A 56904-nucleotide genomic window follows, 5' to 3' on the forward strand; every position below is an offset into this window, starting at 1 on the left:
CTGTCGACATTGGCGATCGACGTCGACACGGTGAGGTAGGCGTAGACGTAGTAGTGGAGCGAAAGGCAGATGACGATCGGGACGGCGCCATAGGCAAGCCAGTCCGGCGGCTGGACGCCCGTCAAATAGGCAAAGACGCCCGGCGAGCCGCCGATGCGCTCGTTCTTGAAAAAGATGAGCCATCCGAGTGCCATCACCCAGGACGGCAGCATGTACGGGATCATCACCAGCGTATGCAGGGTCTTGCGGAACGGGATGTCGGTGCGCACCACCAGCCACGCAAGGGTGCCGCCAAGAGCCAGGCAAACAGCCGTAGCCGCAAACGCGGTGATCAGCGAATTCAGGAAGGGCTTGAAGAAAAGCGCCATGGACAACGGGCTGTTGAACACGCGCTCATAGTGGAAGAGCGTGAAGTCGCCGACTTTGGCGCCCGGCAGGTAAATGCGGTCGTATTGCTGGACCGTGAACGTCTCCCGCAGCAGCTCCGCGAGCGGAACGACGATCAGCGCGAGCAGGGCGAGCATCAGCGCAAGGCCGAGCCATTTCTCTACGGAAACCCTGGAAAACCAAAAGCGTAGCGCGATGAGGCCGGACATCACCCGGCCGCTGTCGCCCCGCACCATTGCTTGCTGGTCGAGCATGCTCCCCTCCAAATATGCAGTGCCGCGGCAGCCGCGTATCCCCCTTGGCCGCCTCGGCACGAAGAATGTACGCGATTGCAAAAACTGTCAACGATCAGGATCGAAGAACACGAACAGTCGTGCGATTTACCGTATTTTGCGGAACTTTTGAGAATTTAATTCCAAGAAATTGGGTTATGTGCGTGATATTTTGCGTATTTTTTGACGCAGCAATGTACGCGGTTGCAAAACTGCGTAAGCGATCCGGCGCAAAAGGTCGGATCAGTCCCGCTCGGAAACCGTTCTGGCGGTTCGCCGCTCGATCAGCTCCACCGGAATGGAGCAGTGAAGCGGAACGCCGGCTGCATCCTCGCGCTCTATAGCCTCGAGGATGGCGGCGGCGATCGCATTCTGCTTTCGCCTGATGGTCGTCAGCTGGTAGGCCTCCCAGCTCGCTTGGGGGATATCATCGAAGCCGATCACGCTGACGTCATGGGGAACGGATTTGGAAAGGACGCGGGCGGCGTCCAGCATCCCGAGCGCCAGCAGATCCGTGACGCAGAACACGCCATCGACGCCGCCGTTTCCAAGCAGCTCGAATCCGGCACGCTTGCCGGCGTCATAGCTGGGCTCTTCCATCGACCAGGCGATCGTCTTGATTCCCGCTTTCTGCATCTGGGCAATGAACTCCGTCCGGCGACGAAACTGGCTCGACGTCTTGCGGGCGCTGACGACGGCGACCTGCGTGCAGCCGGCGGCGATCAGCCTGTCGGCGGCCAGCCGCGCGCCCTCGGCGTCGTCGCTGACGATATTGTCCACATCGTCGTGGTGGCTGCGGTCGACCAGCACCATGCGGACATTGTTGCTCATGCACTCCTCGATGATGGCCTCCGGGGGTGTCCCCGACAGGATCACCACCGCCCGAACCCGGAATTCCAGAATGAGTTCGAGTAGCTGGGAGATATCCTGCGATATCGCCGAAGCGTTGAGCAACAACGATTGCATGCCACGCCGCAGAAGCGCGCCGCTGAGCTGGTCCAACTGATGGGACATATGGGGGCTGCTCATGTTGGCAACCACGATGCCAACCAGATTGGAGTTGCCGCCGCTCAGCGATTGCGCCAGCCGGTTGACCCGGTATCCGAGCGCCTCGGCCGCACGCACGACGCGCTCGCGCGTCTCTTTCGAGACGCTGGCCCCATCGGTAAACGTGCGCGATACCGCCGCGCGCGACACGCCTGCCAGGTCAGCCACATCCTGTGCGGTGACGAAAGCTTGAGAGGGCTCCTTGCGGCTGCGAGGGCCTGGCGGCTTCGTTTTCATCGGGACTTCCCTGGACAGACAATGCAACACCCTTAGGGATTCTGAATGGGCAATGTCAATCTGGCCGCCCCGGCAGCCCTCTGGCGGCAACCCGCCGGCACATAAGAGATCCCGGCAACGCCAAAGTCGGCCCGCGCCCGCTCACATTCACGCTTGCGACTGCGGCGCGTGCCATGCGCGCGTCGAAAAATGACCCGTCCTCCCGCACCGCCCTCCCCGGAGCTCGGGCCCGGGCAAGGACGCGCGAACGATCACCTGCGCCCGTTCAATAATAGGGCGAGACGCATGCCTGCCGCGGGCCGTAATAGGGCTGGAACGAATTGTCTCCAGCCCTGTAGGAGCGGTAGCGCGCGTAGCACCAGCGCACATGCGCGTTACCGCCATAATAGACCTGACGATAGGCACGCGGCGCATAGTAGCGCGGGCGGTAGTAGGTGGGACCGTAATAATCCGGCTCGTAGTAACTGGGACCGTAATAGCGGGGTTGTGCCAAAAGCCCGCCGATCACGGCGCCGGCCGCAAGGCCACCGAGTGCCCAGGCCCAATCATCGCCGCCACCGTGATGGTGCCCGTGGTAGTAGCCGCCGCCATAGCCGCCATAATGCCTGTAATCAACCAGCTGGGCTTGTGGCGCCTCAATCAGAGGCGCGGAACTTGGCGGAAACGCCATGGCTGACGGACAGCCTGTCAGCGCAGCCGCCAGAGAAAGAGCAACAATTGCACATCTTTTCATTGGCTTCACCTTCCCTCTGCAGCGCCACACGTCGATATCGGCGCGCAAAGGACACTGCAGCCCTTTAAGTCGCGCGATAATTCTACCCCAAAACCGGGCTCGCGTTGAGAGATTATGCATCGGCGGGAAAGGGCGTGGTCTCACCGGGGCCTTTCTGGCGATCGTTCACGACAGGGTCCCCGCCCGTGCGCGCGGTGGCGCATCGGTGGATGCGGCGGTGTCCGCCGCATCCATGCCAGGTCGGCGTCAGCCCCTGATGAAGGCGAGCAGGTCGTTGTTGAGCACGTCGGCATTGATCGTCAGCATGCCATGGCCGAAGCCTGGATAGGTCTTCAGCGTGCCGTTTTTCAGCAGCTTGATCGATTTCAGCGCCGCATCGGCGATCGGAACGATCTGGTCGTCGTCACCATGCAGCACCAGCGTCGGCACGCTGATAGCCTTCAGGTCCCCCGTCTGGTCGGTTTCGGAAAAGGCCTTGATACCCTCGTAATGGGCCTTGGCGCTGCCCATCATGCCCTGCCGCCACCAATTCTGTATCACGCCCTCCAGCGCCGTCGCGCCGTCGCGGTTGAAGCCGTAGAACGGACCGGCGGGAACGTCACGGAAGAACTGCGCCCTGTTGGCAGCGAGTGCTGCGCGAAATCCGTCGAAGACCTCGATCGGCAGGCCCTCGGGGTTCGCCGCCGTCTTCAGCATCAGCGGCGGCACCGCCGAGACCAGAACGGCCTTGGCAACGCGGCCCGAAGGCTCGCCGTGTTTGGCAACATACCGGGCGACCTCGCCGCCACCGGTCGAATGGCCGATATGGACGGCATTCTTCAGATCGAGCGCCTCGACGACTGCAAAGGCATCGGCGGCGTAATGATCCATATCGTGGCCATCCGAGACCTGCGACGAACGTCCATGGCCACGGCGGTCGTGCGCCACCACCCGGTATCCCTTGGACAGGAAGAACAGCATTTGCCCGTCCCAATCGTCGGCGCTGAGCGGCCAGCCGTGATGGAACATGATCGGCTGGGCGTCCTTCGGCCCCCAATCCTTGTAGAAGATTTCGACGCCGTCTGCGGTGGTCACGAAGCCCATGGCTTCCTCCTTTGATTGTCTGGATGATGATTGGTTGGCTGGCACTGCGTCTGTCTATGCAGGGATATTGGACCGAGAAAAGAATGTCTTCAATTGCAACAATAGTGTCGACTGAATTGCGAATTCTGCAATGAATGGAAGGCGGCACATGGCCGCCTCCAATGGGTCACGCCGGCACTTTACCCGGCCGATTGATCGACAGGAAGTGCCTGACGACAGGCTTCTCTGCGCCGGAATGATAGGCAAGCGCCTTGCCCTGGAGATCGGCGTCGGCCTGCGACACACGCTTGTGCTGCCTCAGATGTTCCGCCCAGGATTCGACCATGAACCACTCGACCATCTTCTCCGGGTCGGCCGAATCCTCGGTCACGCCCCAGCCGTAGGCACCGTCGCGGCGGCGCTCCTGCGACAGTTCATCGAGCGCATGCAGGAATTCGGCGCGGTGCTGTTTTTCGACCTGGTACTCGATCAGGATCAGCACCGGACCGCGATCATGCGGGACAGGTTCGGCGACGAGCGGCTCCGGCCAATGGTTCGACGGCACGAGATCGGCATCGCCGGCCGGCAGTTTGACCCGGTGCATGACCAGCCCGGCGACGAACAGGCCGGCAGCGCCGATCAGCAGGGTGCCCGAGACGCCGGCGACCTCGCCGATGGCGCCCCAGCCGAGACTGCCGGCCGTCATCGCGCCGTTGAAGACGGTGAGATAGACGGCAAGACCGCGCCCCCGCACCCAGTTCGGCAGGATCGCCTGGGCGGCGCCATTGAGGGTCGTCAGAGCGGTGATCCAGGCCGCGCCGAGAAAGAGCAGGATGACGACCGCCAGCCATTGCGGCGGGGCCAGCGACAATGCCGCCATCACTACTGCCGTCACCAGCGCGGAGCCGAGCAGCAGGCCGTCGGCGCCGAATTGCTGGCGCAGCCGCGGCATGACGAGCGCACCGGCGATCGCACCGGCACCGACCGAGCCGAGCAGGATACCGTAGAAACTGGCGTCGCCACCGAGCAGCTGGCGCGCCACCAGCGGCAGCAGCGCCCAGACGGCGCTGGCGAAGGCGAAGAAGATCGCCGCGCGTAGCTGCACCACATGCAACGGCCGGCTGGCGCGAGTATAGCGCAGCCCCGCCCGGAAAGCCCCGAAGAACCCTTCCGAAAGCGCATCGTCCGCATTTTTCGCGCGCGGCCACCAGACCAGCGCCGCAATGACCAGGATGTAGCTCGCGACGTCGGCGCCATAGGTGACGGCAGCGCCGAAGGCGGCAAGCAGCAACCCGCCTGCAGCCGGACCGATGGAGCGGGCGATGTTGATGCCGAGCGAATTGAGGGCAACCGCGCTCTTCACGTCCTCGCGCGGCACGAGTTCTGGAACGATCGCCTGCCAGGTCGGGCCCATCAGCGCCGCGCCGATGCCGCCAAGGAACGTCAGCGCGATCAGCGCGCTGACCGACAGCAGGCCCATATGCGACAATGTCATCAGGGTGATGCTGACTGAGGCCAGCAGAAGCTGGATGGCGATGAGGAATTTTCGCCGGTCGAGGATATCGGAGAGAACGCCGGCCGGAATTGCCAGCAGGAAGATCGGCAAGGTACCGGCCGCCTGCACCATGGCGACGGCGGCGGGGGCTGCCGAAAGGTCGGTCATCAGCCAGGAGCTGGCGACGTCGCGCATGAAGCTGCCAGTGTTTCCAAGCACCGTTGCCGTCCACAGGACTGCAAAAACGGGTTGGCGGAGCGGAGCGAAGCTGCCGCCTGAGGATTTCGAGGTGCTCATTTGCGCGCTCCCTTGGTGATATCGAGTGTCGCTACGAGGACGAACGCGCCGGCAAGGCCAAGGTGCTCGAAAAAGGCATTGGCCGCCATCGTCCGCTCCATGCCCGGCGCAAGCTCCCAGAAGCGCAGGGCGATGAAGGTCGCGAGAAGAGTGAAGACGGCGAGCGCCAGCGCACCCAGCCAACGCAGGAAACCGGAGAGAACCATGGCCGAGGCAGTGAGCTCGAACACAATGACGGCAACTGCGAACGGGCCTGCCGGATAAAGACCAAAATGCTCCATCTCGGCAATGGCGCCGTTGAAATCGAAGATCTTGGTGAGCGGCCCCTGGATATAGGCCGCGCAAAGGGCGAGAAGCGCTGTCGTCCGCGTGACGGGTGACCGGGTTAGCCGGCCGAGAAGCCCGCCGGGACCGGGGATGGGAAGATAACGATCGGTCATGTCTGCTCCTGCGATCTTCGCCGCTCGGCAGGAGCGGCGGTGCGTTCGTCTGATGGAGATCATGTTGCCCGGGGCCATCGCCGCGAACAATTGCAGTAATAGTTTCGATTTAATTGCGAATTTCGCAACAGTAACGCTGACAGGACGGGCAGCGATCCGCTGCCCGGCCCAAGCTTGATGAAGGTGCCGCGCCTCAAACCGCCCAGCAGGAGCAGCCGAGCGCGCCGAAGAAGCCCTTGAGATCGGCGATCGGCAGTTTCGACGTCCAGGCACCGGCATGGTCGTGGCCATGCACACCGCAGTCGCTGGCGCAGCCGCAAGTGGAGATGGCTGTTCGACGGAGGGAGCGCTTGCCCGCCCCTTCCGGTTCGCCCCAGGCGGCGTATCCGCCGTAGGCCCTGACGGGCGACCACTCAGGCATGGCCGGCGGCACGTCATTCTCGTCGAGCGCCTTGAAGATACCGGCACCGTAGACGATCTTGCCGCCCACCATGGTGAGCTCGGCGGTCAGGAAGGAGATCTCGTCCTCGGCGCAGGAGAAGAAGTCCTTGTCCGGTACGACGAGATCGGCGAACTGCCCCTCCTCGATCCGGCCCTTCTTGCCTTCCTCGTTGGAAAACCACGTCACTTTTTCTGTCCACATGCGCAGCGCCGTCTCGCGGTCGAGGCAATTGGCGCGGGGATAGAGCTGCATGCCGCCGACGGTCTTGCCGGTGACCATCCAGGACAGCGAGACCCAAGGGTTGTAGGAGGCGACGCGCGTCGCATCCGTGCCGGCCGAGACGTTGACGCCCTTTTCGAGCATGCGCTTGATCGGCGGCGTCGCCTCGGCAACGCCGTGACCGTAGCGCTCGACGAAGTACTCGCCCTGATAGGCCATGCGGTGCTGGGTGGCGATACCGCCGCCCAGCGCGGCGATGCGGTCGATCGAGCGCTCCGAGATGGTTTCGGCATGGTCGAAGAACCAGTTCAGCCCTTCGAGCGGAATATCCTTGTTGACCTTCTCGAAGACGTCGAGCGCGCGGGTGATGGTTTCGTCATAGGTGGCGTGCAGCCGCCAGGGCCAGCGGTTTTCGGCGAGCACCCGGACGACCCCCTCCAATTCGCCCTCCATTTCCGGCCCCATCTCCGGCCGGGGTTGGCGAAAATCCTCGAAGTCCGCAGCGGAGAATACCAGCATCTCGCCGGCACCGTTGTGGCGGAAGTAGTCGTTGCCCTGCTTGTACTTGACCGACTGCGTCCAGTTGAGGAAATCCTGCTTTTCCTCCTTCGGCTTCTGGGTGAAGAGATTGTAGGCGAGGCGAACGGTCAGTTGGTCTTCGTCGGAGAGCTTCTGGATGACGGCATAGTCGTCGGGATAGTTCTGGAAGCCGCCGCCGGCGTCGATGACGCCGGTGATGCCCAGCCGGTTGAGCTCGCGCATGAAATGGCGGGTGGAATTGACCTGGTAGTCGAAAGGCAGCTTCGGGCCCTTGGCAAGCGTCGAATAGAGGATGCCCGCATTGGGCTTGGCGAGCAGCATGCCGGTCGGATTGCCGTTGGCGTCGCGGGTGATTTCGCCGCCCGGCGGGTTCGGCGTGTCCCTGGTGTAGCCGACGGCGCGAAGGGCTGCGCCGTTCAAGAGCGCGCGGTCGTAGAGGTGCAGGAGGAACACCGGCGTATCGGGCGCTACCGCGTTGATCTCCTCGATGGTCGGCAGGCGCTTTTCGGCGAACTGGTGCTCGGTGAAACCACCGACGACCCGCACCCATTGCGGTGCGGGCGTGATCGCCACCTGGCGCTTCAGCATGTCCATCGCGTCGGCGAGGCTGCGAACACCGTCCCAGCGCAGCTCCATGTTGTAGTTCAGCCCGCCCCGCACCACGTGGGTATGGTTGTCGATCAACCCCGGCATCACGCGCTTGCCTTTCAGATCGATGATTTTGGTCCTCGGCCCCGCCAGCGCCATGACCTCACGATCGCTGCCGACCTTCAGGAACAGGCCGTCCTTGATGGCGATCGCGGTGGCGTTCGGATTGGCGCTGTCGAGCGTGGTGATCAATCCGCTATGAAGAATGGTATCGGCGTGCATGGAATCGGCTCCGGGCTTGCTGGGGTCGGCGGCGTTCACGGGTGAAAACAGGCTGGGAAAGGCAAGGCTCGTCGCCGCACCCAGAAAGGTTCGACGCGTCGTCATCAGCTTTTGTCCTCCTGCGAATGCTTGACAGCTGCGGCGACATTCGCGCCGCCTTTCGGCAGATGACCGAACATATGCGGCTTGACCTGGTGAAGCCAGGACAGAGCAGCCGGCTCGCGCGCCCAGACGCTCTTTGCCAAGGGCACGAGTTGCTCGCCGACCAGAATTCCGAGCAGGCCGATGAGTGCGACGACAGGGGGCGCGGGCGAGCGCACGTTCAGGAGGCTGTAGATCACCCCCACCAGCAGGCCGGCACCGAGAGACAGAAGATAGACTTTCATGGGGTAACCTCGCGTGGTGATGAACAGATCGGCCCGGCGGAGACAGCCTGCCGGGCCGAGAGGCGATCGTTACTTGGCGGGGTTGGGACCAATCCGCTTGCCGTGGCTGACGCGCTCAGCGCCGCCGTGGACATGGGTGACCGCATAATCGATGCCCATGCCGTAGGCGCCGGAATGCTCCTTCACCAGGCCGGTCACGGCGTCGTAGGTTTCCTTGCGCGCCCAGTCCCGCTGCCATTCGAGCAGCACCTGTTGCCAGGTGACCGGGATGACGCCGGCCTGCACCATGCGGTCCATCGCATATTTGTGTGCGTCGAGAGACGTGCCGCCCGAGGCATCGGCCACCATGTAGATTTCGTAGTCGGTATCGTTGAGGCACGAGAGTGCGAAGGTGGTGTTGCAGACCTCGGTCCACAGGCCCGAGACGACGATCTTCTTGCGGCCGTCGGCCGCGCCTTTCGCCAGCGCGTCGCGCACGTTCTGATCGTCCCACGAGTTCATCGAGGTGCGCTCGAGAATGTCGTTTTCAGGGAAGACGCCGAGCAGTTCGGGATAGGTGTTGCCGGAGAAACTGTCGGTCTCGACCGACGTGATCGTCGTCGGAATGTTGAAGATTTTCGCCGCCTTGGCGAGGCCGACGACGTTGTTCTTCAGCGTCTGGCGATCGATCGACTGGACGCCGAAGGCCATCTGCGGCTGCTGGTCGATGAAGATGAGCTGGCTGTTCTGCGGGGTCAGGACTTCGAGCTTGGACATTGGGTCTCTCCTTCGTGCGTGATGTGCCGTCTGGCGGCGGGTTTTAAGCTGAATAGGCGCGACCTGTCGGAGACTGTGTTTACGGGCTTACTGCGACAGGTCTTCAGGTATTGGAATTGCGGGCGGCCAGAGCCGGCCCGCAGGCAATTCGACTTTCAGGCCGCGAGCGGCACGAGGCCGGCCTCGATCCGGTCGCGCAAGGGTTCGTAGCGTTGCGGCAGCTTCAGCGCCTGACCAAGATGGGCGGTGTCCTCGTCACGGTTGAAGCCGGGCTCGTTGGTCGCGATTTCGAACAATACGCCGCCAGGGGTGCGGAAGTAGATCGCCCAGAAATAGTCGCGGTCAATGACCGGCGTGACCTGGTAGCCGGTATCCATCAGTGCCTTTCGAACCTCGAGCTGTGCTGCACGGTCATCGACGGCAAAAGCGATGTGGTGGACGGAGCCCGCCCCCTGCCGTGCGAACGTCGTCTGCGGCAGCGCTTCGAGATCGATCGTGTCGGCGCCGTTGCCGTTGGGGATCACCAGCCTTGTGACGTTGTCGTCTTTTTCAGCGCGCTCATAGCCCATGAAACCGAGAAGCTCCTCCATGGCTGCCGTGTCATGCAGGCTCAATCTGGCGCCGGCAAAGCCGCGGATGGCTGCATCATCAGGCACGCCGCCGGCGGTCCAGGCGGAACGCCCGTCATCGGCCTTTTCGACCAGTGCCAGTCCGTCACCATCCGGGCCGGAGAACCGCAGGCGGTTGGCACCGAAGATCGTATCGGTCTTGATGCCAGCGACACCCTGCGACACCAGGCGATCCTTCCAGTAGGCAAGCGAGCCCTTGGGAACAGAGAACTGCGTCTCGCCCACTTCGCCAACGCCCGGGCGGCCGCGCATCATCTGATCGAACGGGAAATAGGTCATCACCGTGCCGGCAGCACCGGTCTCGTCGCCGTAATAAAGATGGTAGATGCTCGGCTCATCGAAATTGACCGTCTTCTTCACCCGCCTGAGGCCGAGCGTGTCGGTGAAGAAAGCATTGTTCCGCCTGGCGTCCGACGCCATGGACGTCACATGGTGCAGTCCCTTGATATCCTTGATCATGGCCGTTGTTTCCTTGCGTTTTCTCCGGGCGGTTCGTCCGGTGTCTGTTGCTGAAAACAAACCTACGCAGATTGCCGACGAGGCGGAATTGCAATATTACTTTCGAATGAATTGCGATTTTTGAAATAATGAGATGAACGACTACAAAGCGCTCCGCACTTTCCTGATGGCCGCCGAAAAGAGAAATTTCGCGCAGGTCGCCCGTGAACTCGACATGACGCCGGCGGCAGTGACCCGGGCGATCGCAGCACTTGAAGCCGATCTGGGTGTCCAGTTGTTCGTTCGAACGACCAGGCAGGTGTCGCTGACGACGGACGGCGCGATTTTCGCGGCCCAGATCCAGCCCGCGATGGAGACACTCGAAAGCGCGCGGCGCGACGTCATGAACACCCACAAGACGGATGAAGGGCGGCTGAGGATCAGCGCGCCGACCTGGCTCGGAAAGACTTTCCTGCCGACGATCATCTCAGGCTTCAAGGAACTCTATCCGAGGATCTCATTCGAGGTCGTGCTTTCGGACGGGCTCGTCAACATCGTCAACGACGATTACGACCTGGCGATCCGCATCTCCTCTCAGCCCTCGGACAAGTTCACCATCTGGCGGAAAATCTGCGCCATACCGCGCATCCTGGTGGCCGCGCCCGGCAGCCGCTGCGCCGGCCTCAGCCATCCCGGCGAGCTCACCCCCGAAGAGTGCCTCGCCTATAGCGGCGAGAGCCGACGGGAAAGCTGGGTGCTCTCGGACGGCGGCTCATCGGTGACCATCTCGGCAGGCCGCGCCTTCAGCGCCAATAGCGGCGAGATCCTTGCCGACATGGCGGCAGACGGGGCGGGCGTCGCGCTGCTTCCCGGCTTTCATATCGCCGAACATCTGCGCACCGGGCGCCTCGTTCATGCCTTCAAGGGATGGGCGCCGCAGGATCTGTGGCTGACGCTTTATTATCCGCCCTACCAGGCGCTGCCGCCGCGCATCGCCTCATTCTCGAAGTTCTTCGAAAAGCAGATCCTGAGCGTCGTCATCCCCGTTCATTGACCCCGACGGTGTCGACCGCTCAGGCCCGGCGATGGACGTCGACGCCGTCTCCCTGATACCGGTTGAGACCGATATCGGTGCGGGTGGCACGGCGGTGGATTTCCGCCATGACCGGCTCGAAAATTCTGTTGCGGCGCTCGAGTTCGGCGTGTTCGGCCAGATAGGCCGGCACCAGCTCGGCGATCTCGTCGAAGATGGCCTGTTCATCGACAGTGGTCAGGCGCCGGTTTTCCATCACGATCCGGCCTGCGACCATCACGGTCTCGATCGAAGAGCCGTTTTCGGAATAGACCAGGTGCTTGGCGACGTCATTAAGCGGCATGAAGGGATAGCTGCGAAGGTCGAGGATCAGGAGGTCTGCAGCCTTGCCGACCTCCAGCGAACCGGTCGCCTCCTCCAGCATGGCAGTCTTCGCACCGCCGATGGTGGCCATGGCAAGGATCTCATCCGCCGCCAACCAGCCCTCGTAGTCGGGTCCGGCAGCACTGTGCACGAGGCCGGCGACGCGCATGACGTCGAAGATACGGGACGTATCGTTCGAAGAAACACCGTCGGTTCCCAGCCCGACCGTCACCCCGGCATCGAGCAGGCGGCGGACCGGCGCGATGCCGGCACCGAGCTTCAGGTTCGAGACGGCATTGTGGGCAACCGAGACACCGGCCTCCCCCATCAGCCGCATGTCCTCGTCGCTGACCCAGACCGAATGAGCAATCGTCGTGTTGCGCTTCAACAGGCCGAGATCGTGCATGTAGGCTATCAGCGATTTGCCGTGCAGCCTGTGGCCGGTCACGGCCTGCGTCTTGGTCTCCAGAATATGGGTGTGGAAGGGCACGTGCTTTTCGACCGCAAGGTCCATGCACGCCGCCATCAGATCCGGCGAGCAGCGCTGCGGCGCCGAGGGCGCGATCATGAAATTCAGCCGGCCGGATCTGCCGTGCAGGCTGGAAAAGGCCGAGCGGCAATATTCGATATAGGCGCTCGCCGTCATCGGCGCGCCGAAATCGAGAAGCGCCTGCAGCTCGGCCGGCATCACCTCGCGGGCAAACGGCAGCGCATCGAGCGTGTGGACGTTCATCACCGCGCTTGAGACATTGGCGCGAATGCCGGCATCGTCATAGGCGCGGAAAACAGTTGCAAGGCGATCGAGATCGTGGCGCGGCGGGTCGAAGAAATCGTCGCAGAAGGTGGTGACCCCGGTGCGCAGCGATTCCATCGCCAGCAGCAGGCTGCGCAGATAGAGCAGCCGTTCGCCGATCGCATCGTTCATCAGCAGCGGATAGGCATAGAGCAGCCAGATTTCGAGCGGCATGCGCTCGTAGCGACCGCGCAGAAACGTCTCGCTCGAATGGGTGTGGGCGTTGACGAGCCCCGGCATCACCAGCTTGCCGCGCCCGTCGATGATCCGGGCGTCGGGGCCGGCAACGAGCGCCTCGCCGATCGCCTTGATCGTCCCGCCTTCGACCAGCACATCGCCGGCAAACGGCGTCGTGCCGTGGCCGCGATCCATCGCCACGATCGTCGCGTTGCGGATCAGGATTTGGCTCATGGCAGGTTCTCCAGCGATGTCAGGAGCAGATCGTAATAGGCGACCGGATCGCCGTCCGTGACATAGAATACGTTCTTCGGCCGGTCGGTAATCTGCCACCAGTCGGCAACCGTCATGCCCGACGTCAGCGTGCCGCTCAGTTCAACGGAGACGTTGATCTGCCGGCCCGAAAACATCTCCGGCGCCATCATGAAGGCCGGCACGCACGGTCCGTGCAGCGGCGCGCCGTCCCAGCCATATTTCCTGAGATCGAAGGCCTCGGAGAATTCCAGCATTTCGGCGGTCGCAACGCCGCAGCGGTTGCCAAGCGCACGCATGGCGCCGAGCCGTTCCGGCGTCGAGCGCATTTTATGCGTCACGTCCAGCGGCAGCAGCGTGGTCTTGATGCCGGCCCTCAGCACGATGTCGGCGGCTTCGGGATCCACATAGCAGTTGAACTCCGCCGTCGGCGTGATGTTGCCGACCTCGAAATAGGCGCCGAGCATGGCGACGACCTCGTGGATCTTGCCGGCAATGTCGGGGGCCTTGCGCAGGGCCATCGCGAGATTGGTCACCGGCGACAGCGAGCAGATGGTGATCTCGCCGGGATGAGCGCGCACCGTATCGATGATGAAATCGACGCCGTGCTTTTCTTGGGGCTCGATCTTCGGCTCAGGCAGGTCCGGACCGTCGAGGCCAGTCGGGCCATGCACGTGTTCGGCCATGACAAGCGGACGGAGGATCGGATGCGGGCAACCTGCAAAGACCGGAATATCCGGTCGACCAGCCAGCTCCATCAGCTTCAGGCAGTTGGCGATCGTATGATCGAGGTTGATGTTGCCGGCGGTGGCAACGAGCCCGAGCACATCGAAGGCCTGGCGCTGGCCGAGGATCATCAGGATGGCGGCCGCCTGGTCCTGGCCGGGATCGGTGAGGATGATGAGCTTGCGGGTCATGAGGTCACCTTGCCGGGCGCGCCGCCATCGAGCCAGGCGTAGAGTTCCCAGGTTTCGCCATCCGGGCCGTGGAAATAGAGGCACCGGGCATTCCAGGGGTAGTCGGCCGGAGGATTGAGGAAGGTAACGCCGTCGCCCTCGAGTTCGGCGTAGAGAGCATCGATCTCGGCGGGATCATCGAGCCGCACCGCCACAAGCACCGCCGATGCCGACCCCTTGGGCACACGCACATCGGCATGTTTCTCGATATGGGAGCGCTCCCAAAGTGCGAGCGTCAGCCCGGCGCCGGTGAAATCGGCAAAGCCGGGCGCGTGATGCTTGAGTTCGAAGCCGAGCTTTTCGGTGTAGAAGCGGATCGAGGCATCGAGATCTGTGACCAGGATGCAGATGTCCTGGATCGGATGGCGCTGGGCAAAGGTCATGGTGTCTCCTACTGATCCTTCAGTTCGGCAAAGGAGCTGGCGGCCTTGGCGCCGCCGCGCAGTTTGCCGGAAAGCCAGACCCCGAAGACGGTGGCGAGATAGGGCAGCGCCTGCAGCAGGTCGTGCGGGATCTTGTCGCCGAACATCAATTGCGCCCGGATCCCCAGCGCGCCGACAACGGCGAAAAACAGGGCGGCGAAGGTGGCCCCGACCGGATGGGAGGCGCCGAAGATGACAGCCGCGAACGCCATGAAGCCGCGCCCCGCCGTCATGCCTTGCGCAAAGAATTGCAGGCTCCCTGCAGCAAGTTCCGCCCCGCCGATGGCGCAGAGCACACCGCCGATCGCAAGCGCCACCAGGCGCATGCGTGACGGGTTGGCCCCGACGCTGCGGGCCGCGAAGGGATGTTCGCCGCAGGCTGCAAGCCTGAGGCCGAAGCGGGTGCGGCGCAAAAGCACCCACATGCCGAAGACGACGAACGGCATGGCGGCGACCGAGATCGACAGCACGCCATAGGCGCCGAAGGCCGGACCGAGCTTGGGAAGGCCGAAAGGCGCCGTTACACTTGCCTGGCTTCCGAAGATCGACTGGACGGCCAGCGCCGTTCCGCCGACGCCAAGGCCTGTCAGCCCGAGGCCGGCGATGATCGGATTGGCCTTGAGCCTGTCGATCACGAACCAGAGGAGGACGGAAGCAGCCACGCACATCAGGATGGCGATAAGGAGAGCGGCGACGATGGAGTTGGTCAACATGATGCCGACGATCGTGGCGCAGGCGCCGATGATCATCAGGCCCTCCAGGCCGAGGTTCCACACCCCTGCCCGCTGCGCGATGACGCCGGCAAGGGTGACGTAGATCAGCGGTGTGCCGGAGCGCAAGATGGCGATGATGATCTCGTTCATTGCGGCCGCCCTCCGAGACGCAGCACCCTGTCGACGAATTTCGATCTCGCGGTGATGAACAGCGCGATCGCCGCGTTGATGATGTCGATCGCCGCAGCCGGCAGCCCGGCCATGATCGGCAGATAAAGCGCCGCCGAGGCAAGGCCGCCGAAGAACACCGCGGCCGCAGCCGTGCCGAGCACCGAGAGATTGGCGACCAGCGCGATCAGGATCGCCGTGAAGCCGTGGGCAGGCAGGAAGCCGGATGCGATACGGCCGTTCGGCCCCATGAACTCGATGGTTCCGGCAAGCCCGGCGAGTGCGCCCGAGATGAGGAAGCTCGAAAGGCCGAGCTTCCAGAGCCTGGCGCCCTGCCACTCCACCATGGTGCCGTTGCGGCCGGCAAGGCTTGCGAGAACCCCGAAGGCGGTGCGGTTGACCAGGAGCCACATCAGGATGCCGACGGCGGCAGCGATGGCGATGATGGTCGGCGACAGCCCAAGCGAGTCCGAGATGCGATAGGCGGCATCGAGCGGACGGCTCGACGCCTGCTGGCCGGACCCTGAGGGATCCTTGAGCGGGCCCGATGTGACATAGACCAAAAGCAGGCCGGCCATGAAATTGCCCATCAGCGTGGTGATGACCTCGTCCGTTCCGGAGCGCAGCCTGAGCAGTCCCGGCCAGAGCGCCCAGAGCGCGCCGCCGAGCATGCCCGAGAGGATGAGCGCAGGGATGACGAGAAACGCCGGCCCGCCCTTGAACGCTTCCGCGGCGAAGGCCGCGCAGATCGCGCCGACATAGAACTGGCCCTGGGCGCCGATATTGAAGAAACCCGCACGGAAGGAAATCCCGACGCCGACGGCGGTGATGAACAGGGGCAATGCCCATCTGAGGCTCTGCTCGATCGCGCCGCTGCGCAGGAAGGCGCCATCAGCCACCGCCCAAAGCATGGTCAGGGCATTGTAGCCGGCGAACTGAAACACCAGCGCGCACAGGACGAGCGCGAAGACGACGAAAACGAGGCTGCGGGCTACCGTGAGAAGACTGTCTTTCATGCGCTTGTCCTCGCAGCCGCATCGGTCATGGCCGCCCCGACCGAAGCAATATCGAAGGGCGCGCGGAATTCGCCGTTCACACGCCCCGACAGCATCACCACGACACGGTCCGAGATGTCGAACAGCTCGTCGAGATCCGACGAGATCAACAGGATGGCGGCGCCGCGATCGCGGGCCTGCCTGAGCGCCTGCCACACGAAGGCGGTGGCGCCGATATCAAGACCCCGTGTCGGCTGGGCGGCGATGATCAGCCTGGCTTGGCTGTCGACCTCGCGTGCGAGGATCACTTTCTGGGCGTTGCCACCCGACAGAGACCCGGCCTTCTGAGCCGAATTGTGATAGCTGACGCTCCATTCCTTCAGCGACCGGTCGCAGGCTTCGCGAACGGCGGCGGGGCGGATCAGCTTGAGCAAACTGCCCTGCAGCAGCTCCCTCGCGCTCCAGTTCTGCCAGAGCGAACTGGTGAGGCTGAGGCCCTCCACGTTGCGCTCGAAGGGAATGATCCTGAGGCCGATCGCGCGACGTGCGGCAAGCGGCTTGCCCGTCACGTCTTCACCCGCGAGCCGGATGGAACCGTTCGCGAGATCAGCGAGCGCGGAAATCGCGCGCACCAGCGTCTTCTGTCCGTTGCCTTCGACGCCGGCTATGCCGACGATCTCTCCGGGGCGAATTTCCAGGTCGATGCCATTGAGCGCGATGCCCTCGTTATCAGGGCGCGTCGAAACGGCTTTCATGGAGAGCACGCTTGAAGCGGTCTTATGTTCGAGATGACCGGCGCCCTCGCCCACCGGCGATGTCGTCCCGACCAGCGCATCGCGCTCGTGGCGGTCGAGCGTCCTTGCAATCGCGTCGCCGACGATCAGGTTGGCGAGCCTTTCGGCCGAAACCTCTGTGATCGGCAGCGGCCCCTCGACTTTGCGGCCGCCACGCAGAACCGTGACCGTATCGGCGATCCCCAGCACTTCGCGGATCTTGTGCAGGATGAGGATGACGGTCACGCCGCGTTCCTTCAGACGGCGGACGCGGGCAAACAGCATGTCGATGCCGGAGGGAGACAGCACCGCGGTCGGCTCGTCGAGGATCAGCACGCGTGCATCCATGACCAGCGCTCGCGCGATCTCGATGCCCTGCTGCGTCTCGATCGGCAGGTCGCGGATGCGTCTGTTGAGGTCGACCTGTACGTCGAGACTGGCCAGATGCGCGCGCCATTTTTCGACAAGGCCCTTGCGGCTGTAGATGCCACCTTTGCCCGTCGCGCCGAACTCCATCGCCTCGGCGACGGTGAAGGAGGGTGGCAGGGCAAAACTCTGATGCACCAGCTCCACGCCCGCGGCCCGGCTCTGGTCGACATGGCCGGTGCGGATCTCCTCACCCGTCACGTAGACGGCCCCGGCGCTTGGCTGAACGAGGCCCGCGGCGACGCGGGCGAAGGTCGTCTTGCCAGCGCCATTCTGGCCGACGACCGCGTGGATCTGGCCGGGGACAAACGAAACGGCAATGTCTGATAACGCCGTGACGTCGCCGAATTTCACGGTGACATCACGGCACTCCAGCGCGGGTTTCGAAGCATTCGACATCATGGGTTCCCATCGAGAGCGTGGGTTCGCGGATCACCCACAGGAACGAGGACGATCCGCAAACGTCCGGCGGCCTTCCATTAAGAAAAGACCGCGCCGGCCCGACGAGCCGGCGCCAGCGGCTCAGAGCGTGGTGTTGAAGGGCACCTTGATCGAGCCGTCCAGAATACCGGCGCGCGCCTTGTCGACTTCGACAAGCGCCTCCTTCGCCCTGGCGTTCAGTTCCGCCGGTCCCTGTTCGGCGAAGACCGGCGAAGGAATGAAGTCGATGACGCCGGTGCCAAGGCCGGTGTGCTCGTGCACGCCGCCCTTCCAGTCCGAACCGACGGCCTTGCCGGCCTCGTTATAGAGCGAGACGCCGAAATCCAGCCCGACGATGGAGATGAGCGACTTGGGGCCGAGGGCGAATTGTCCCGGCGCCAGGCAGCTCACCATGCGGCCTTCCTTTTCATTGGCGGCGGCAATGATGCCGCCATCGGTGGCGGCAGCATCGGTCTGGATATAGTCGATGCCGTCATTGTACATCTGGGTGGCGATCTCCTGGCCCTTGGCCGGGTCCTGGAACGAGCCGGCAAAAGCGGCGATGACGCTGGCATCCGGCTTGATCGAGTGCACGCCGGCCTTGAACGCGTTGAAATCGGCGTTGAGCGGCGGGATCGAAACGCCGCCGATGAAGCCGGTCTTGCCCGTCGTCGTCATCTTGGCGGCAAAGACGCCGGAGAGATAGCAGCCGAGATAGTAGTCGTAGGATACCGTCACCACGTTCGGGATCGCCGGCTCGAAGGGGTCGGCGAACAGCTGGATCCATTTGGTGTTGGGGTAGGACGGCGCCAGCGCCTTGAAGGGCTCGGCCACTTCGTTGAAGGTGGAAATGATGATCTGGGCACCGGCGTCGCCGAGCGTGCGGTAGATGGTCTCGTAGGTCGCCGGGTCCTGCGCGTAGATGGCGCGGTGCTCGAAGCCCTTTTCTTCCGCAAGCTGCTTGAGCTTGGCGATCATCTGGTCGACCGGCCCGTTGTCGCCGGCGGCCTGCGTGTGGACCAGCGCGACCAGCCCGCCGGATGCCCTGGCGAATTCCGGCACGATGCTGGCTGCAAGGCCAAGCGCTGCTGCGCCGGCGCTTGCCTGCAGGAATGTGCGGCGATGCATGATGTGTTGCGATGCCTTGTCAGTCATGATCGTTCCCTCTTTTGTTGGTTGTGTCGTGTCATGCCATTGCTGCAGACGCGCGCATCCCGGCGCGCGCCCGGTCGTGTCAAAGCGGTGGCGAATAGGATGCCGGGTTCATGATCATCACCTCCTGCTTCTGGATGGCGTCGAGCGCCCAGACCTCGGAGATGAATTTCTGCCAATCCGGGTCGGCATACATGGCCGAGCGGCGGGCCTCGCGGTCGGCAAGGCTGTCATAGGCCCACATCAAAACGGTGGTGTGGAGCGTGCCGAGTTCGGAGACATAAAGGCCGACGAAGGTGTTGAGATGGCGCTTCTGCACCGGCAGGCCATCGGCCTCGTATTTCTTCATCCACCTGTCGACCGTTCCGGGCTTGAACGTATAGGTGCGGTGTTCGAGGATCATCGGATCACTCCCTTAGCTGTTCAGGATGAATTCGGCGCATTTCTCGCCGATCATGATGGCGGGCGCATTGGTGTTGCCGCTGGCGATGATCGGCATGATCGACGCGTCGGCGACACGCAGGCCCTCGATGCCATGCACCTTGAGCTGAGCATCCACCACGGCCATCGGATCGTTGCCCATCTTGGCGGTTCCAACAGGATGGAACGTCGTCATCGCCGTGGCGCGCAACCAGCGGGTCAGCGAAGCGTCGTCGAGCGCTTCCGGCCCGGGCGCCAGTTCCTTGCCGCGGTAACGATCGAACGCCTTCTGCCCGACGATGTCGCGCGTCAACCGGATGCCGTCGATCATCGTACGGATGTCGAAATCGGATTGCAGATAGTTGGCCTGGATCTTCGGCTTGTCGGTCGGGTTGGCCGACCGCAGCGTGATCTCGCCGCGGCTTGCCGGGTTGACGGGACCGACCCGGATGGTGAAGCCGTGATCGGCCTCCACCGCCCGCTTCTTGGCGAAGGGATTGGGAAAATGCAGGTTGGCTGTCTTTTCGAGCGCCGGCATGAAATGCAGCTGGATATCGGGGGAGACCAGTCCGTCGTTCGAGCGCACGAAAGCGCCGGCCTCATAGGGGAATGTCGTCGTGATGCCCTCGCCGAACAGCATGCCTTGCGCGACGGCCGGAATGAGCTTGTCGGCACGAAGGTCGCCAAACAGCGTGACCGGCTCGCGGCATTCCCAGCTCATGACGCAGTCGACGTGGTCCTGCAGGTTCTTGCCGACGCCGGGAAGGTCGAGCAAAGGATTGATGCCGAGCGCCGCCAGTTCGTCTGCCGGCCCGATGCCGGACAAGAGCAGCGCCTTTGGCGAATTGACCACGCCGGCAGACAGGACGACCTCGCGGCCCGCCCTGACGATCCCCGGCTTTCCGTCCTTCAGATAGCCGACACCGCAGGCCCGACCGTGTTCGATAATGATGCGGGTCGTCTCTGCGCCCGTCAGGACGGTCAGGTTCTTGCGGCCGAGCGCCGGTCGCAGGAATGCCCAGGATGTGGACCAGCGCTTTCCCTTGCGGATGGTGAAGTCGTAGCGGCCGAACCCTTCCTGGGTGGCGCCGTTGAAGTCGTCATTCGCCGGATAACCGGCCTCGAGGCCTGCCGCGCAGAACACGTCCATCAGCGGATTGTGGCCCCGCGCCCGGCAGACGGTGAGCTCGCCTTCGGTGCTGTGGAACGCGTCCTTGCGCTCAATATGGGTTTCCGAGCGCCGGAAGGCCGGCAGCACATCGTCATAGGACCAGCCGGGCAAGCCGAGCTGCGCCCAGCGATCATAGTCGTGGCGGTTGCCGCGCACATAGATCATGCCGTTGATCGTCGAGGTCCCGCCCAGAACCTTGCCGCGCGGCCAATAGAGCGAGCGGCCGTCGAGATAGGGTTCGGGCTCCGTGTGATAGTGCCAGTTGTAGATGCCGGAATGGAACAGCTTGCCCATCAGCATCGGCAACCGGAACAGCGGGTTGCGATCCTTGCCGCCGGCCTCGATCAAAAGCACGCGGTTAGCCGGGTTCTTCGACAGGCGGTTGGCAAGAACGCAGCCGGCCGAACCGGCGCCAACGATGATAAAGTCATATTCCGCGGTCGATGCCATGGTTCACCATGCGATGGGACGGCCGCCCATCGCCTCCAGATAGAGATTGCAGAGAAGGAAGGGGTTCTCGCGACCGAGCACCTTGTCGGCGAACGCGGGATGTTCGCGCTCGACGCAGGCGACATTGCCATGGCGCCCCTCACGGATGCCGGTTTCGGCAAAGATATCGCTTGCAGCCGCGCCGAAGCCGAGAAAGACGATCGGCTCGCCACGCGACAAAAGCATCTCGACCACGCGCAGCATCAGCGGCCGCCAGAATGGCAGATGCCCACGTGACTGGTGCGGGTCGATATCGACGCGGAAGCGCGACAGCGTCAGCGATGCATTGAGGAGCAGCACGCCCTCGCCCACCCAGCGGTCGGCGATCGCGCCTGGGCCCTCGAACGATCCTGAAGGATCACACAAAAGCTGGCGCACATCGGGCCAGCGACCGAAATCCTCGCTGAGGCTCTCGTCGCCGAGGCGGGCGGCCGCGATCAGCTGCATATAGGCGCGAATGCTCTTCGAGAACATCTTGTCGAGCTCGGACCAGGCGGCGAGATTGCCGGCCTCGAAGGCGCGGCCCGTGGCAAAGCCGGGCTCCGGATAGGGATCCTGGCCAAGGATCATGCAGCGCACGCCGTCAGGCGCTATTCCATCGAAGGCCGCAAGCGCATGCGCGCCCTTCGGCTGGCCGGGAAAGACCTTGCCGCGACGCGCCGGAAAGATCGGTTCCCAGGCCTCGAAAGCGAGGGCGGGATCGACCCGGTCGAAATCGTCGCCGATGGGCCCGAGCGCTTGCTGCCAGGCCTCAGGCAGATCGGCCTCCCAGCCGGCCAGCGTTTCCGCCATTGCCTCTCTCAGTCGTGCCGGCATGCCGCCGCTCCTCCACCTCGTTGAAAGGAGACTAGACAAAAGCTGACCAAAGTGTCAACTTTCAGGAACGTAAAAAATGACAAGATGGTCAGGTTTTTTTGACCAACTCGTCAGGTTTTTGAGAATGGCGACGCGCTTGCATTTCGCCGGAAAAATCGGCAATTGCGCAAACGGCCTCGCCGCCACGCATGATTGTCTGGTAGGAAGCGGCGGCGAGACGGAGGCGAGATCGCATGGCAAGGGCAGCACGAGATCCGGAAGAGCGCATCCGCGAGCGCAACATGCGCCTGATCATCAAGGCCGGCATCGAGATATTCGCCCGTAAGGGGTTCGACGGCACGCGCATCGCCGAAATCGCCGAGGCCTCGGGCCTGCCCAAGGCCAATGTCTACTACTACTTTTCCTCCAAGGAAGAGATCTACAAGGCCATCGTCACCCACCTCATCGCCAGCTGGGACGATGCGCTGAAATACATCTCGCCGGAGCGCGAGCCGGCCGAGGCCTTCCGCCTCTACATCAAGGCCAAGCTCGACTACACCCGCAAGAACACGGCGGAATCCCGGCTGTTTGCCAGCGAGATCATCCAGGGCGCGCGATTCCTGAAAAAGAAGGATCGCGACCATATGCGCCATGTCACCGACGCGCATGTGGCCGTGGTCGAGGGGTGGATCGCGGCTGGCAAGATGCTGCCTGTCGACCCGCGCCACCTCTTCATCATGCTCTGGGCATCAACGCAGTTCTACGCCGATTTCGAGCCGATCGCCGCCGACGGCCTGAAGAAGGCGCGCCTGAAGGCGGAGGACTACGAGACCGCGGCAACCACGATCACCGAGACGATCCTGAAGGGTATCTTGCCGGCCGGCGGGAAGTAGGCCCGCCCTTTCGACAGATGCGGCGAGCCAAGCGAATACAGCACATGGATTTCCCCGCAACTCAGTGCAACATTTCAGGAAGAATCCGACAGTGGCAGCGGTTTTAGGGGCGTCAGGAGCGGTGCGCGGTGGAAGGCGCCAAAGGTGGCCAGTCGCGGTTGCCATCGTACTTGCCGGTCTTGCGGCAGCGATGCCACTGCGGGCAGGTGAGCGGTCCGACATGGCGGACGCTGTCGATCAATTCGCTGACCCCACGGCCGCGATCGATCTGGAAGAGAGGATCGTGGACCTCGTGCGGGCCAAGGACCGAGCCGGGCTTCAGCGCCTTGCCGAGCAGATCGACGACAAGGACGCAAGCGCGCTGACGGCAATCGGAAACCTCTTCGACGCTGCGCAAGGCACGGGATCGGAGACCGATCCCGACGTGGCCCGGCTCGCGCTGTCGCTTGGCCCCTGCCACTATGCGAACGTCCTTGTGCGCGAAGTCGCCTTCGTGATCGCCGAAGACGGCACGCAGACGGTCGAGCGTGGTGGCGTCGTCGACGTCGCCGGCACGGATGTCGACGATCTCTATGCCGCGATGATGCGGGATTGCCGGCGGCTCAAGGGCTTGCCGGAACACGAGGCGAGAATTGGCCGGCCCGACCGATGATCAAAGCAGCCTGCCTCATGCTCACGCCTCTTCCAAGGCACCTCGCATTGCCGAAGGGTGACCAGAAACAGGCCTGTCACCCGCATGCCCCGGCTCTTTCAAGCACCATCGCAAGAAGCACGTCCGCACCCGCCGTGGCGTCTTCGGGCGAGGCGTATTCGCGCGGATTGTGACTGATACCATCCCGGCAGGGAACGAAGATCATGACCGTCGGCACGCGCCGCGCCAGATGAAAGGCGTCATGGCCTGCGCCCGACACCATGTCGCGCGTGGCAAGACCGAGACGTTCGCAACAGGACTTCACCTGGCCGGCGAGCGTCGCGTCGAACCGCACGACGGGCGAGTGCCAGCGCGGTGAGACCTCCAGAGCGATGTCCGGGAACCTCTTCGCCAACGCGCCGCAGCCCTGGATCAGGGCATCGTGCATGACGTCAAGCTCCGCCTCGTCGGGGTGGCGCAGGTCGACCGTCATCTCGACGCGGCCGGGCACGACATTGATCGATCCGGGCAGCGCACGCACGGTCCCGATGGTGCACCGCGCCTCCGGATCGCGGTTGCCGATCTCCTGGACGAGATCGATCAAGCGCGCGAGCACCGGCACGGGATCCTTCCTCAGCCGCATCGGCACCGGACCCGCATGGGTCTCTTCGCCGGTGAGCACGATTTCGTACCAGCGGATCCCCTGCCCGCCAGTGACGACGCCGATGGTCTTGCCGCTCGCCTCGAGGATCGGCCCCTGCTCGATATGCAGCTCGATGTAGCAGTCGGCCGGACCGATATCCGGCGCCGGCTCCGTGTCGTAGCCATGGCGAGAAAGCTCGTCGGCGACCCGCACACCATCGGCATCGCAGGCGGCGAGCGCCTGTTCGAACGGCAGGATCCCGCAGGCGACGCCCGAACCCATCATCGCCGGCTGGAAGCGGCTGCCTTCCTCGTTGGTCCAGACGCAGAGGTCCAACGGCCGCTCGGTCTCAAGGCCGAGATCGCAGAGCGTTTCGAGAACTTCGAGGCCGGCCAGCACGCCGAGGATCCCGTCGAAGCGCCCGCCGGTCGGCTGGGTATCGAGATGGCTGCCGACAAGGACAGGTGGTGCGGCGGGATCCCGTCCCTCTCGGCGGAAGAACAGATTGCCGATCGCATCGCGCCTAAGGGCAAACCCCCGCGCCGTGCACCAGGACGCAAGCAGCGCGCGGCCTGCCTCGTCTTCGTCGGACAGGGTCAGCCGGCAGTTGCCGTCCCCCGCAACGGGTCCGATCCGTGCCATTGCCATGAGCCTTGCCCATAGCCGTTCGCCGTCGACGTGGTACAGCATCCGCACTCCTCCCTCTTTTGCTCGAACCGGCATCGCCGTTGTGACGCCGCGCCGCCAGTCCCCCGCATGGGGGACTCGATGGTCCGATCCAACGGCACGTAGGATGCCGGTGCGAAGAGAGAGACCGAGGAAAAGCAGATGGATACGAAAGCGCATGGAAACTGGCACGCAATTGCCCGCGCCATCAGGCCGGAAACGCGGCTGCTGATCGACGGCACCTTCCGCCCTGCCGCGAACGGTGCCACCTTTGCCTCCATCAACCCGACGACCGGCGCGCCCATCGCCGACATCGCCTGCGGCGGCGCGCAGGACATCGACCTGGCCACCAGCATCGCCGCCAGGCGGTTCCGCGACGGCGTCTGGTCCAGGATGCCCCTTCGGCGGCGCGTCGATATCCTCACGCGACTTGCCGAACTGGTCGCAGAACATCGCGAAACGTTTGCGGTGCTGGACACGCTTGAGATGGGCAAGCCCATCGCCGAAATGTGCAGCATCGACATCCCCGCGAGCGTCCTGACCATCCGCTTCATGGCCGAAGGGCTCGACAAGATCGCAGGCACCTGCCCCGTCACCAACGACGGCGCCCTGCACTACATCCTGCGCCAGCCGCTCGGGGTCGTCGGCTGCATCACGCCCTGGAACTACCCGCTGATGATGGCCGCCTGGAAGGTTGCGCCGGCGCTTGCCGCCGGAAACAGCGTGGTGCTGAAACCCGCCGAAGACGCAAGCCTGAGCGCGCTTCTGCTCGGCCGCCTGTTCCTCGAAGCGGGCGGCCCTGACGGCGTCTTCAATGTCGTGCCCGGCCCGGGCGGCGTTGCGGGCAAGGCCCTTGCCCTCTCCCATGACGTCGCCAAGATCGCGTTTACCGGATCGACGGCCGTCGGCCGGCAGATGTATCGTTATGCCGCCGACTCCAATCTCAAGGCGGTTTCCGCCGAGCTCGGCGGAAAGTCGCCGCAGATCATCCTTCAGGACGTCGAAAACCTGACCAAAGTGGCGGCGACCGTCGCCGATGGCCTGTTCGGCAACCAGGGCGAGGTTTGCTCGGCAGGCACGCGGATCCTGGTCGCGCGCCCGCTCATGGAGGAATTCGCCGACCTGCTGCGTCAGGAGGCCCTCACCCGCTATCGCCCCGGGGATCCGCTGGATCCGGCGACGACCATGGGCCCGCTCGTCAGCAAGACCCATCAGCAACGGGTCCTCGGGCACATCGCGACCGCTGTCGAAGAAGGTGGGCGCCGCATCCTCGGCGGTGCGCTGGATCCATATCCCGAGGCTTCCGCATTTGTGGAGCCGACCCTGTTTACAGGTGTTGGCAACGACATGGCGATCGCCCGCAACGAAGTCTTCGGACCCGTCGGCGCCATCATTGCCCATGACGGCCCGGATCATGCGGTGGCGCTTGCCAACGACAGCCCTTACGGGCTTGCAGCCGGCATCTGGACGACAAACCTGGGGGCCGCGCATCGGGCCGCCCGCGATCTCGAATGCGGCATGGTCTGGATCAACGGCTACATGAATGGCGACATGAGCCAGCCCTGGAGCGGATGGAAGCTGTCCGGCCACGGACGCGACAAATGCCTCGACGCCCTGGTGGATTCGACCCACAGCAAATCCGTGTGGGTGACGCTCGAGTGACAGTGGCCTATGTGTACAAGCAAACAGTGAAGAACGACGCAGACAGGAGACGAACATGAAGATGTCGATCGGCAAGACAACGGGGGCCGCGGCCATCGCGCTTTTGACAACGGCTGCCGTCACGCCGGTTCATGCGGCGGATGGGACGACCGTCATCCGCAATGCTGCAATCCACACGATGACTTCGGACGACACCGAGGCGGATGCGCTCGCAATCGATGCCAAAGGCATCATCGTCGCCGTCGGCAAGGAAGCGGACGTGCTTGCGAAGGCAGGAGCGGATGCGCGCGTGATCGACCTCGGCGGCAAGGCGGTCCTGCCCGGATTTCAGGACGCCCATGTCCATCTGATCGAGGCCGGCGTCAACGAGATCCTCTGCGAGTTCGAGCCGTTCGCGACATTGAAGCAGACCCGCGAGGCGATCGCGGCCTGCGACGCGGAGAGCGAAGGCGAATGGGTGCTGGGTTCAGGCGTGGGCATGCCGCATCTGCTCGACCAGACCGACAATCCGGTTGCCGTGCTGGACGAGCTCGTGCCCGACAGGCCGGCCCTTATCCTCGACGACATCGGACACGCCGCCTGGGCCAACAGCATGGCGCTTGAAGCGGTGGGCTACGACACGATCGAGGGCAATCCGCCCGGCGGCATCATCCTGCGCAACGCAGGCGGCAAGCCCAACGGCATCGTGCTGGAGAATGCCCAGCAGAAGCTGCGCAACCTGGCGTTTCCCGATACGCCCGAGAACGAAGCGTTTGCCTATGAAAGCATGCTGCCGACGCTGAAGACATTCGCAGAAAACGGTATCACCACCGTCAGCGACGCGGGCGGGTTCTGGCCGCAGGGCCATGTCAAGGCATGGGAGACGGCCGAGAAAAACGGGACGCTGACAGTGCGCGCCTCCAATGCCCTCTATGTCTATCCGGACCTGCCTTTCGACCAACAGGTCGCGCAGCTCGCCAAGCTCTACAGCAACGATCCGGACCGGCTTTTGAAGTTCAACCAGGCCAAGCTCTATGTCGACGGCATTCTCGAACAGCGCACCGGCGCGGTGCTGCAGCCCTACCTGAAGGGACCGGGCATCGACCACGGCTTCGATTCCGGCTTTCTCTATTTCGAGACACCGGTGCTGAACGACTACGCCCGCACCCTTTCCAAGATCGGCTTCAAGCTGCACTTCCACGTGACCGGCGACCGGGGCGCGCGCCTGGCGCTCGATGCCATCGATCAGGCCGACATGAAACCCGGCCCGCATCGCCTGACGCATCTCTATCTGCTCGATCCGGCGGACTATCCCCGGTTTCACGAGACTGGCACGGTGGCGGACCTCCAGCTGGCGCCGAGTTCGCTCGATCCCGACTACATCGCCTTCATCCGTGAGTTCATCGGTGATCGCGCCGATCGCATGATGCCGGCTGCAAGCCTGGAAAAGAGCGGAGCGACCGTGGTGATGAGCAGCGACTTCGATGCCGACGAGCTTTCGCCGCTCGTCAAGATCCAGGCGGCGCTCGAGCGCCCGAAGGAAGGCGCGCCGGATGTGCGCACCGCCGTGAAATGGATGACCGTCAACCCGGCAAGGCTCCTCAACCAGGAAGACCGCACCGGCACGCTCGAAGTCGGGAAATATGCCGATCTCGTGGTTCTCGACCAGGATATCTTCGACATTCCCGTCAAGAAGATCGGCGAAACCGAGGTCAAGGCGACGTTGCTCCAGGGCAAGCCGGTCTTTGACGCCGACGGTTTGTTTACTTCGCACTGACAGGTCGCGAACGAAGAGGAATGAAGACGAGGCGCGCCGCCCCCCGGCGCGCCTCGTCTGCGTCTGGTCGTCACTGCCGAAACAGCAGCGAAAACAGTTCGCCTTGCGACGATATCTTCAGCTTGGAATAGATGCGCTTGCGATGAACCTTGACGGTTTCCGGGCTGTTGCCGAGATGCCGCGCGATGCTCTTGGTCGAGTGGCCCTTGAGCATCAGCCGGATGACCTCCGCCTCGCGGGCGCTCACCGGCATGTCCGCAAGCCGGTCAGCGACAGGCTCCAGGATCTCACCCGGCCCGGCCTGACAGGCTTCCGGCCAATGCTTGCGGCAGAGAACGGCGATGATCGGCAGCAGCGCGCTCAGCGCCGCCTTGCCATCCGGGTCGGCATGGCAATCCTTGCGCCGCAGCCCGAGAGAGAGCGCAAAGCTCGTGCTCGCCCCCGCCTCGACAAGGATGGCGATCTCGTCCCTGAGGCCGGTTTCGGCGTAGAAGATCCGGTAGTATTCGCTCTCACGGAAATCGTCGGGCGCGCATTCGTCGAGGCTGACGACGCGGTCGCGCGGTTCGCTGGCAAAGAGTGCATAGAAGGGGTCGAGCAGGTAGGCAAAGCCGAGATAGGGCGCAACGGTTGAGCGCGTCGCTTCGGCGTCGAGGTCGCTGTAGAGCTGGACCGGGGGCCGATCTGTCGAAAAGACCGAGATGTACAGGCTGTCGAAGCCGCATGCACCGCGCAACAGGCGGCGCAGGGCGTCCGGAAACTCCGGTCCGCCAAGCGCCGCGACGGCCTGCGAGAGGGGTTGCACATGCTCGAAAGAAATTCCCGTCATCCGCACCCCACTCCCTCAGGCATCATTGCCGGCTACCTGACGCAACGCGCCCGTTTTGTCAAAGCGGCTCCTGCTGGGTGATGCAATGGATGCCGCCGCCGCCGATGGCGATGGAATCGATCCGCACCTCGCGGACCCGCCTGTCGGGAAAGAGCGACTGGAACAGGCGCCTGACAGTCGTGTCGGACTCGACGCCGTAGGCCGGCATGATCACCCCGCCATTGACGAGATAGGAATTGACGTAGGAACGGCAGAATTTCGGATGCGTCGAGGGCGCATCCACGGCCTCGGGAACGGTGACGATCCGGATCGGCCGGCCCTTGGCGTCGGTCTGGCCCTGCATCGCCTCGTAGTTCAGCCTGATATAGTCGTTCCACGGCGAGTCCTCCTCGCCGGGGCTCTCCATCAGCACGACGCCGGGCGCAACGAAGACGGCGATGCCGTCGGTATGCCCGTCGGTCTCGTCCTCGATCGGATTGCCCGGCAGCCAGATGACCTTCTCGCCTCCGAGCGTTTCCAATAGCTCGCGCTCGATTTCGTCGCGGCTCCAGCCCGGATTGCGGTTGCGATTGGGAAAGCAGGTTTCGGTGGTGATGATCGTGCCCTCGCCGTCGACGCTGACCCCACCGCCCTCGGCAACGAGATTGGAAGCAAAACCCGCGACGCCCGCCTCCTTCACCACGGTTTCGGAAAAACGCGCATCCGCATCATAGGGATGATACTTGCCGCCCCAGGCATTGAACCGGAATCGGGTCGCGGCCCTGCGACCATCTGCGGATGTGAGGAAACACGGGCCGGCATCACGGGCCCAACTGTCGTCGAGATCGGTTTCGAGGATATCGATCGATGGATCGAGCAGCGCCCGTGCACCGGCGACGTCCGCCGGCCTAACGGCCATGGTGACCGGCTCGAATTCGCGGATGGCATGGGCGACGGCCGCGTAGTCGCGCCGGGTCGCCTCGATATCGTCCCACACACCGCGGCGGCCGGGCCACATCATCCAGGTCCGCTTGTGCGGTTCCCATTCCGCCGGCATGGCAAAACCGGCTTGTCTTGGCGTCTGATCGGTCATCTTCATTCTTTCTGCCTAAGGCAATTCTTGTCGATTGCAAAACGGCGTGCCGCCGTTGGTGGTAACGCATTCGGCTGAGGGCGATATCGCTCAGCCGCGGCCCGACGTGCCGTCGAGCGACAGGATTGATCCATAGAGATCCGGACGGCGATCGCGGTACACGCCCCAGGAGCGGCGATAGCGCCTGACATCGTCGAGATCGAAGGTCGCGAGCAGGAACGTCTCGTCGACGCGGTTGGCTTCGGCCACCAGCAGGCCGGTATGATCGGCAATGAAGGAGCTGCCGTAAAACGTGCTCGCGGTGTTGCCGTCGGTTTCCGTGCCCACCCGGTTGGAGGCGATGACGGGCACCATGTTGGCGGCGGCGTGCCCCTGCATCGTGCGCTGCCAATGGCCGGAGCTGTCGAGCTCGGGGCTGTTCTGCTCGCTGCCGATCGCCGTCGGAAAGAACATCAGTTCGGCGCCGTCGAGGGCAAGGACCCTGGCCGTCTCGGGAAACCACTGGTCCCAGCAGATGCCGCAGCCGATGCGGGCATAGCGCGTATCGATTGCCCGCAGTCCGGTGTCGCCGGGGCTGAAGTAGTATTTTTCTTCATAGCCCGGCGCCTGCGGGATGTGAGACTTGCGATAGTTCCACAGGATCTCGCCGTCCGCATCGATGACGGCAAGCGAGTTGTATTGAACCGGGCCGGCCTTCTCGTAATAGGAGATCGGCAGCACCACGGCGAGCTCCTTCGCAACCGCGCGAAAATGCCTGATCGCCCTGTCTTCACCGAGGGAGGCGGCCAGCTCCAGATGGGCGAGTTTCGGCTCCAGGCAGAAATACGGCGTCTGGAACAGTTCCTGCAAGAGGATGATGCGCGCGCCGTCCTCATGCGCGAGCCGGATCAGTTCCTCCGCCTTTTGCAGGTTTTCATCGATATCCCAGCTGCAGGCCATCTGGGTTGCGGCGACGGTGACTTCGGTCATTCGATTGTCCTTTCCAATCCCGCCGGTTCAACGCGCGGCCATGAAGTCGGCCACGGCGCCGGAGATGGCTTCGACGATCTCGTCGCACTGGCCTTCGGTGACGATCAAAGGCGGCGAGAGGATGATGCGGTTGCCGACGGGCCGCACGATCACCCCGCGCTCGACGCAGCCCTTGAAGACCTTCTCCGTCACCTTTTCATGGGCGGGTAGCGGCTGGCGGGTGGCCTTGTCGGCAACGAAGTCGATGCCGAGCATCAGCCCGCCACCACGCACGTCGCCGACGATGTCGTGCTTCAAAAGCATGCGTGCCTTCTGTTGCAGGTGCGCGCCGACACGCGCGGCATGCGGCAGCAACTGCTCGCGCTCCATGATGGCGATGTTGGTCAGCGCCGCGGCACAGGCGACCGGATGGCCGGAATAGGTCAACCCCATCGAAAACACGCCGCCCTCGCATTGCGGACGGCTGATGACCGCGTGGATTTCGTCGGAGATCAGTGTCGCCCCGAGCGGGATATAGCCCGACGTGATGCCCTTGGCGGAAACGAGAATGTCGGGCTGGGTCTCGTAGATCGCGTCGGAAGCGAACCATTCGCCGAGACGGCCGAAGGCGGTGACCACCTCGTCGGCGATGTAGAGGATATCGTGGCGGCGGCAGACCGCCTGCATCGCGCGATGGTATCCGCGCGGCGCGACCAGAACGCCGCCGGCGCCCATGATCGGCTCGGCGATGAAGGCTGCGACGTTCTGCGGGCCGAGTTGCTCGATCCGCGCCTCGAACTCCTTCACCAGGAGGTCGCGATAGGCATCCTCGCTCATGTCGGCCGGTTTGGCGTAACAATCGGCCGCCGAGACATGATGGATGAAGTCCTCGCCGACCTGGGCGAAGCCGTATTTGGTGCCGTGGATGCCGGTGAGGCCGGCGGCGACATAGGTGGCGCCGTGATAGGCGTTGTTACGCGAAATGATCTTGCGCTTGCCCGGCTGGCCGCGCATGGCGAAGTAATAGTGCACGATGCGGATGGCCGCATCGTTCGCGGTCGATCCGCCGCAGGTATAGTAGACATGGTTGAGGCTACCGGGCGAAAGGTCCGCCAGCCGGGCGCCAAGCTCTGCTGCCGGAACGTTGGTCGAGGCGCCGAAGGGATTGTAGTACTCCATGTCCAGCACCTGGCGGGCGATGGCATCGGCCATTTCCCGTCGGCCGTGGCCGATGTTGACGCACCACAGCCCGGCGATGCCGTCGAGGAAGCGCTGCCCGGTGCTGTCGGTGACATAGACGCCTTCCGCCTTTTCGATCACCTGGCTGCCGGTCGTGGCAAAGGTCGTGAAATCCGCATAGGGATGGAGCACGTGGTCGCGGTCCATCTGCCATGCGGAACGGCTGTTGAGGCGCGTGCTCTGGCTGGCACCGAGGTTGTGCTGGATCGTCATCTTCTTTCTCCGGAAGGTTTGACACGGGCGCGCCGTGTCAGGATTGTTCGTTGTGGCGGGATCACCGCAGGAGCTTGGTCCAGACCCGGTCGTAGAGCTTGGTGACCTCAGGCGTGCAGGCGGTCAGAAACTCCGGCGCCGGCGCGTCGGCAGGCGGATTGAGTTCCGGCACGCCCGCAAGCGCCTTGTCGACATAGGCCTCTGATCCCTTGATGCCGTTCGAGTAGCGTGCGTAGTTGGTGATCATCGCCGCATTTTCGGGGGCCATCACGAAGTTGACCCAGAGCTTGGCGTTTTCGAGGTTCGGCGCACCCTTCGGCACGGCGACATTGTCCATCCAGCCGGAATAGCCTTCCTTCGGATAGATGTATTCCAGCGTCGGCCTCTCCTCGCGAGCGCGCATCGCATAGCCGTTCCAGCTCATCGAGACGACGGCCTCGCCCGAAGCGAGCAGTTCCTTGGTTTCGGAATTGTAGCTCTTCACGAAGGCTTTCTGTGTCGTCAGCAGATCGAGCACTGCCTTCAGATCTTCGGGGTTCTCGTTGCAGCGCGGCTTGCCGAGATAGCGCAACGCCATGTTGATGACGTCGTTGACGTCGCGCAGCATGTTGATCTTGCCCTTGACTGCATCGGTCGGCTCGAACAGCGTCTTCAACGAGTGATCCGCGCCGTCGACCACGGCGCTGTCGATGACGAAGGCCGTGGAGCCCCAGGCCCAGGGCGCGGAGTAGACGCGGCCCGGATCCCAGAACACGTCCCGCCATGTCTCGTCGACATGCTTGTAGTTCTCCATCTGCGAAACGTTGATCGGCTCCAGCAGCCCCTCGCGCACCAGGATCGTCATGGTGTCGTGCCCGGGCACGATGACGTCATAGCCGCCGGCGCCCGACTTCAGCTTGGCGAGCATCGTCTCCATGGAATCGTAGGTATCGATGTGGACCTTGACGCCGTAGGTCTTCTCGAATTTGGCGACCATCTCCGGCGGGGTGTATTCACCCCAGGTGTAGATGAAGAGGTCGCCGGCGGCGAAGGCGGGATGGACGGCGGCACCGGCGAGCAAGGCGGCCGACAGAATGCGCTTTTTCATGCGGTAGTTCCCCTTTTTGCTTTTTGTCAGGTGGTTGTCAGTGCTTCTGCCCGACCCGGCCGATCATGGCGGAGACAAGCACGAGGACCGTGGAAGCCCCCAGCATCAGCGTCGAGATCGCGTTGACCTCCGGCGTCATGCCGAGACGCAACATGCCGTAGATATGCAGTGGCAGGGTGGTCGCGCCCGGCCCGGCCACCAGCGCCGTGATGATGAAATCATCAAGCGAGATGATGAAGGCGAGCAGCCAGCCGGAAAGCAGTCCCGGCACCAGCAGTGGCAGCGTGATGCGGGCAAAAGCCTTGGCTGGCGAGGCGTAGAGATCGGCAGCGGCTGCCGGCAGGCTCGGGTCCAGCCCCTCCAGCCGCGCCTTGATCGGCAGATAGGCGAAGGGAATGCAGAAAACGATGTGCGCCAAGAGGATGGTGGTGAAACCGAGGCTGATGCCGACGGCGACGAAGAACACCAGCGAGGCGACGGCGGTGACGATCTCGGGCACCATCAGCGGAAAGGTCAAGACGGCATAGGCCGCGCCGCCGCCCGACGCACGCCGATGAACGGTGGCGGTCGCCGCACCGAGCGCCAGAAGCGTCGAGGCGGTTGCGGCGATCACCGCGATGATGACCGAATTCAGTGCTGCGGTCTGGATGTTCTCGTTGCCGAAGACCGTCGCATACCAGCGCAGGGAAAACCCGCTCCAACGGCTCACCGAGCGTCCGTCGTTGAAGGAGTAGGCCGCCAGGAAGACGATCGGGGCGTAGAGAAAGACGAGGCAGGCGAAAGAGAGGGAGCCGAAACCGGCAAAGGCGCGGATGTCGCCGATGCGCGACGTGGCGGTGACGGTTCGCATGGCGGGCGATGACGAAGCGGTGTTGGACATCGTTTGCCCTCCTTCAGCGGCAGTCGGACGTCTGCTGCCCGGCCCGGCGGGCAAGCCACAGAAGCACGAGAAGCGTCAGTGTCAGCAGGATCATCGACAGCGCCGCGCCGAACGGCCAGTTGCGGGCGCTCTGGAACTGCGTGCCGATCAGGTTTCCGATCATCAGGGTCTTGCCGCCGCCGAGAATATCGGGCGCCAGATAGGAGCCGATCGAGGGAATGAAGACGAGAAGGCTTCCGGCAATCAGCCCCGGCCGCATCACCGGCAGCACGATGCGCAGGAACGCGGTGCGGCGGCTGGCATAGAGGTCGTAAGCCGCCTCCAGCAGACGGAAATCGAAGCGTTCGAAGGCTGAATAGAGGGGCAGGACCATGAAGGGCAGGAAGGAATAGATCAGCCCGAGGCAGACGGCAAAACCGTTGTAGCTCAGGGGCAAGGGCTCGCTGATGAACCCGAGGTTCATCAGGACCGCATTGATCGGGCCATCGCCGCGCAGGACGAAGAGCAGCGCGATGGTGCGGATCAGCAGGTTGACCCAGTACGGAATGGTGATCAGCACCAGCCAGATGTTCTTTTGCCGCTCCGGCCGGGTGGCAATGTAATAGGCGGTCGGCACGCTGATGACCAGGCAGAGCAGCGTTGCGATGCCGGCCTGGAAGACGGAGCGCGCAAGCACGACAAGATAGTCCGGCGTAAACGTCAGGCTGTCGTCGAGAAAGTCCCGTTCGAACAGGATCGACGTGTAGGCATCGGTCGTGAACCTCCATTCGACACCGCCATAGGGAGCGGCCTCGAGGAAGGAATAGACGAACATGATCGCCATCGGCGCGACCATGAAGACCAGGATGACCGCGATGGCCGGACCGAGCAGGCCGAGATCGGTGAGACGCGGCGAGATGCGGGAGGAAAAGGAGAGTTGCCGCGCGCTCATGACGACACCACCTTGATCGAGCCGGGTTCGAACCCCACCGAGACGGTGTCGCTGGGTACGAAATCCAGGAGGCCCCGCAATCCGCCGCGTGGCGCACGGGCAGTCAGCGTCTGGCCGCCGGCGACCAGATGATATTCGACGGCGTTGCCGAGATAGGTCCGGGCAACGACCCGGGCGATCCCGCCCGGTACGTCCTGGCCGGCCTCGCGAAGGATCAGCCTCTCCGGCCGAACTGAAAGGCAGACCAACTGGCCGACCGCGAGCGGACGCCCGATTGGCGCCCGGATATCGGCGAAGCCTTCGACGGTCAGGGCCGCCTCGCCGCCGTTTACCGCTGACACCCGTGCATCGAGAAGATTGGATTCGCCGATGAAGTCGGCGACGAAACGGCTTTCCGGGTTCTCGTAGATGTCCTCCGGCGTGCCCACCTGTTGCAAGCGACCCTTGTCAATGACGGCGATCCGGTCGCTCATCGCCAGCGCTTCCTCCTGGTCGTGGGTGACGAAGATGAAGGTGATGCCGGTTTCGCGCTGCAGCGCCTTCAGTTCGAGCCGCATCTTCTGCCGGAGCTTCAGATCCAGCGCCGATAGCGGTTCGTCGAGCAACAGCAGTTTCGGCTGCGGCGCCAGCGCCCGGGCAAGCGCGACGCGCTGCCTCTGGCCGCCGGACATGGTGTCCGGTTTGCGGTCCGCATAATCGCTCATGTGCACGAGCGCCAGCATGCGATCCACCCGGCGCTCGGTTTCGGCGCGGGGCGTTCCGAGCATTTCAAGCCCGAAGGCGATATTGCGCCGGACGCTCATATGCGGAAACAGCGCATATTGCTGAAAGACGGTGTTAACGGGCCGAGCCTCCGGCGGAAGCCGGCTGACATCCTGGCCGAAGATGGTGCAAGTGCCTTCGGTCAGGGCTTCAAAGCCGCCGAGAATGCGCAACAGCGTTGTCTTGCCGCAGCCGGATGGGCCGAGCAGCGTAAAGAACTCGTTGGCGTTTATCGACAGATCGAAGTTCTTCAGCGCCTCGAATGCCCTCGTACCGCCGGCATTGTAGACTTTCGACAGGCCCCGCACTTCGGCGGCGATCATGTCGCGTGGCGGGACGTGGATGTCTGGTCTTTGCGCTGAACTTCGACCCCGCTCACTGGCGTGCGAAATCGTTCGGCTGGCACTGGTCCGCATTGGCTATTCCCCTTGTTCGGGAGCTGAAACTTCCCGTCTTTTCAAGGAGTATGGGGACAGCGCGGAGAGGCGTTAAGTCACCCTTAGGGGGTATCGGCCAGTGGCCCGGTGACCAGCCGGGCCGTGGCGAGGATGAAGCACCGCGACGGGGCCGCGCCACCCGCTCACGCATCGTGCCGTTCTCCAGGGGGGCTGCAGCTGTTCACGCTGCGGTCAGTATGACCGCGCTGTCGTCAACGGCTCGCTCATTTGCGATCAGCGATGTCGCGTGTTTGTAGGATACGGTCGGTGTTGCAAGCGTGCTGCGCTATGCGACGGACAACTGCGCCGCTCCGGCCACTGCCTCCCCGATCACGGCCGCGTCGAAGCCATGCTTGCGGAAGACCTCGAGCACATCCGATACCGACGATCCGGCGCAGGTGATGAGCAGGCCCCCGCTTGTCTGCGGGTCGCACAGCAGCGCCTTGTCGATCGGCTCGATCTCTCGCAAAAAGGCGACGTCGTGTCCGTAGCTCGCCCAGTTGCGGCCAGACGCGCCGGTGACGAACCCGGCGCCGGCCAATTCGCGCACACCCTCGAGCAGGGGAACAGCTGACCAGTTGATCCGCAACTGACAACCGGACCCCCGCGCGATCTCGAGGGCGTGGCCGGCAAGGCCAAATCCCGTCACGTCGGTCATGGCGTGCACACCGGCAAGTCGCGCCAGGTCAGGTCCTGCCGTGTTGAGACGCGTGGTGCTGCCGAGCATGCGGGCATAGCCGGCATCATCGAGTGCGCCCTTCTTCAGGGCGGCGGAAAAAATGCCGACGCCGAGCGGCTTGCCGAGGATCAGCACGTCGCCCGGCTCTGCGGCGCTGTTGCGCTTGAGGTGGGCCGGATCGACCAGGCCTATCGCGACGAGACCGTAGATCGGCTCGACCGAATCGATCGTATGCCCGCCGGCCACAGCGATGCCGGCGGCGCGACAGGCCGCCGCCCCGCCATCGAGAATGGCGCCGATCGTCGCCGTCGAAAGCGTGTTTACCGGCATGCCGACAAGCGCCAGCGCAAAGATCGGCGTCCCGCCCATGGCATAAACGTCGCTAATGGCGTTGGTCGCCGCGATCCGGCCGAAATCATGGGGGTCATCGACGATCGGCATGAAGAAATCGGTGGTCGCGACCACCGCCTGATGATCGTTGAGGCGATAGACGGCCGCGTCGTCCGACGTCTCGATGCCGACAAGCAGTTCCGGCGGCACCGGCAACACCGCACGTCCGCGCAGGATCTCCTGCAGGACGCCGGGGGCAATTTTGCAACCGCAACCTCCACCGTGAGCAAGCGAGGTGAGACGTGGTTCGACGGAAGCGGAAAGGCTGCTCACGGCTCAAATCTCCTTGCGAACGGCATGCCGGCCGGCACTGTCGCCAGCGATCATGCCCGAGCGTTGCAACCAAGGCCATGCCTCTTGCGGCAAAAGCCGTTCAATTCGACCTTGACACATGCGGCGCCAGGCTTGACCATCTGCTCAAGACCGATACGCATGGAAGAGGACGTCCAATGAACATCGATCTTTCCCGCCGCAGCTTTCTGAAGCTCGCCGGCGCCGGCGCTGCGGCAACGACCATCGGGGCCCTGGGCTTCGGAGCGGCCGAAGCGGCGACCGCGGCCCATGTGCGCGCCTTCAAGCTGACAAGCATGACCGAGACCCGCAACCTCTGCACCTACTGTTCGGTGGCCTGCGGTATCCTGATGTACTCCAAGGGTGATCTTGCTGCCGGAGAAAAGGCGGAGCTCATCCACATCGAGGGCGATGCCGACCATCCGACCAACCGCGGGACGCTCTGTCCCAAGGGCGCGGCGCTCAAGGACTTCGTGAAGTCCGAGACCCGCGCCACCAAGCCGCGCCACCGCGCACCCGGCGCCGACACCTGGCAGGACATCTCCTGGGAGGATGCCTTCGACAAGATCGCCCGCGCGATCAAGGACGACCGCGACCAGAACTTCATCGAGAAGAACGCGGCCGGCGTCACCGTCAACCGCTGGCTGACGATGGGTTTCCTTGCAGCCTCGGGCGGAACCAACGAGACGGGATGGCTGACCTACAAGGCCGTCCGATCCCTAGGCGTTCTCGGCTTCGACAACCAGGCACGCGTCTGACACGGCCCCACGGTAGCCAGTTTGGCTCCAACATTTGGCCGCGGCGCAATGACGAACGCCTGGACCGACATCAAGAACACCGACCTTGTCATCGTCATGGGTGGCAACGCGGCGGAGGCCCATCCCTGCGGCTTCAAATGGGTAACGGAAGCCAAGCACCATCGCGGCGCCCGTCTGATCGTCGTCGACCCGCGCTTCAACCGCACCGCTTCAGTTGCCGACGTCTATGCCCCGATCCGTCCCGGCTCCGACATCGCCTTCCTGATGGGCGTGATCCGCTACTGCATCGAAAACGACAAGGTGCAGTGGGACTATGTGAAGAACTACACCAACGCCACCTATCTGGTGAACGACGCGTTCGGCTGGGCCGAAGGTCTGTTCACGGGCTACGACGAGGCGAAGCGCGACTACGACCGCACGAGCTGGGAGTACCAGATGAACGAGGACGGGACGGTGAAGACCGACCCGACGCTCACAGATCCTCGCTGCGTCTGGAATCTTTTGAAGGAGCAGGTCGCGACCTATACGCCGGAGTTCGTCGAAAACCTCTGCGGCACACCGAGGGAACGCTACCTGAAGATCTGCGAGATGATCGGCGCGACATCGGCGCGCGACAAGGTCATGACCTCGCTCTATGCGCTCGGCTGGACCCAGCATTCCAAGGGTGCCCAGAACATTCGCGGCATGGCGATGCTCCAGCTCATCCTCGGCAATGTCGGCCTTCCGGGCGGCGGCGTGAATGCATTGCGCGGCCACGCCAACATCCAGGGACTGACCGATATCGGCCTGCTCTCGCACACGCTGCCCGGCTACATGAACCTGCCGACCGAGAAGGAAATCGACTACACCACCTACATGTCGACACGCGGCAACAAGCCGCTGATCCCCGACCAGACCAGCTACTGGCAGAACACCCCGAAATTCATGGTGAGCTTCCTGAAGGCGATGTGGGGCGATGCTGCGACACGCGAAAACGACTGGGGCTTCGACTGGCTGCCGAAGCTGGACGTTGCCTATTACGATATCCTGCGCATGTTCGACATGATGAGCCGTGGCGAGGTGAACCTCTATTTCTGCCAGGGCTTCAACCCGCTTCTGTCCTTCCCCAACAGGGCGAAGCTGACGCAGGCGTTGTCGAAGTTGAAGCTGCTCGTCACCATCGACCCGCTGCAGACGGAAACAGGTCACTTCTGGGAAGACCACGGCATCTACAATGAGGTCGAACCTTCGAAAATCATGACCGAGGTGCTGGAACTGCCTTCGACCTGCTTTGCCGAGGACGAGGGCGCCACGGTCAATTCCGGCCGCTGGCTGCAATGGCACTGGCCGGGCGCGACGCCGCCGGGCGACGCCAAACACGACACCTGGATCATGGCCAACATCTTCCTGCGCGTGCGCGAGCTCTACCGCAAGGAAGGTGGCGTCTGCCCCGAGCCGATCCTCAACCTGGCCTGGGACTACGAGGATCCCTACGAGCCGGAGGCCGCGGAACTGGCCAAGGAGATGAACGGGCGTGCACTGCAGACGCTCTACGACCCGAAGGATCCGGCAAAGGTGCTGGTCGAAGCCGGCAAGCTGCTTCCGAATTTCGGCGTGATGCGCGATGACGGCTCCACCATGTCCGGCTGCTGGATCTATGCCGGCTCCTGGACGGAAGAGGGCAACATGATGGCCCGGCGCGACAACAGCGATCCGGGCGACATCGGCACCTTCCTCAACTGGACCTTCGCCTGGCCGGCAAACCGGCGCATCCTCTACAACCGGGCGTCCTGCGACCTGCAGGGCAAGCCGTGGGACGAGGCGCGCAAGCTGATCGAATGGAACGGCGAGCGCTGGCAGGGCTTCGACGTGCCCGATATCGCGGTGACGGCGAAACCTGAAACCGTCATGCCCTTCATCATGACGGCGGAGGGTACGGCACGGCTGTTTTCGCGCAAGCTTCTGCGCGACGGTCCGTTCCCGACGCATATGGAGCCGTTCGAAAGCCCGGTCGAAAACCCGTTCAACGCGAAGCTGCGCGGCAATCCGGTCGCCCGCATCTTCCCCGATGACCTGGCGCAACTGGGCACCAGCGCAGACTACCCCTTCGTCGGAACGTCTTACCGCCTCACCGAGCACTTCCACTACTGGACCAAGCACAACCGCGTGAACGCCGTGCTGCAGCCGGAATTCTTCGTCGAGATCAGCGAGGAACTGGCAGCGGAACGGGGCATAACGAAAGGCGGGCGCGTGCGGGTGTGGAGCGCACGCGGCGAGATCTGGGCCAAGGCCGTGGTGACGAAGCGCATACGTCCGCTGATCTGCAACGGCAAGCCGGTGCATGTGGTCGGCATCCCCCTGCACTGGGGCTTCATGGGGGCTGCGCGCAAGGGCTTCGGCCCCAACAGCCTCACGCCCTTCGTCGGCGACGCCAACATCGACACGCCGGAGTTCAAGGCCTTCCTGGTCAACATCGAACCGGCGGCGGAAGAAGGAGCCTCGGCATGACGAGCGAACGCGCACCCGAGCCGGTCACGGCGGCGGCCAACCCGCCGCTGCAGCCGCTGGCGTCGAACCTGCTGCCGAGCGACGTCATCAGGGTTTCGGCAACGAGCGATGTGCCAGCACCCGAGCGGCACCTGACCGAGGTCGCCAAGCTGATCGACGTTTCGAAATGCATCGGCTGCAAGGCCTGCCAGTCCGCCTGCATCGAGTGGAACGACACCCATCCCGACATCGAGGAGAATGTCGGGGTCTATGAGAACCCGCACGACCTGACGCCGGATATGTTCACGCTTATGCGGTTCACGGAATACGAGAACCCCGTCACCAACGAGTTCGAATGGCTGATCCGCAAGGATGGTTGCATGCACTGCGCCGATCCCGGCTGCCTCAAGGCTTGCCCGGCTCCGGGCGCCATCGTTCAATATTCCAACGGCATCGTCGATTTCATCTCCGACAACTGCATCGGCTGCGGCTACTGCATCGCCGGGTGTCCCTTCAACATTCCACGCGTTTCAAAGACCGCGCATGTGTCGAAGAAATGCACGCTCTGCTCGGACCGGGTGGCGGTCGGCCAAGGGCCGGCCTGCGCCAAGGCCTGCCCCACCAAGGCCATCTCCTTCGGCACGAAAGAGGCGATGGTCGAGCTTGCCAGCGAGCGGGTCGAGGACCTGAAATCGCGCGGCTACGACCATGCCGGCCTTTACGACCCGCAGGGCGTCGGTGGAACACATGTCATGTATGTGCTGCACCATGCCGATCAGCCCTCGCTCTATGCAGGGCTGCCGGACGACCCGCAGATCTCACCTGTCGTGCGCGGTTGGAAGGGGCCGGCGAAAACCGTGGGCCTCGCCGTTGCCGGCCTTGCGGCCGCCGGCGCGGTCCTGCACGGCATTTTCGCGCGCCCCAACGAGGTGACCGCCCATGAAGAGGGAGAGGCGGAAGATCTCGTCGAGGATCGCGACCAAAGACATGGCGACAGGGAGGCGTGATGACTGAAGAACGCGTCTATTCCGCGCCCGGCGACAAGATCGAGACGAAGCACCCGGTCACCGTCAATCGATACCGCGGCTACACCCGGCTGAACCATTGGGTCACGGCCGCCTGCATGATCGTGCTTCTGATTTCCGGGCTCTCCCTCTTTCACCCCTCGCTGTTCTTTCTGACGGACATCTTCGGCGGCGGCCAGACGACAAGGTGGCTGCACCCGATCGTCGGGCTGGTGCTGGTGGCGAGCTTCCTTCTGCTGTTTGCGCAGATGTGGAAGCTCAACCTGCCCCGACGCGAGGACGTGGAGTGGAGCCGCAAGATTGGCGACCTTCTTCAGGGCAACGAGGAAAACCTGCCCGAACTCGGCAAGTACAATGCCGGCCAGAAAGTGGTTTTCTGGGGCATGTCAGGGCTGATCGTGGTGTTGGTAACGACTGGTGTCATGATCTGGGAGCAATACTTCCCCCACCTCGTCTCCATTCCCGTTCGCCGCATCGCGGTTGCCGTGCATTCGCTCGCGGCGATTTTTACGATCCTGATCTTCATCGTCCATGTCTATGCCGCGATCTGGACGCGCGGCACGATCCGGGCAATGACCCGCGGCACCGTCACCGGCGGGTGGGCCTTCCGCCACCATCGCAAATGGCTGCGCGAACTGGCTGGACGGCAGCGCTCTGACCCGTCAAAATGATCATGTTGGGCGTTCGCGCAAACCCATGACGCGTCATCCCTTCGGGCGCGCAGGGTTGGCGTGGCAATTTGAATGGCTGCCGTTTCATCCCTCGATCGGCGACGGTTGAGAGAAAGCTGCAAGAGCATGACCCGGCTTGTCGCCGGATTGACGGAGATGCGATGGCAGAAGACATACATCCCGATCCCTCCCTCATCGGCGGCGTCCCCACTCCGCCCATCGCCTTCCTGCCCGAACCGATCAAGCTGTTCCAGACGCGCGCCCGCCGCTTCGCGTTCCTGGCTGAAAGCAATGCGCTTGCGCCTTACCTGACCTTTCTCGCGGCGCTCTCCAAACTCCAGGCTCGGCTTGCCGCGACCCTTCCACCCGTTGCGGCGCCGGCCCCGATGCCCATCGCACGGGCGCGCGCGGCCATGCCGCCGATCGACCGGGCCGCACGCGCAGGCGACCCTGAACTTGGCGCGACGCTCGCCGCACTGCTCGAAGGTGCTGTCGAAATCGTGATGCCGGAACCCGCGCGGCTTGCGCTCGATGCGGTACGCGCGGCCAACGACGACGACCGGCAGTGGCTGCTCTCCAATATCCTTTCGGATCAGATCCCGGACGACAGCGCCGCCCCTCATCTCTTCGTTGCGGCAGCGGTGCAGGTGCACATGGCACGGCTCGCAGCCATGCTCGATGCGCAGACGCTCGTACCGGTCGGCTTTGGCCTCTGCCCCGCATGCGGCGGTCGACCGGCGACCTCATCGGTGATGGGCGCGCAGGGCATCGAGAACATCCGCTACGCGGCCTGTGCCTGCTGCGGCACGCAATGGAACGAGGTCAGGGTGAAGTGCCTCTGTTGCGGCTCGACCAAGGGCGTCAGCTATCGCTCGGTCGAGACGACGGAAGCCACGGTGAAGGCCGAGGCGTGCCGGGAATGCCACGCCTGGGTGAAGATCTTCTATCAGGTGAAGAACCCCAGCCTCGACCCGATCGCCGACGACGTCGGAAGCCTCGGCCTCGATATCCTGATGAAGGAAACCGAGTTCCGCCGCGGCGGTTTCAACCCCTATCTTGCGGGCTATTGATGCCGGATTTTCGTGTGCTTCCCTCGGTAGACCAGATGCTGACCTCGCCTGAGGGCCTGGCGCTGATCGAAGTCCATGGCCGCCTTGCCGTCGTCACCGCCGTGCGCGCCGGGCTCGAGATCGCCCGCGAGAAAATCCGCTCCGGAGAGGATGGTGCCGCACTCGCAGCCGAACTGCCGCAGCGCCTATCGGACGCGCTTGCGGCCGCCGCCCGCACAGCCCTGCGGCCACTCCTGAACCTGACGGGCACGGTTTTGCACACCAATCTCGGCCGCGCCATTCTGGCCGAGGAGGCGGTGCGCGCCGCCGCCGCCGCCATGGCCCACCCACTGGCACTGGAGTTCGATCTTGACGGCGGCGGGCGCGGCCAGCGCGACGATCACCTGCGCGGATTGCTGTGCGAGCTGACCGGCGCCGAAGATGCCACCATCGTCAACAACAATGCCGCCGCCGTGCTGATCGCGCTCAACACACTTGCCGACGGCCGCGAGGCCATCGTCTCGCGCGGCGAACTGATCGAAATCGGCGGCGCCTTCCGTATGCCCGACATCATGGCCCGCGCCGGCGCGAAGCTGGTGGAGATCGGCACCACCAACCGCACTCACCCGCGCGACTACGAGGGCGCGATCGGGCCGCAGACCGGCGTCATCCTCAAGGTCCACACTTCCAACTACCGCATCGAAGGTTTTACCGCCGAGGTGCCGGCGCCAAGGCTGGCGGAGATTGCCCGCACGGCCGGCGTGCCGCTTCTCAACGACCTCGGCTCGGGCTCGCTGGTCGATCTCTCGACCTTCGGCCTCAGACGCGAACCGACGGTGGCGGAGGCGGTCGCCGAGGGCGCGGATCTCGTGACATTTTCGGGAGACAAGTTGCTCGGTGGGCCGCAGGCAGGCTTCGTCGTCGGTCGCCGCGACCTGATTGCCGCCATCAACCGCAATCCGCTGAAGCGCGCCATTCGCCTCGACAAGATCCGCATCGCCGCGCTGGAGGCGACGCTGAAACTCTATCGCGATCCTGACCGGGTGAAGGAACGACTGCCGACGCTGCGTTTCCTCACCAGACCGGAAGCCGAAATCGCGGCGCAGGCAGCCCGTCTCGTTCCGACAATCGATGCGATGCTCAAGCCGCATGGCTATTCTGCCTCATCCTGCGCCTGTCACAGCCAGGTCGGCTCCGGCGCCTTGCCGGTCGATACAATCCCGAGCGCCGGCCTTCGATTGACCGGCGCCGGGGGCGACGCTCCGGAACGGCTTTCAGCTTCGCTGCGCGCCCTGCCCGTGCCGGTCGTCGGACATATCCGCGACGGCGCGCTGATCCTCGACCTGCGCTGCCTGGAGAGCGATGCGGCACTGATCGAGGCCCTGGCGGCGCTATGATCGTCGGAACCGCAGGGCATATCGACCACGGCAAGACGGCGCTGGTCAAAGCCCTGACCGGCACCGACGCCGATCGCCTGGCGGAGGAGAAAGCGCGCGGCATCACCATCGACCTTGGCTTTGCCTATGCCGATCTCGGCAGCGGTGCGATCACCGGTTTCGTCGACGTTCCCGGCCACGAACGCCTTATCCACACGATGCTCGCCGGTGCTGGCGGCATCGATCTCGCGCTGCTGGTCGTGGCCGCCGACGACGGCATCATGCCGCAGACGCGCGAACATCTCGCCATCCTAGACCTGCTCGGCATTGAAAGAGGCATCGTTGCGCTGACAAAGGTCGATGTCGCCGGACCAGAGCGACGCGCCGAAGTGGCAGCGGAGATCCGCACGGCGCTTGCCGGCACAGGCCTTTCCGATGCGCCTGTCATCGCCGTCTCGGCACTTACCGGCGAAGGCGTCGAGACCCTCAGCCAAGCACTTACGGCCGCCGAGACGGAAACCGCCAAGCGCAGCGACGCCGGCCTGCTGCGCTTTGCCGTCGACCGCAGCTTCACGCTCTCAGGCGCCGGGACGGTGGTGACAGGCATGGTCCTTGGCGGTCGTGTGGCGCTCGACGACACCGTCGCCGTCAGCCCGTCAGGTCTGACCGCCCGTGTGCGCGGCATCCACGCGCAGAACCGGAAGGCCGTCGAGGGCCACGCCGGCCAGCGCTGCGCGCTGAACCTTGTCGGCGAGCGGGTGAGCAAGGACGCTATCCGGCGGGGGGACATCATTGTCGCGCCTTCGCTGCATGCGCCCACCGACCGGATCGACGCAACGCTTCACATTCTCGTAACGGAGGCAAAGCCCGTCGGCACCTGGTTTCCGGTGCGGCTGCACAGTCACGCGACAGAGGTCGGCGCGCGCATCGTGCCGCTTGCCGGCCCGGTTGAGCCGGGAGCGAAAGGCTTGGTGCAACTGGTTCTCGACCGCCCCATAGCCGCCACCATCGGTGACCGCTTCATCCTGCGCGATACCTCCGCCAGCCGCACCATCGGCGGTGGCCAATTTCTCGACCTGCGCCCACCGGCGCGAAAGCGCGGCACGCCCGAGCGGCTGGCCTTTCTTGCCGCGTCGGACCAGGCGGACCCGGCAACAGCCCTTGCAGGGCTGGCCGCTCTTGCCCCGATCGACCTTTCGGCCTTCCTGCGGGACCGCGGCCTGGGGGAAGACATGCGCCCTCGCCTGCTCCTTGCTGCTGGCGCCGAAATCGTCGCCGACCAGGCGCTCTCCTCTGCAACCCTTATCGCGTTGCGCGCAAGCCTCGTGGAGACGCTCGCCGAATTCCACGCCGAAAACCCCGACCTTGCCGGCATCGGCCGCGAAAAGACGCGTCTCCTGTTGAAACCGCGCCTGCCGAAAATCGCTTTCCTCGCATTCCTGAAGACTGAAGCGGCGGCGGGCCACATCGTGCTTGACGGTGCGTTCCTGCGGCTGCCCGGCCACGAAGTCCGATTGACGCCCGCCGACGAGAGCCTTTGGCAACGCATCGGCCCGCTTCTCATCGACGAGAACCGCTTTCGCCCACCAAGGGTACGCGACCTCGTGCCACTGCTTGGCGCCGAAGAGCGCGACGTGCGACGGGTCTTGAAACTCGCGCAGAAACTCGGACGGGTGCATCAGATCGCGCACGATCATTTCTTCGACCGCGCGGTCGTCGAAGAGATGGCGGCGATCGTGATCGAGGTGGCAGCGGAAACCGACGACGGCTGGTTCGCCGCGCCCGCCTTCCGCGACCGCGTCCACAACGGCCGCAAGGTCGCCATCGAAATCCTCGACTTTTTCGACCGGCTCGGCCTGACCTTGCGCCGGGGCGACTTGCGTCGCATAAATCCCCATCGCAGCGACCTGTTTACGCACTGAGGAAGGGAATCGTCTCCGGTGGGACGGCCGGACTTCAAATCCGGTTGGGGCAGCGAGCCTGTCCCGGGTGGGTTCGACCCCCACTCCCCTCCGCCAAGGCGAGCGGCACGCGACTCGCCCGTCGACCGGGCGGAGAGGATCTGGCCAGTCCCGATCAAACGCATTTCTGCGCTTGTCGGATCGGCGCTCTCACGACCCTCGCATGCCTCCGATCACGTCAGTCTGATACTGCCGGAAATGCGGCCTTCATGCCTCGACGAAGCTGCAACCGAGCCGCTCCAGCTCACGATCGACCCAGGAGCGATCAATTTCACCCTGCAACGTCGCCGCCATCTGCTTCGCTTCGGCGTCGTGTTTGGCCCGCGTTGCCTTCAATACCGCCTCGACATCGGATTTGGGGACGCAGACGACACCATCGATGTCGCCAAGCATCAGGTCACCCGGATTGATGACCATGCCGGCGATCGAGATCTGGAAGCCGATTTCACCCGGACCGCTGCGGTAAGGGCCGCGATGGGTCACGCCAAGCGCATAGAGTGGCAGGTCCTGGGCGCCGATTGCCTCGGCGTCCCGGATCGCGCCGTTAAGCACGAAGCCGGCGACGCCGCGCCTGAAGGCATGCGCCAGCATCAACTCGCCCATCAGCGCATTGGTCGTATCGCCGCCGGCATCGACGACGATCACGTCGCCGGGGGCTGCCATGTCGATCGCCTTGTGCAGCATCAGGTTGTCGCCCGGGCAGGTCTTCACCGTCAGCGCCGGCCCGGCGAGCACGCCGCCGCCATGCATCGGGCGCAGCCTGTCACCGCCGGCGACGAGCCGCGACATGCTGTCGGACACGTTGGCAACGGGCAGGCTCCGGAAGGCCTCGACATAGGAGGCGTCGACGCGTTCCATGCTGTTCTTCACTCTGAAACCGATGGGCATGTGTTTCTTCCTTTTGCAGTTCTGGAGCGGCTTCGTTCCACGCGGTGGCGAAGAAGCGATCTATCTCGTTGTTTTCATGGGCTTCCAGGCAAGAGCAACGCCGCCCTTGCGGGGAACGCTCTAGGCTGTCGCCTTGCGCAGGCCGAGGCTCTGCGGCGTTGCAAGGCTGAAAGCATCAGGCGCGTTGCCATGGAGGACGCTGATGATGTGGCGAGCGGCGATCTCCGCCATGGCCTTCGACGAGCCATGCGTGACGCCGCCGATGTGCGGCGTGGCCAGCACCAGCGGCGACGCCCATAACGGGTTGTCACCGGCCGGCGGTTCGGTGGCAAAGCTGTCGAGGGCCGCGCCTGCGATCCGCTTTTCGCGCAGGGCGTCGGCAAGCGCCGCCTCGTCGATGATGCCGCCACGCGCGGTGTTGACGATGAAGGATGTCGGCTTCATCAGCGCCAGACGACGGGCATCGATCAGGTGGCGCGTCTCCGCCGTCAACGGGCAATGCAGGCTGACGACGTCGGCACGGCTTACAAGCTCGTCGACATCGTCGACGGCGGTGATGTTTTCGTGCGCCAGCGTGGCCGCGGCATGCGGGTCGTAGACAATCACATCCATGCCGAGCGCGCGTGCCATGGCGGCGGTCTCTCGGCCGATCGAGCCATAGCCGATCAACCCCATCAGGGTACCGGCGATGTCGCGGCCCATGAAGGTCGGCTTTGGCCACTGCCCGTGCTTCACCGCTGCGGTCAGCGGTCCTATCTCCTTGATCAGCGACAACGACAGCGCGATCGTGTGTTCGGCGACCGCGCGCGCGTTCGAGCCCATCGAGCGCAAGACCGGTATGCCGCGATCGGCTGCAGCCTGAATGTCGACATTGTCGACGCCCACTCCATGTTTGACGATCACCCGCAGCTTAGGGGAGGCGGCGATGACGGCTTCGTTGATCTGGCCCTGGCGGACCATGATCGCGTCAATGCCGAGATCGGCCGCGCGTGCGGCGACCACGTCCGATGCGTCGTAGGGCGGCGAAAAGAAGACGTCGCAGTCATGGGCGTTGAGCAATTCGACGGCGCTGTCGGCGATCCTGTTATGGGTGACGAGGACGCGCCATTTGCGCTCCGGATGTCTCTCGGCGGTGGGAAAGTCTGACACTTTGTTCTCCAGAGTAGATGCTTGGGGAGCGCTGCGCGGTTCGATCAGCCCGAGGCGCGCGCGATCAATGCGCGGGCGCGCGTGACGATGGGCAGATCGACGAACTTGCCCTCGAAGGTAAAGGCGCCAATCCCGGCTTGCGCGGCATCGTCAGCTGCCGCGATCAGACGCCGGGCAGCGTCAAGCTCTTCGGCGGATGGCGAAAAGCCGTCGTTCAACAGCGGAACCACGCTTGGGTGAATGCAGGTGGCGCCGTCGAAACCGAAATCCTTGGCTTCGCGGATGGCTGCGGCCAAGGCGACCGTGTCGGCATAGTCAGCCGTGCTGCGCAGCAGTCCGAAGGACAGGATGCCGGCGGCCTTGGCGGCATAGTGGATCATCAGCTTTGGCAGGCGCAGCACCTCGGGCGTCGGCTGGGCGCCCATGGAGGTTGCGAGATCCTCGCCGCCGGCTGACAGCGCGAACACCCGCGGTCCAGCGGCAATCGCTGCGGCATTGAGCAGTCCGTGCGGATCTTCGATCAGCGGCGCAAACCGGATCGGTGGCCGGCCGGTAGCCGTTTCCAGCGGCTGCAGGTGCCGGTCGAGCGTATGGAGGATTTCAGGCGAAGACACCTTGGGAATGTAAAGCGCCAGCGCGCCGGCCTCATGGGCAGCGGTGGCGTCGGCCAGCATCGTGGTTTCGTCATGGGTGTTGATCCGCACGATCACCCGAGCGCCGCTCTGGCCGACCATGGGCACGGCCCCCGCAAGAGCTGCCCTTGCCGCGTCCTTTTCGTTGAGGGCGACGGCATCTTCCAGATCGATGATGATGGCATCGGCGCCGCGTTGGTGGGCCTTTTCCAGGAAACGAGGCGAACTGCCAGGGACATAAAGCAGAGAGCGCAGCATCATTCGGTTCGGCCTCCCATGATCAGGTCGATTTCATCGGCCGACAGGCCGGCTTCATTGAGGACATCGCGGGTGTTTTCACCAAGTGCCGGTGCCGGATTGCGCCAGACGCCCGGCGTTGCCGACATCCGCGGCAGGATATTGTGCATCGGTAGCGAGCCGTGCTCGCGATCTTCGACTTCAGTGAAGACCTCACGCTCGATAAAGTGCGCGTCGTTGAAGGCATCGGCGATGTTGTAGACTGGCCCGACCGTCGCGCCGGCCCGGCGCATGATGTCGAGCGCGTCATCGTGCTCGCGCGTGGCAAACCAGGCGCCGACTGCCTCGTCGACCAGCGGCCGGTTGCGCACCCGGTCGGTGTTGGTGGCAAAAAGCGGATCGGTGATCATTTCAGGCCGGCCGATGATCTCGAAGATGCGCTTTGCGACCGCCTGGGTGGAACCGGAGAGCGCGACATACTTGCCGTCGGCGCATCGATAGACATTGCGCGGCGACGTCGTGTTGGAGCCGCTGCCGACCCGTTCCTTGATCTTGCCGGTCGTCCTGTAGATCGCAGCCTCCGGTCCGAGCACCGAGAACATCGGCTCCAGCAGCGACAGGTCGATGACCTGCCCGCGCGCCGTGCCGCGCTGACGCGCCAGAAGCGCCATGCTGACGGCGGAAGAGCCGTAGATGCCAGCGATCATGTCGGCGAGCGCCAGGGGCGGCAACACCGGCTCGCGATCGGGAAATCCGGTGCGCGCCGCAAAGCCGCTCATGGCTTCGACCAGCGTGCCGAAGCCGGGCAGGCTCGCATAGGGACCGGTCTGGCCGAAGCCGGAAATGCGCACGATGATCAGGTCGGGATTGCGCGCAAGCAGCGTTTCGGGCGCCATGCCCATCTCTTCGAGCGTGCCCGGGCGGAAATTCTCGATGAAGACGTCTGCCGTGTCGAGCAGCTTGAGCATGGCACTCATGGCGGCCGGTTCGCGAAGATTGAGCATGACCGAGCGCTTGTTGCGCCCGTAGGTCTTCCAGTAGAGCGAGCTTCCACCATCGCGCCAATCACGCAAGGGGTCGCCGACCGGCGGCTCGACCTTGATCACGTCGGCGCCGAAATCGCCGAGCTGCAGCGACAGCATGTTGCCGGCGACGAGCCGCGACAGGTCGACGACGCGAATACCGTCGAGCGGCCCCTTCGCGTCGGCATCGAAGCTCTTGGGTTTGCTGGTCATGGGACGCTCCGCGCTCAGGCCTGCGGCCGGGATTGCGCGGCAAAAAGCGTCGAGGCTTCCGGCGGCACATAGACGAAGACATGTTTGTCCGCGACCTCGCGTGCGGTCTGGACGCGGAAAGTACTGCCCGCCCCTGTCAGCTCGTACTGGTAGACCGAGCCGAGATAGGAGCCGCCCTGGACGGTTGCCTGCACGACATTCTCGCCGGCGCCGCCGACGATCTGCAGCCGTTCCGGACGCACGGCAATCACCACGTTCTCGTCCGCGCCGTTCCTGCCCGTGTTTGCCTTGATCACCGTGCCGTCGCCGAGGCGAACATTGGCCATGCCCGCCGCGCGATCGACCACGGTGCCCGTCAGGAAATTGGAGGAGCCGATGAAGTCGGCGACGAAAGCATCGGCCGGCGTTTCGTAGATCTCCTTGGGCGTGCCGAGCTGGCGAATGCGCCCGGTATCCATCACCGCGATGCGGTCGGAAACCGCAAGCGCTTCGGCCTGGTCGTGCGTGACGTAGACGGTGGTCACGCCGAGCCGCTCCTGCAATTCGCGCAACCAGACGCGTGCGCGCTCGCGCAGTTTTGCATCGAGGTTGGATAGCGGCTCGTCGAGCAGCAGTAGGCCAGGCCGGTAGACGAGGGCGCGCGCAAGCGCAACACGCTGCTGCTGGCCGCCGGAAAGCTCGAAGGGATACCGCTCGGCAAACTTGGCCATTTCGACCAGTTCGAGCGCTTCCTTGATGCGCTTGTCCTGCTCGGCACGGCCAATCTTGCGCAGCTTCAGCGGAAAGGCGAGGTTTTCTGCCACCGACATATGCGGCCACAGCGCGTAGCTCTGGAAAACGAGGCCGATGTTGCGCTGCTCCGGCGGCACGACGGTTCCGCTTTTCCCGTCGAACAGCACACGGTCGCCCATGCGGATCGAACCCGATGTCGCGTGGTTGAGCCCGGAGATCGCAAAAAGCGTCGTCGACTTGCCGCAGCCGGAAGGCCCGAGCAACGTCAGGAACTCGCCCTTGGGAATGGTCAGCGAGACCTCGCTTACGGCCTTGTAGGAGCCGTAGTTGATGGAGAGATTGTCGAGGATGAGATCAGCCATAGATCTTGGCTCCCAGCAGACGGCGCGCCATGAAGACGAACAAAGCCGTGATGATGACTTGGATGGTTGCGAGGGCGGAGACGGGACCGTTGTCGCCCTGGGCATAGAGCTGCAGCATGGTCGAGCCGATGATTTCGGATCCCGGCTGGTAGAGGAAAACCGCCGTCACGTACTCCTTGAAGAAGTGGATGAAGAGCAGCGCGAAGCTCGAAAACAGCGCCGGCTTCAGAAGCGGCAGGACGATGCGGGTCACCGTCGTCCACCAGTCGGCACCGGAAATACGCGAGGCGCGGTCGAGTTCTTCGCCGATCTGCGACAACGCCGGAGCGATCGCACCGAAACCGATCGGGATATAGCGCACGACGAAGGCGGCGATGAGGATCCAGATGGTTCCGCGGATCATGTCGAGCCCGGGGACCCAGACAACCGCATAGAAGAAACCGAGGCCGGCAATGATGCCGGGCAGCGAGCGCGGGAACAGAGCGACATATTCCAGCGCGCGACGGAAGCGGAACTCCGAGCGCTTGGCGACGAGCGCGATGAGCACGACGCAGGCCGTGCCGATGATGCCACCGAGGAAAGAGATGACCACGGAATTGAGGATAGCCCTGACATAGCCCGGCTGGTTGAAGATCAACTCGAAGTTGGCGAGGGTCAAAAGCTTCCAGAACGGGACCAGTGGCGTCAGGAAGCTGACGCTGGCGCGCATGAAGATGCCGGCAAAGACCGCAATGATGGTGAAGAGCACATAGGCGGCGACTGCGGCGAAGGCGACCCAGCGCCAGGGCCCGAGGTCGACGAGCGAGGGGCGCGAGGCCTTGCCGCGCACCGTGACGAAACGGCCGCTGTCCTTCATCAACCGGCCCTGCAGCCAGACGAGCAGGCCGACGATCACAAGGAGCATGACCGCGCCGGCGCCGACGATACCGTAGTCTGATTGCACAGCAGCATTGATGCCCTGGTCGTAGAGAAAGGTGGTCACGGTATGGATGCCGCTCGGGCCGCCGAACACCAGCGGGATCGCCAGCATCTCGATGCCGATCACGAAATTCAGCACGGCGGAATAGACCATTGCCGGCCGCATCATCGGAACGGTGATGCTGATCAGCGCCCGCATGGGGCTGGCACCGGCCGAACGGGCGGCATCTTCGAGCTGGGCGTCGGCCTTGGTGACTGCGCCGATGCACATGAGATAGGCAAGCGGCGCCTGGCTGAGCCCGGCAACGATGCTCATGCCTGTCAGGCTGTAGAGGTTCCACGGGCTGAGCCCTGTGCCCGCCTTGAAGGCAAGCGTGATATATCCGGATGGGCCGTACATCGTGAACCAGCCGAAGGCCATGACGAGATTGCTGACGAACAGCGGCCAGATCAGGATCTCGCCGATCCATTTGCGCCCGGGCAGATTGGTGCGGCCGACGATGACGGCCATGACCGAACCGAAGAGCTGGGCGACGATCATCGTGACGACCGCGAAGAACAGCGTGTTGAGCACGATCTTGCCCATGCCCGCTTCGGTAAACAGGCGAACGAAATTGCCTGCGGTGACGACAGCGTCGGGTTTGTAGAGCGGCCGGTCGAGAAACGCCTGGAGAATAATGGGCGCAATCGGCCCGACCACCAGAATCGTCGTCAGGATGCTTACGGCCCAGAAGGTGATGGTCGACCGGTCGCGCGTGGCGCCCGGTGCCGACCCTGCTGAAAGCTCGGTCATGGCAATAGTCCTCGAAAGCCGTCCGCTCACGCGACAAGACGGTCGTCAGGCTTCGTAGAGTTGAAAATAGGGGCCTGGGGATCGCCGGACGACTGTGTCGCCGACGATCTCCAAGGCTTGGGCCTGTTAGTTGCCGGCCATCGCGGCGGTCCACTTGGTGGCAAAGCCCGCAGCGTCATCGATGAGCGCCTTGTCGAAGCCGACGGCGATCAGATTTTCCATGCCGACCTTGGCGGCAATCGCCTGATAGGTGTAGCGAACTTCGGCTTCTTCGACGTCCTCGCGGTAAGGCGTCAGTCCGCCCTTGCCGATCTGGGTCTGGCCCTTCTGGCTGAGCAGGTAGTCGATGAAAAGCTTCGCCGAGTTCGGGTTGGCCGCCTCGTTCGGGATGCCGAGACCGCGAAGCATGACGGGGGTGCCGTCATCGGGGAAGGCAAAGCCGAGGATCTCGCCGCCGGGCTGCTCCAGGCGCGGGAAAATGGTGATGCCGGAAACGGCGATGCCGACGAGATATTCGCCGGTGGCGATCTTTTCGTTCATCGGGCCACCGGAGACCTCGCCGCGGATCATCGGGCCGATTTCACGCAGGCCCTTCCAGCCGTCGTCGCCCTTGACCTGCAGCGTCTTCCACCAGGCGGCGAGCCCGAAGGAGTTGCGGGCAGCGTCGTAGGTGGTGATCTTGCCGTCGAACGTCGCCTTGTCGGCCGCAGCCGCTTTGACGAGCGAGGCGAAACCGGTCGGGCGCTGGCCCTCCGGCAGCAGGGCTGCGTTATAGGTAATGACGAGCGGGTCGGCCGACATCACGTAAATGCCGGGATAGGGATTGGCAAAGCCCGGCAGGCGTTCGGTTTCCGGGCTGGAGTAATCGAGCATGCGGCCTTCGCTGCCATAGCGCGCCCAGCGATCGTTCGCCCCCGATACCAGCACGTCGGCGGTGCGGGCACCGCTGCCGGCCTCGGCTTCCCAGCGGGTGTGCACGGTGCCGGAGCCCAGGTCGAGCGTCTCGACCTTGATCCACGGGTAGAGTTCGCTGAAGCCCTTGATCACAGGCTGCCAGTTGTTGTCGGCCATGTTGGAGTAGACGACGAGGCCGCCCTCCTTGCGCGAGGCTTCGACGATCTGGCCATAGTCGCCCGGATAGTAGTCGGGCAGTTTCGGCTCCTGGGCGACAGCACTGGTCGAAAGCATCGCCGATGCGGCAAGCAGCCAGCCGGCAAGCTCTCTCTTCAAATAGGACATCAATTCCTCCCGTGGGTTTTCCCGTTTTTGAACATACGTCGCGAAAGCTCCTCACTTGCGCGGCGTGCGGCCTCGACCGTCGCATCGGTGACGCGATCGAGATTGTTGGCGATCCGCTCGCGCGGACCGGAAATGTTGACGACGGCGACGATGCGGCCATCGGGGTCGCGGATCGGCGCCGCGACCCCGGCAGCCCCTTCGACCCGACCGTAGAGATTGGCGACATAGCCGTCGTTGCGCCCGGCGCTTACGCGCTCTGCGATGCCCTCCGGATCATCCTCGGCGGGAACCGACTGGCCGAGATAGGCTTCAAGATCCCGGTCCTTGAGGCCGGACAGCAGCATCAATCCGCTCGCGACATAATGCGCGACACGCAGCGTGGCGATATCGCGGTCATAACGGATCTCGCGCATGGGCAGGATCTTGTTGAGGTATCGCACCTGCCGGTCGTCGGTCAGCACGGCGATGAAACCGGTTTCCTCGATCGCAGCGACCGTTTCGCGAAGGATCGGCTCCGCCACTCTCAGGATCGTGCCCCAGCCGTTATTTGCCTCCGACGGCTCACCGGGAAGCCGGACGAGCAGGTAGCGTCCGTCCGTCTGGCGCGTGACATACCGGGCCTCGACCAGGGTGCGCAGCAGAAGCAGGGTGCTGCTCTTCGGCAGGGCAAGAGCCTGAACGACCTCGGAGAGCGCCACGGCGTCGCTGCGCGATGCCAGCCACTCGATCAGATCCAGAATTCTTTCCGCGCCGCGGCCGCTCATGCATTTTTTCCTTGTTCAATATATTGAACGTGTGCTATATCGTGAACATACCGAGCGTGACCGCCCCTGTCAAGGCGCGTCCGCGTCTCACGGCATCGCCGCAACAGCCAGTCGATCGACAATCCTGACAGGGGATGTGACCCGGGCGCTCGCCTTCCACCCAATCCTGGCCGTGTCCGTCCCATCAAGGAGACGGGCGCGATGAGGCGTATAGGGTTCACCGACGATCCGGTCGTCGGGACGCGGAAGGACCTTGGACGATGAGAACGCCGGGCTGATAACGCGGCTTTGAAGGGTATCGCCGGAAAAGCTGTACGCCTGCCGTGTCAGGGCAAGGGTTCGCGACATGAGGATCAGTTCCGCAGGCAGATCGAAGGATGTCTGGAACTGTGGCGATGGCCAATGGCAAGGCGGAGAAAAGTTGTCCGCAAAGCTTCTATATCTGAAGCGTCACGAGCGATCGTAGGACATCATCGCGATCAGTGACGCAACAAACATCACGACATCGACGCGCCCATTGCGGCGGCCGCCTGCGGCGCGTCCCCGTTCTTGCCAGCGCCGAAATAGATCGTCTGATGAGGGAACGGCAACTCGATGCCTCTGATGTCGAAGATTCTTTTGACGGCGCCGTTGAGCGCCCTGCCAACCGCCCATTGTTGCCCCGGCATCGTCTTGATGCGCACACGCACGATAACCGCGCTATCGGCCAGTTGCTGCACCCCGAACCACTCCATCTCGCCAAGGATGGCGCAATCCAGGGCCGGATCGGCACGCAATTCGTCAAACGCATCGAAAAGCGCTGCCCGCGCGTCTTCGACATCTTCGTGATAGGCAATGCCGACGTCGCCGACATGGAAGGAGAAGTCGCGCAT

At 63.9% G+C, this 56904-nt stretch carries 51 protein-coding genes and 1 tRNA gene (2 of these 52 running past the window's edge); 13 read left to right on the forward strand and 39 right to left on the reverse strand.

The features are described from left to right. The 10 genes from RTP54_RS28395 to RTP54_RS28440 all read right to left on the reverse strand — a co-directional run. Positions 1-641, reverse strand: the 5' portion of a protein-coding gene (locus RTP54_RS28395) for an iron ABC transporter permease (RefSeq protein WP_312367235.1). The gene continues 1195 nt to the left of window position 1, outside the view; only the first 641 of its 1836 coding nucleotides appear in the window; its start codon is at positions 639-641; its stop codon lies beyond the left edge, outside the window. 261 nt (positions 642-902) lie between these two features. Continuing rightward, positions 903-1943, reverse strand: a complete 1041-nt coding sequence (locus RTP54_RS28400; RefSeq protein WP_162703241.1) for a LacI family DNA-binding transcriptional regulator — start codon at positions 1941-1943, stop codon at positions 903-905. A 265-nt stretch (positions 1944-2208) separates the two neighbouring features. Beyond that, the gene (locus tag RTP54_RS28405) at positions 2209-2676 is read right to left on the reverse strand and encodes a BA14K family protein (protein WP_312367236.1); all 468 of its coding nucleotides are present in this window, start codon (positions 2674-2676) and stop codon (positions 2209-2211) included. Positions 2677-2922: 246 nt separating this feature from the next. After that, a complete protein-coding gene (locus tag RTP54_RS28410) occupies positions 2923-3759 on the reverse strand; it encodes an alpha/beta hydrolase (protein ID WP_312367238.1) in 837 nt (278 codons plus the stop codon). 166 nt (positions 3760-3925) lie between these two features. Next, the gene (locus tag RTP54_RS28415; protein WP_312367240.1) at positions 3926-5530 is read right to left on the reverse strand and encodes an MFS transporter; all 1605 of its coding nucleotides are present in this window, start codon (positions 5528-5530) and stop codon (positions 3926-3928) included. Beyond that, positions 5527-5970, reverse strand: coding sequence for a DoxX family protein (locus RTP54_RS28420; RefSeq protein ID WP_312367242.1), 444 nt, complete (start codon positions 5968-5970; stop codon positions 5527-5529). Before RTP54_RS28420 ends, RTP54_RS28415 begins: the two co-directional genes overlap by 4 nt. Before the next feature lie 193 nt (positions 5971-6163). Next, positions 6164-8146, reverse strand: coding sequence for an amidohydrolase (locus RTP54_RS28425; protein ID WP_312367244.1), 1983 nt, complete (start codon positions 8144-8146; stop codon positions 6164-6166). Continuing rightward, the gene (locus RTP54_RS28430; protein ID WP_112805778.1) at positions 8146-8427 is read right to left on the reverse strand and encodes a XapX domain-containing protein; all 282 of its coding nucleotides are present in this window, start codon (positions 8425-8427) and stop codon (positions 8146-8148) included. The genes RTP54_RS28425 and RTP54_RS28430 overlap by 1 nt, the downstream gene beginning before the upstream one ends. A gap of 69 nt (positions 8428-8496) precedes the next feature. Next, on the reverse strand, positions 8497-9183 hold the full coding sequence (locus tag RTP54_RS28435; protein ID WP_112815779.1) for a hydrolase: 687 nt from the start codon (positions 9181-9183) through the stop codon (positions 8497-8499). A 155-nt stretch (positions 9184-9338) separates the two neighbouring features. Next, positions 9339-10271 carry a VOC family protein gene (locus RTP54_RS28440; RefSeq protein WP_312367247.1) on the reverse strand — a complete coding sequence of 311 codons (933 nt, stop codon included), beginning with the start codon at positions 10269-10271 and terminating at the stop codon, positions 9339-9341. A gap of 133 nt (positions 10272-10404) precedes the next feature. Here RTP54_RS28440 and RTP54_RS28445 point away from each other — a divergent pair, with 133 nt between their 5' ends. Continuing rightward, positions 10405-11304, forward strand: coding sequence for a LysR family transcriptional regulator (locus RTP54_RS28445; RefSeq protein WP_112805773.1), 900 nt, complete (start codon positions 10405-10407; stop codon positions 11302-11304). 19 nt (positions 11305-11323) lie between these two features. On the opposite strand, the gene RTP54_RS28450 is transcribed toward RTP54_RS28445, so the two are convergent. The 10 genes from RTP54_RS28450 to RTP54_RS28495 all read right to left on the reverse strand — a co-directional run bounded on the left by RTP54_RS28450 (position 11324) and on the right by RTP54_RS28495 (position 21765). Beyond that, positions 11324-12850 carry an amidohydrolase gene (locus RTP54_RS28450; protein WP_312367249.1) on the reverse strand — a complete coding sequence of 509 codons (1527 nt, stop codon included), beginning with the start codon at positions 12848-12850 and terminating at the stop codon, positions 11324-11326. Next, entirely contained in the window at positions 12847-13785 is a 939-nt protein-coding gene (locus RTP54_RS28455; protein ID WP_312367251.1) for a nucleoside hydrolase, read from the reverse strand. Before RTP54_RS28455 ends, RTP54_RS28450 begins: the two co-directional genes overlap by 4 nt. Next, complete coding sequence (locus RTP54_RS28460) at positions 13782-14207, reverse strand: VOC family protein (protein WP_312367253.1); 426 nt, start codon at positions 14205-14207, stop codon at positions 13782-13784. Before RTP54_RS28460 ends, RTP54_RS28455 begins: the two co-directional genes overlap by 4 nt. A gap of 8 nt (positions 14208-14215) precedes the next feature. Continuing rightward, positions 14216-15109, reverse strand: coding sequence for an ABC transporter permease (locus RTP54_RS28465; protein WP_112815784.1), 894 nt, complete (start codon positions 15107-15109; stop codon positions 14216-14218). Continuing rightward, on the reverse strand, positions 15106-16143 hold the full coding sequence (locus RTP54_RS28470; RefSeq protein ID WP_112805763.1) for an ABC transporter permease: 1038 nt from the start codon (positions 16141-16143) through the stop codon (positions 15106-15108). Before RTP54_RS28470 ends, RTP54_RS28465 begins: the two co-directional genes overlap by 4 nt. After that, entirely contained in the window at positions 16140-17720 is a 1581-nt protein-coding gene (locus RTP54_RS28475) for an ATP-binding cassette domain-containing protein (protein ID WP_312367257.1), read from the reverse strand. Before RTP54_RS28475 ends, RTP54_RS28470 begins: the two co-directional genes overlap by 4 nt. A gap of 123 nt (positions 17721-17843) precedes the next feature. After that, complete coding sequence (locus RTP54_RS28480) at positions 17844-18869, reverse strand: BMP family ABC transporter substrate-binding protein (RefSeq protein WP_112815818.1); 1026 nt, start codon at positions 18867-18869, stop codon at positions 17844-17846. A 106-nt stretch (positions 18870-18975) separates the two neighbouring features. Next, positions 18976-19296, reverse strand: coding sequence for an NIPSNAP family protein (locus RTP54_RS28485; protein WP_112805761.1), 321 nt, complete (start codon positions 19294-19296; stop codon positions 18976-18978). A 12-nt stretch (positions 19297-19308) separates the two neighbouring features. Then, complete coding sequence (locus tag RTP54_RS28490) at positions 19309-20934, reverse strand: choline dehydrogenase (RefSeq protein ID WP_312367260.1); 1626 nt, start codon at positions 20932-20934, stop codon at positions 19309-19311. 3 nt (positions 20935-20937) lie between these two features. Beyond that, positions 20938-21765, reverse strand: a complete 828-nt coding sequence (locus RTP54_RS28495) for a uracil-DNA glycosylase (RefSeq protein WP_312367326.1) — start codon at positions 21763-21765, stop codon at positions 20938-20940. Positions 21766-22022: 257 nt separating this feature from the next. Between RTP54_RS28495 and RTP54_RS28500 the strand changes: the two genes are divergently transcribed. Next, positions 22023-22661, forward strand: coding sequence for a TetR family transcriptional regulator C-terminal domain-containing protein (locus tag RTP54_RS28500; RefSeq protein ID WP_112805755.1), 639 nt, complete (start codon positions 22023-22025; stop codon positions 22659-22661). 220 nt (positions 22662-22881) lie between these two features. Further along, positions 22882-23313 carry a hypothetical protein gene (locus tag RTP54_RS28505; protein WP_312367263.1) on the forward strand — a complete coding sequence of 144 codons (432 nt, stop codon included), beginning with the start codon at positions 22882-22884 and terminating at the stop codon, positions 23311-23313. Positions 23314-23389: 76 nt separating this feature from the next. Here RTP54_RS28505 and RTP54_RS28510 read toward each other — a convergent pair whose 3' ends face one another. Next, positions 23390-24625, reverse strand: a complete 1236-nt coding sequence (locus tag RTP54_RS28510; RefSeq protein WP_312367265.1) for a Zn-dependent hydrolase — start codon at positions 24623-24625, stop codon at positions 23390-23392. Between the two features lie 138 nt (positions 24626-24763). Here RTP54_RS28510 and RTP54_RS28515 point away from each other — a divergent pair, with 138 nt between their 5' ends. Continuing rightward, positions 24764-26263 carry an aldehyde dehydrogenase family protein gene (locus RTP54_RS28515; RefSeq protein WP_312367267.1) on the forward strand — a complete coding sequence of 500 codons (1500 nt, stop codon included), beginning with the start codon at positions 24764-24766 and terminating at the stop codon, positions 26261-26263. Positions 26264-26318: 55 nt separating this feature from the next. Beyond that, positions 26319-28019 (forward strand): amidohydrolase, encoded by a 1701-nt coding sequence (locus RTP54_RS28520; RefSeq protein WP_312367269.1) that lies wholly within the window; start codon positions 26319-26321, stop codon positions 28017-28019. A gap of 70 nt (positions 28020-28089) precedes the next feature. Here RTP54_RS28520 and RTP54_RS28525 read toward each other — a convergent pair whose 3' ends face one another. The 9 genes from RTP54_RS28525 to selD all read right to left on the reverse strand — a co-directional run bounded on the left by RTP54_RS28525 (position 28090) and on the right by selD (position 37759). Then, the gene (locus RTP54_RS28525; RefSeq protein ID WP_112805745.1) at positions 28090-28848 is read right to left on the reverse strand and encodes a helix-turn-helix transcriptional regulator; all 759 of its coding nucleotides are present in this window, start codon (positions 28846-28848) and stop codon (positions 28090-28092) included. A gap of 58 nt (positions 28849-28906) precedes the next feature. Further along, positions 28907-29926 carry an agmatine deiminase family protein gene (locus tag RTP54_RS28530; protein WP_312367270.1) on the reverse strand — a complete coding sequence of 340 codons (1020 nt, stop codon included), beginning with the start codon at positions 29924-29926 and terminating at the stop codon, positions 28907-28909. Positions 29927-30010: 84 nt separating this feature from the next. Next, on the reverse strand, positions 30011-30889 hold the full coding sequence (gene aguB / locus RTP54_RS28535) for an N-carbamoylputrescine amidase (protein WP_112815792.1): 879 nt from the start codon (positions 30887-30889) through the stop codon (positions 30011-30013). Positions 30890-30916: 27 nt separating this feature from the next. Further along, on the reverse strand, positions 30917-32320 hold the full coding sequence (locus RTP54_RS28540; RefSeq protein ID WP_312367272.1) for an aminotransferase: 1404 nt from the start codon (positions 32318-32320) through the stop codon (positions 30917-30919). Between the two features lie 61 nt (positions 32321-32381). Next, positions 32382-33407: an extracellular solute-binding protein gene (locus tag RTP54_RS28545; RefSeq protein ID WP_112805739.1), complete on the reverse strand. Its 1026-nt coding sequence runs from the start codon at positions 33405-33407 to the stop codon at positions 32382-32384. A gap of 37 nt (positions 33408-33444) precedes the next feature. Continuing rightward, positions 33445-34287, reverse strand: a complete 843-nt coding sequence (locus RTP54_RS28550) for an ABC transporter permease (protein WP_312367275.1) — start codon at positions 34285-34287, stop codon at positions 33445-33447. 13 nt (positions 34288-34300) lie between these two features. Then, complete coding sequence (locus RTP54_RS28555; protein ID WP_312367277.1) at positions 34301-35218, reverse strand: ABC transporter permease; 918 nt, start codon at positions 35216-35218, stop codon at positions 34301-34303. Beyond that, positions 35215-36303 (reverse strand): ABC transporter ATP-binding protein, encoded by a 1089-nt coding sequence (locus tag RTP54_RS28560; protein ID WP_312367279.1) that lies wholly within the window; start codon positions 36301-36303, stop codon positions 35215-35217. Before RTP54_RS28560 ends, RTP54_RS28555 begins: the two co-directional genes overlap by 4 nt. A gap of 400 nt (positions 36304-36703) precedes the next feature. Continuing rightward, positions 36704-37759, reverse strand: coding sequence for a selenide, water dikinase SelD (selD, locus tag RTP54_RS28565; protein ID WP_312367281.1), 1056 nt, complete (start codon positions 37757-37759; stop codon positions 36704-36706). Positions 37760-37935: 176 nt separating this feature from the next. On the opposite strand from selD, the gene fdnG reads away from it, so the two are divergent. From fdnG to RTP54_RS28600, 7 genes are all read left to right on the forward strand, one after another. Further along, positions 37936-41022: a formate dehydrogenase-N subunit alpha gene (fdnG, locus tag RTP54_RS28570; protein ID WP_312367283.1), complete on the forward strand. Its 3087-nt coding sequence runs from the start codon at positions 37936-37938 to the stop codon at positions 41020-41022. Then, positions 41019-42008, forward strand: coding sequence for a formate dehydrogenase subunit beta (fdxH, locus tag RTP54_RS28575; protein ID WP_112815798.1), 990 nt, complete (start codon positions 41019-41021; stop codon positions 42006-42008). The genes fdnG and fdxH overlap by 4 nt, the downstream gene beginning before the upstream one ends. Beyond that, positions 42008-42697: a formate dehydrogenase subunit gamma gene (locus RTP54_RS28580; protein ID WP_312367285.1), complete on the forward strand. Its 690-nt coding sequence runs from the start codon at positions 42008-42010 to the stop codon at positions 42695-42697. Before fdxH ends, RTP54_RS28580 begins: the two co-directional genes overlap by 1 nt. Before the next feature lie 161 nt (positions 42698-42858). Next, a complete protein-coding gene (fdhE, locus tag RTP54_RS28585) occupies positions 42859-43767 on the forward strand; it encodes a formate dehydrogenase accessory protein FdhE (RefSeq protein WP_112805725.1) in 909 nt (302 codons plus the stop codon). Continuing rightward, positions 43767-45143: an L-seryl-tRNA(Sec) selenium transferase gene (selA, locus tag RTP54_RS28590; protein ID WP_312367288.1), complete on the forward strand. Its 1377-nt coding sequence runs from the start codon at positions 43767-43769 to the stop codon at positions 45141-45143. The genes fdhE and selA overlap by 1 nt, the downstream gene beginning before the upstream one ends. After that, on the forward strand, positions 45140-47044 hold the full coding sequence (selB, locus tag RTP54_RS28595; RefSeq protein ID WP_312367290.1) for a selenocysteine-specific translation elongation factor: 1905 nt from the start codon (positions 45140-45142) through the stop codon (positions 47042-47044). Before selA ends, selB begins: the two co-directional genes overlap by 4 nt. Continuing rightward, positions 47045-47140 (forward strand) — tRNA-Sec (locus RTP54_RS28600). It begins immediately after the preceding gene. A gap of 150 nt (positions 47141-47290) precedes the next feature. Here the strand turns inward: RTP54_RS28600 and RTP54_RS28605 are convergent. Continuing rightward, entirely contained in the window at positions 47291-47971 is a 681-nt protein-coding gene (locus RTP54_RS28605) for an RraA family protein (RefSeq protein ID WP_312367291.1), read from the reverse strand. Between RTP54_RS28605 and RTP54_RS28610 the strand changes: the two genes are divergently transcribed. Next, positions 47940-48095, forward strand: coding sequence for a hypothetical protein (locus RTP54_RS28610; RefSeq protein WP_312367330.1), 156 nt, complete (start codon positions 47940-47942; stop codon positions 48093-48095). The two genes, RTP54_RS28605 and RTP54_RS28610, sit on opposite strands and share 32 nt — an antisense overlap. On the opposite strand, the gene RTP54_RS28615 is transcribed toward RTP54_RS28610, so the two are convergent. The 8 genes from RTP54_RS28615 to RTP54_RS28650 all read right to left on the reverse strand — a co-directional run. Then, positions 48092-49120 carry a hydroxyacid dehydrogenase gene (locus RTP54_RS28615; RefSeq protein ID WP_312367293.1) on the reverse strand — a complete coding sequence of 343 codons (1029 nt, stop codon included), beginning with the start codon at positions 49118-49120 and terminating at the stop codon, positions 48092-48094. The two genes, RTP54_RS28610 and RTP54_RS28615, sit on opposite strands and share 4 nt — an antisense overlap. Positions 49121-49164: 44 nt before the next feature. Then, positions 49165-50013: a CoA ester lyase gene (locus RTP54_RS28620; protein WP_312367295.1), complete on the reverse strand. Its 849-nt coding sequence runs from the start codon at positions 50011-50013 to the stop codon at positions 49165-49167. Then, positions 50010-51224 carry a CoA transferase gene (locus tag RTP54_RS28625; RefSeq protein WP_312367297.1) on the reverse strand — a complete coding sequence of 405 codons (1215 nt, stop codon included), beginning with the start codon at positions 51222-51224 and terminating at the stop codon, positions 50010-50012. The genes RTP54_RS28620 and RTP54_RS28625 overlap by 4 nt, the downstream gene beginning before the upstream one ends. 14 nt (positions 51225-51238) lie before the next feature. Then, positions 51239-52318: an ABC transporter ATP-binding protein gene (locus RTP54_RS28630; RefSeq protein ID WP_112805713.1), complete on the reverse strand. Its 1080-nt coding sequence runs from the start codon at positions 52316-52318 to the stop codon at positions 51239-51241. After that, the gene (locus RTP54_RS28635; protein WP_112833664.1) at positions 52311-54029 is read right to left on the reverse strand and encodes an ABC transporter permease; all 1719 of its coding nucleotides are present in this window, start codon (positions 54027-54029) and stop codon (positions 52311-52313) included. The genes RTP54_RS28630 and RTP54_RS28635 overlap by 8 nt, the downstream gene beginning before the upstream one ends. A gap of 126 nt (positions 54030-54155) precedes the next feature. Beyond that, complete coding sequence (locus RTP54_RS28640) at positions 54156-55268, reverse strand: extracellular solute-binding protein (RefSeq protein WP_312367299.1); 1113 nt, start codon at positions 55266-55268, stop codon at positions 54156-54158. Beyond that, on the reverse strand, positions 55268-56032 hold the full coding sequence (locus tag RTP54_RS28645; protein WP_112815805.1) for an IclR family transcriptional regulator: 765 nt from the start codon (positions 56030-56032) through the stop codon (positions 55268-55270). Before RTP54_RS28645 ends, RTP54_RS28640 begins: the two co-directional genes overlap by 1 nt. Positions 56033-56529: 497 nt before the next feature. Continuing rightward, on the reverse strand, positions 56530-56904 hold the 3' portion of the coding sequence (locus RTP54_RS28650) for a mechanosensitive ion channel domain-containing protein (protein WP_312367304.1). 1824 nt of this gene lie beyond the right edge of the window; the window shows 375 of its 2199 coding nt (coding positions 1825-2199); the start codon falls outside the window, past its right edge; it ends in the stop codon at positions 56530-56532.

The sequence above is a fragment of the Ensifer sp. genome (genome assembly GCF_031989085.1).
Classification (GTDB): domain Bacteria; phylum Pseudomonadota; class Alphaproteobacteria; order Rhizobiales; family Rhizobiaceae; genus Ensifer.

What these genes read in the sequence shown, in the direction of transcription:
- RTP54_RS28640 (WP_312367299.1), bottom strand. Translation starts at nt 55,268, where the DNA reads ATGTCCTATTTGAAGAGAGAGCTTGCCGGCTGGCTGCTTGCCGCATCG.
- RTP54_RS28645 (WP_112815805.1), bottom strand. Translation starts at nt 56,032, where the DNA reads ATGAGCGGCCGCGGCGCGGAAAGAATTCTGGATCTGATCGAGTGGCTG.
- RTP54_RS28435 (WP_112815779.1), bottom strand. Translation starts at nt 9,183, where the DNA reads ATGTCCAAGCTCGAAGTCCTGACCCCGCAGAACAGCCAGCTCATCTTC.
- selA (WP_312367288.1), top strand. Translation starts at nt 43,767, where the DNA reads ATGCCGGATTTTCGTGTGCTTCCCTCGGTAGACCAGATGCTGACCTCG.
- RTP54_RS28425 (WP_312367244.1), bottom strand. Translation starts at nt 8,146, where the DNA reads ATGACGACGCGTCGAACCTTTCTGGGTGCGGCGACGAGCCTTGCCTTT.
- RTP54_RS28405 (WP_312367236.1), bottom strand. Translation starts at nt 2,676, where the DNA reads ATGAAAAGATGTGCAATTGTTGCTCTTTCTCTGGCGGCTGCGCTGACA.
- RTP54_RS28455 (WP_312367251.1), bottom strand. Translation starts at nt 13,785, where the DNA reads ATGACCCGCAAGCTCATCATCCTCACCGATCCCGGCCAGGACCAGGCG.
- fdhE (WP_112805725.1), top strand. Translation starts at nt 42,859, where the DNA reads ATGGCAGAAGACATACATCCCGATCCCTCCCTCATCGGCGGCGTCCCC.
- fdxH (WP_112815798.1), top strand. Translation starts at nt 41,019, where the DNA reads ATGACGAGCGAACGCGCACCCGAGCCGGTCACGGCGGCGGCCAACCCG.
- RTP54_RS28505 (WP_312367263.1), top strand. Translation starts at nt 22,882, where the DNA reads ATGGCGGACGCTGTCGATCAATTCGCTGACCCCACGGCCGCGATCGAT.
- RTP54_RS28635 (WP_112833664.1), bottom strand. Translation starts at nt 54,029, where the DNA reads ATGACCGAGCTTTCAGCAGGGTCGGCACCGGGCGCCACGCGCGACCGG.
- RTP54_RS28560 (WP_312367279.1), bottom strand. Translation starts at nt 36,303, where the DNA reads ATGATCGCCGCCGAAGTGCGGGGCCTGTCGAAAGTCTACAATGCCGGC.
- RTP54_RS28460 (WP_312367253.1), bottom strand. Translation starts at nt 14,207, where the DNA reads ATGACCTTTGCCCAGCGCCATCCGATCCAGGACATCTGCATCCTGGTC.
- RTP54_RS28410 (WP_312367238.1), bottom strand. Translation starts at nt 3,759, where the DNA reads ATGGGCTTCGTGACCACCGCAGACGGCGTCGAAATCTTCTACAAGGAT.
- RTP54_RS28420 (WP_312367242.1), bottom strand. Translation starts at nt 5,970, where the DNA reads ATGACCGATCGTTATCTTCCCATCCCCGGTCCCGGCGGGCTTCTCGGC.
- RTP54_RS28545 (WP_112805739.1), bottom strand. Translation starts at nt 33,407, where the DNA reads ATGAAAAAGCGCATTCTGTCGGCCGCCTTGCTCGCCGGTGCCGCCGTC.
- RTP54_RS28525 (WP_112805745.1), bottom strand. Translation starts at nt 28,848, where the DNA reads ATGACGGGAATTTCTTTCGAGCATGTGCAACCCCTCTCGCAGGCCGTC.
- RTP54_RS28520 (WP_312367269.1), top strand. Translation starts at nt 26,319, where the DNA reads ATGAAGATGTCGATCGGCAAGACAACGGGGGCCGCGGCCATCGCGCTT.
- RTP54_RS28610 (WP_312367330.1), top strand. Translation starts at nt 47,940, where the DNA reads ATGCTGTTCTTCACTCTGAAACCGATGGGCATGTGTTTCTTCCTTTTG.
- RTP54_RS28550 (WP_312367275.1), bottom strand. Translation starts at nt 34,287, where the DNA reads ATGTCCAACACCGCTTCGTCATCGCCCGCCATGCGAACCGTCACCGCC.
- RTP54_RS28630 (WP_112805713.1), bottom strand. Translation starts at nt 52,318, where the DNA reads ATGGCTGATCTCATCCTCGACAATCTCTCCATCAACTACGGCTCCTAC.
- RTP54_RS28540 (WP_312367272.1), bottom strand. Translation starts at nt 32,320, where the DNA reads ATGACGATCCAGCACAACCTCGGTGCCAGCCAGAGCACGCGCCTCAAC.
- RTP54_RS28415 (WP_312367240.1), bottom strand. Translation starts at nt 5,530, where the DNA reads ATGAGCACCTCGAAATCCTCAGGCGGCAGCTTCGCTCCGCTCCGCCAA.
- RTP54_RS28490 (WP_312367260.1), bottom strand. Translation starts at nt 20,934, where the DNA reads ATGGCATCGACCGCGGAATATGACTTTATCATCGTTGGCGCCGGTTCG.
- RTP54_RS28475 (WP_312367257.1), bottom strand. Translation starts at nt 17,720, where the DNA reads ATGTCGAATGCTTCGAAACCCGCGCTGGAGTGCCGTGATGTCACCGTG.
- RTP54_RS28620 (WP_312367295.1), bottom strand. Translation starts at nt 50,013, where the DNA reads ATGATGCTGCGCTCTCTGCTTTATGTCCCTGGCAGTTCGCCTCGTTTC.
- RTP54_RS28515 (WP_312367267.1), top strand. Translation starts at nt 24,764, where the DNA reads ATGGATACGAAAGCGCATGGAAACTGGCACGCAATTGCCCGCGCCATC.
- RTP54_RS28465 (WP_112815784.1), bottom strand. Translation starts at nt 15,109, where the DNA reads ATGAACGAGATCATCATCGCCATCTTGCGCTCCGGCACACCGCTGATC.
- RTP54_RS28510 (WP_312367265.1), bottom strand. Translation starts at nt 24,625, where the DNA reads ATGCTGTACCACGTCGACGGCGAACGGCTATGGGCAAGGCTCATGGCA.
- RTP54_RS28450 (WP_312367249.1), bottom strand. Translation starts at nt 12,850, where the DNA reads ATGAGCCAAATCCTGATCCGCAACGCGACGATCGTGGCGATGGATCGC.
- RTP54_RS28470 (WP_112805763.1), bottom strand. Translation starts at nt 16,143, where the DNA reads ATGAAAGACAGTCTTCTCACGGTAGCCCGCAGCCTCGTTTTCGTCGTC.
- RTP54_RS28555 (WP_312367277.1), bottom strand. Translation starts at nt 35,218, where the DNA reads ATGAGCGCGCGGCAACTCTCCTTTTCCTCCCGCATCTCGCCGCGTCTC.
- RTP54_RS28495 (WP_312367326.1), bottom strand. Translation starts at nt 21,765, where the DNA reads ATGGCGGAAACGCTGGCCGGCTGGGAGGCCGATCTGCCTGAGGCCTGG.
- RTP54_RS28605 (WP_312367291.1), bottom strand. Translation starts at nt 47,971, where the DNA reads ATGCCCATCGGTTTCAGAGTGAAGAACAGCATGGAACGCGTCGACGCC.
- RTP54_RS28440 (WP_312367247.1), bottom strand. Translation starts at nt 10,271, where the DNA reads ATGATCAAGGATATCAAGGGACTGCACCATGTGACGTCCATGGCGTCG.
- RTP54_RS28480 (WP_112815818.1), bottom strand. Translation starts at nt 18,869, where the DNA reads ATGCATCGCCGCACATTCCTGCAGGCAAGCGCCGGCGCAGCAGCGCTT.
- RTP54_RS28400 (WP_162703241.1), bottom strand. Translation starts at nt 1,943, where the DNA reads ATGAAAACGAAGCCGCCAGGCCCTCGCAGCCGCAAGGAGCCCTCTCAA.
- RTP54_RS28625 (WP_312367297.1), bottom strand. Translation starts at nt 51,224, where the DNA reads ATGACCAGCAAACCCAAGAGCTTCGATGCCGACGCGAAGGGGCCGCTC.
- RTP54_RS28485 (WP_112805761.1), bottom strand. Translation starts at nt 19,296, where the DNA reads ATGATCCTCGAACACCGCACCTATACGTTCAAGCCCGGAACGGTCGAC.
- RTP54_RS28530 (WP_312367270.1), bottom strand. Translation starts at nt 29,926, where the DNA reads ATGAAGATGACCGATCAGACGCCAAGACAAGCCGGTTTTGCCATGCCG.
- aguB (WP_112815792.1), bottom strand. Translation starts at nt 30,889, where the DNA reads ATGACCGAAGTCACCGTCGCCGCAACCCAGATGGCCTGCAGCTGGGAT.
- selB (WP_312367290.1), top strand. Translation starts at nt 45,140, where the DNA reads ATGATCGTCGGAACCGCAGGGCATATCGACCACGGCAAGACGGCGCTG.
- RTP54_RS28445 (WP_112805773.1), top strand. Translation starts at nt 10,405, where the DNA reads ATGAACGACTACAAAGCGCTCCGCACTTTCCTGATGGCCGCCGAAAAG.
- RTP54_RS28500 (WP_112805755.1), top strand. Translation starts at nt 22,023, where the DNA reads ATGGCAAGGGCAGCACGAGATCCGGAAGAGCGCATCCGCGAGCGCAAC.
- RTP54_RS28430 (WP_112805778.1), bottom strand. Translation starts at nt 8,427, where the DNA reads ATGAAAGTCTATCTTCTGTCTCTCGGTGCCGGCCTGCTGGTGGGGGTG.
- RTP54_RS28580 (WP_312367285.1), top strand. Translation starts at nt 42,008, where the DNA reads ATGACTGAAGAACGCGTCTATTCCGCGCCCGGCGACAAGATCGAGACG.